43 protein-coding genes and 1 pseudogene (1 of these 44 cut by a window edge) are annotated in these 41,594 nt (G+C 67.5%); 17 read left to right on the top strand and 27 right to left on the bottom strand.

The features are described from left to right. The 4 genes and pseudogenes from D3H34_RS34650 to psrA form a co-directional block, all read right to left on the bottom strand. Positions 1–170: pseudogene (locus tag D3H34_RS34650) on the bottom strand (phosphonoacetaldehyde dehydrogenase); the annotation flags it as partial. 22 nt (positions 171–192) lie between these two features. Continuing rightward, entirely contained in the window at positions 193–1,446 is a 1,254-nt protein-coding gene (gene phnA, locus D3H34_RS09900) for a phosphonoacetate hydrolase (protein WP_119553273.1), read from the bottom strand. 49 nt (positions 1,447–1,495) lie between these two features. Then, positions 1,496–2,809 carry an MFS transporter gene (locus D3H34_RS09895; RefSeq protein WP_119553272.1) on the bottom strand — a complete coding sequence of 438 codons (1,314 nt, stop codon included), beginning with the start codon at positions 2,807–2,809 and terminating at the stop codon, positions 1,496–1,498. Between the two features lie 81 nt (positions 2,810–2,890). Continuing rightward, entirely contained in the window at positions 2,891–3,985 is a 1,095-nt protein-coding gene (gene psrA, locus D3H34_RS09890) for an iron-containing alcohol dehydrogenase PsrA (RefSeq protein ID WP_119553288.1), read from the bottom strand. 287 nt (positions 3,986–4,272) lie between these two features. Between psrA and D3H34_RS09885 the strand changes: the two genes are divergently transcribed. Then, entirely contained in the window at positions 4,273–5,139 is an 867-nt protein-coding gene (locus D3H34_RS09885; RefSeq protein WP_119553271.1) for a LysR substrate-binding domain-containing protein, read from the top strand. Between the two features lie 59 nt (positions 5,140–5,198). Then, positions 5,199–5,648, top strand: coding sequence for a hypothetical protein (locus tag D3H34_RS09880; RefSeq protein ID WP_119553270.1), 450 nt, complete (start codon positions 5,199–5,201; stop codon positions 5,646–5,648). A gap of 44 nt (positions 5,649–5,692) precedes the next feature. Here D3H34_RS09880 and D3H34_RS09875 read toward each other — a convergent pair whose 3' ends face one another. The 6 genes from D3H34_RS09875 to D3H34_RS09850 form a co-directional block, all read right to left on the bottom strand. Next, positions 5,693–7,003 carry a porin gene (locus D3H34_RS09875; RefSeq protein WP_119553269.1) on the bottom strand — a complete coding sequence of 437 codons (1,311 nt, stop codon included), beginning with the start codon at positions 7,001–7,003 and terminating at the stop codon, positions 5,693–5,695. Between the two features lie 73 nt (positions 7,004–7,076). After that, positions 7,077–8,690 carry an AMP-binding protein gene (locus D3H34_RS09870; RefSeq protein WP_119553268.1) on the bottom strand — a complete coding sequence of 538 codons (1,614 nt, stop codon included), beginning with the start codon at positions 8,688–8,690 and terminating at the stop codon, positions 7,077–7,079. A gap of 1 nt (position 8,691) precedes the next feature. Next, complete coding sequence (locus tag D3H34_RS09865) at positions 8,692–9,687, bottom strand: Bug family tripartite tricarboxylate transporter substrate binding protein (protein WP_119553267.1); 996 nt, start codon at positions 9,685–9,687, stop codon at positions 8,692–8,694. Further along, positions 9,684–10,931, bottom strand: a complete 1,248-nt coding sequence (locus D3H34_RS09860) for a thiolase family protein (protein WP_119553266.1) — start codon at positions 10,929–10,931, stop codon at positions 9,684–9,686. The genes D3H34_RS09865 and D3H34_RS09860 overlap by 4 nt, the downstream gene beginning before the upstream one ends. 1 nt (position 10,932) lies before the next feature. After that, positions 10,933–11,925: a fumarylacetoacetate hydrolase family protein gene (locus D3H34_RS09855; protein ID WP_119553265.1), complete on the bottom strand. Its 993-nt coding sequence runs from the start codon at positions 11,923–11,925 to the stop codon at positions 10,933–10,935. A gap of 12 nt (positions 11,926–11,937) precedes the next feature. After that, positions 11,938–12,738 carry a cyclase family protein gene (locus D3H34_RS09850; RefSeq protein WP_167481164.1) on the bottom strand — a complete coding sequence of 267 codons (801 nt, stop codon included), beginning with the start codon at positions 12,736–12,738 and terminating at the stop codon, positions 11,938–11,940. Between the two features lie 94 nt (positions 12,739–12,832). Between D3H34_RS09850 and D3H34_RS09845 the strand changes: the two genes are divergently transcribed. From D3H34_RS09845 to D3H34_RS09825, 5 genes are all read left to right on the top strand, one after another. Further along, positions 12,833–13,519 carry a TetR/AcrR family transcriptional regulator gene (locus D3H34_RS09845; protein ID WP_119553263.1) on the top strand — a complete coding sequence of 229 codons (687 nt, stop codon included), beginning with the start codon at positions 12,833–12,835 and terminating at the stop codon, positions 13,517–13,519. A 39-nt stretch (positions 13,520–13,558) separates the two neighbouring features. Beyond that, the gene (locus tag D3H34_RS09840; RefSeq protein WP_119553287.1) at positions 13,559–13,975 is read left to right on the top strand and encodes a VOC family protein; all 417 of its coding nucleotides are present in this window, start codon (positions 13,559–13,561) and stop codon (positions 13,973–13,975) included. A 118-nt stretch (positions 13,976–14,093) separates the two neighbouring features. After that, entirely contained in the window at positions 14,094–14,618 is a 525-nt protein-coding gene (locus tag D3H34_RS09835; protein WP_119553262.1) for a sigma-70 family RNA polymerase sigma factor, read from the top strand. Next, entirely contained in the window at positions 14,615–15,604 is a 990-nt protein-coding gene (locus D3H34_RS09830; protein WP_286185585.1) for a FecR domain-containing protein, read from the top strand. Before D3H34_RS09835 ends, D3H34_RS09830 begins: the two co-directional genes overlap by 4 nt. Positions 15,605–15,732: 128 nt before the next feature. After that, complete coding sequence (locus D3H34_RS09825) at positions 15,733–18,237, top strand: TonB-dependent siderophore receptor (RefSeq protein ID WP_205736703.1); 2,505 nt, start codon at positions 15,733–15,735, stop codon at positions 18,235–18,237. On the opposite strand, the gene D3H34_RS09820 is transcribed toward D3H34_RS09825, so the two are convergent. The 3 genes from D3H34_RS09820 to D3H34_RS09810 are packed head-to-tail and all read right to left on the bottom strand — an operon-like array spanning position 18,238 to position 19,861. Next, positions 18,238–18,669: a VOC family protein gene (locus D3H34_RS09820; RefSeq protein WP_119553261.1), complete on the bottom strand. Its 432-nt coding sequence runs from the start codon at positions 18,667–18,669 to the stop codon at positions 18,238–18,240. It abuts the gene before it with no gap. Then, a complete protein-coding gene (locus tag D3H34_RS09815) occupies positions 18,666–19,322 on the bottom strand; it encodes an ankyrin repeat domain-containing protein (RefSeq protein WP_119553260.1) in 657 nt (218 codons plus the stop codon). Before D3H34_RS09815 ends, D3H34_RS09820 begins: the two co-directional genes overlap by 4 nt. Positions 19,323–19,351: 29 nt before the next feature. Next, on the bottom strand, positions 19,352–19,861 hold the full coding sequence (locus D3H34_RS09810; protein ID WP_119553259.1) for a hypothetical protein: 510 nt from the start codon (positions 19,859–19,861) through the stop codon (positions 19,352–19,354). 138 nt (positions 19,862–19,999) lie between these two features. Here D3H34_RS09810 and D3H34_RS09805 point away from each other — a divergent pair, with 138 nt between their 5' ends. Together D3H34_RS09805 and D3H34_RS09800 are read left to right on the top strand one after the other, a co-directional pair. Next, on the top strand, positions 20,000–20,701 hold the full coding sequence (locus D3H34_RS09805) for a phytanoyl-CoA dioxygenase family protein (RefSeq protein WP_119553258.1): 702 nt from the start codon (positions 20,000–20,002) through the stop codon (positions 20,699–20,701). Positions 20,702–20,865: 164 nt separating this feature from the next. After that, positions 20,866–21,252 (top strand): VOC family protein, encoded by a 387-nt coding sequence (locus D3H34_RS09800; protein ID WP_119553257.1) that lies wholly within the window; start codon positions 20,866–20,868, stop codon positions 21,250–21,252. A gap of 91 nt (positions 21,253–21,343) precedes the next feature. Here D3H34_RS09800 and D3H34_RS09795 read toward each other — a convergent pair whose 3' ends face one another. Further along, complete coding sequence (locus D3H34_RS09795) at positions 21,344–21,655, bottom strand: hypothetical protein (protein ID WP_119553256.1); 312 nt, start codon at positions 21,653–21,655, stop codon at positions 21,344–21,346. A 239-nt stretch (positions 21,656–21,894) separates the two neighbouring features. Next, positions 21,895–22,788: a LysR family transcriptional regulator gene (locus D3H34_RS09790; RefSeq protein WP_119553255.1), complete on the bottom strand. Its 894-nt coding sequence runs from the start codon at positions 22,786–22,788 to the stop codon at positions 21,895–21,897. An 88-nt stretch (positions 22,789–22,876) separates the two neighbouring features. Here D3H34_RS09790 and D3H34_RS09785 point away from each other — a divergent pair, with 88 nt between their 5' ends. Together D3H34_RS09785 and D3H34_RS09780 are read left to right on the top strand one after the other, a co-directional pair. Next, complete coding sequence (locus tag D3H34_RS09785; protein WP_119553254.1) at positions 22,877–23,668, top strand: NAD(P)H-dependent oxidoreductase; 792 nt, start codon at positions 22,877–22,879, stop codon at positions 23,666–23,668. A 132-nt stretch (positions 23,669–23,800) separates the two neighbouring features. After that, entirely contained in the window at positions 23,801–24,190 is a 390-nt protein-coding gene (locus tag D3H34_RS09780) for a DUF427 domain-containing protein (protein WP_119553253.1), read from the top strand. A gap of 126 nt (positions 24,191–24,316) precedes the next feature. Here the strand turns inward: D3H34_RS09780 and D3H34_RS09770 are convergent, their stop codons facing one another. The 5 genes from D3H34_RS09770 to D3H34_RS09750 form a co-directional block, all read right to left on the bottom strand. Further along, positions 24,317–24,697: a helicase SNF2 gene (locus D3H34_RS09770; protein ID WP_119553284.1), complete on the bottom strand. Its 381-nt coding sequence runs from the start codon at positions 24,695–24,697 to the stop codon at positions 24,317–24,319. 239 nt (positions 24,698–24,936) lie between these two features. Continuing rightward, a complete protein-coding gene (locus D3H34_RS09765; RefSeq protein WP_119553251.1) occupies positions 24,937–25,746 on the bottom strand; it encodes an APH(3'') family aminoglycoside O-phosphotransferase in 810 nt (269 codons plus the stop codon). 3 nt (positions 25,747–25,749) lie between these two features. Continuing rightward, positions 25,750–26,085 carry an SMR family transporter gene (locus tag D3H34_RS09760; protein ID WP_119553250.1) on the bottom strand — a complete coding sequence of 112 codons (336 nt, stop codon included), beginning with the start codon at positions 26,083–26,085 and terminating at the stop codon, positions 25,750–25,752. 62 nt (positions 26,086–26,147) lie between these two features. Further along, a complete protein-coding gene (locus tag D3H34_RS09755; protein ID WP_119553249.1) occupies positions 26,148–26,681 on the bottom strand; it encodes a cupin domain-containing protein in 534 nt (177 codons plus the stop codon). Further along, complete coding sequence (locus D3H34_RS09750; protein WP_119553248.1) at positions 26,678–27,442, bottom strand: NAD-dependent epimerase/dehydratase family protein; 765 nt, start codon at positions 27,440–27,442, stop codon at positions 26,678–26,680. The genes D3H34_RS09755 and D3H34_RS09750 overlap by 4 nt, the downstream gene beginning before the upstream one ends. A gap of 96 nt (positions 27,443–27,538) precedes the next feature. Here D3H34_RS09750 and pdxR point away from each other — a divergent pair, with 96 nt between their 5' ends. After that, positions 27,539–28,972 carry a MocR-like pyridoxine biosynthesis transcription factor PdxR gene (gene pdxR, locus D3H34_RS09745; RefSeq protein ID WP_119553247.1) on the top strand — a complete coding sequence of 478 codons (1,434 nt, stop codon included), beginning with the start codon at positions 27,539–27,541 and terminating at the stop codon, positions 28,970–28,972. On the opposite strand, the gene D3H34_RS09740 is transcribed toward pdxR, so the two are convergent. After that, positions 28,969–29,787, bottom strand: coding sequence for an ankyrin repeat domain-containing protein (locus D3H34_RS09740; protein WP_119553246.1), 819 nt, complete (start codon positions 29,785–29,787; stop codon positions 28,969–28,971). The two genes, pdxR and D3H34_RS09740, sit on opposite strands and share 4 nt — an antisense overlap. A 353-nt stretch (positions 29,788–30,140) precedes the next feature. Here D3H34_RS09740 and D3H34_RS09735 point away from each other — a divergent pair, with 353 nt between their 5' ends. From D3H34_RS09735 to D3H34_RS09715, 5 genes are read left to right on the top strand one after another with little or no spacing between them, the layout of a single operon-like run. Further along, positions 30,141–31,241, top strand: a complete 1,101-nt coding sequence (locus D3H34_RS09735; protein WP_119553245.1) for a GNAT family N-acetyltransferase — start codon at positions 30,141–30,143, stop codon at positions 31,239–31,241. Further along, positions 31,238–32,089, top strand: coding sequence for a PA4780 family RIO1-like protein kinase (locus tag D3H34_RS09730; RefSeq protein WP_119553244.1), 852 nt, complete (start codon positions 31,238–31,240; stop codon positions 32,087–32,089). The genes D3H34_RS09735 and D3H34_RS09730 overlap by 4 nt, the downstream gene beginning before the upstream one ends. Positions 32,090–32,119: 30 nt before the next feature. Further along, a complete protein-coding gene (locus D3H34_RS09725; RefSeq protein WP_119553243.1) occupies positions 32,120–33,046 on the top strand; it encodes an ABC transporter substrate-binding protein in 927 nt (308 codons plus the stop codon). A gap of 16 nt (positions 33,047–33,062) precedes the next feature. Further along, positions 33,063–33,920, top strand: a complete 858-nt coding sequence (locus D3H34_RS09720; protein WP_167481163.1) for a GNAT family N-acetyltransferase — start codon at positions 33,063–33,065, stop codon at positions 33,918–33,920. Further along, a complete protein-coding gene (locus D3H34_RS09715) occupies positions 33,917–34,474 on the top strand; it encodes an SET domain-containing protein (protein WP_119553241.1) in 558 nt (185 codons plus the stop codon). The genes D3H34_RS09720 and D3H34_RS09715 overlap by 4 nt, the downstream gene beginning before the upstream one ends. Positions 34,475–34,492: 18 nt before the next feature. Here D3H34_RS09715 and D3H34_RS09710 read toward each other — a convergent pair whose 3' ends face one another. The 6 genes from D3H34_RS09710 to cobW all read right to left on the bottom strand — a co-directional run. Next, the gene (locus D3H34_RS09710) at positions 34,493–34,801 is read right to left on the bottom strand and encodes a DUF1090 family protein (RefSeq protein WP_286185583.1); all 309 of its coding nucleotides are present in this window, start codon (positions 34,799–34,801) and stop codon (positions 34,493–34,495) included. 78 nt (positions 34,802–34,879) lie between these two features. Continuing rightward, a complete protein-coding gene (locus D3H34_RS09705; RefSeq protein ID WP_119553240.1) occupies positions 34,880–35,287 on the bottom strand; it encodes a RidA family protein in 408 nt (135 codons plus the stop codon). Between the two features lie 129 nt (positions 35,288–35,416). Further along, on the bottom strand, positions 35,417–35,971 hold the full coding sequence (locus tag D3H34_RS09700; RefSeq protein WP_119553239.1) for a vWA domain-containing protein: 555 nt from the start codon (positions 35,969–35,971) through the stop codon (positions 35,417–35,419). Between the two features lie 80 nt (positions 35,972–36,051). Further along, positions 36,052–37,110, bottom strand: a complete 1,059-nt coding sequence (locus tag D3H34_RS09695; protein WP_119553238.1) for a magnesium chelatase ATPase subunit I — start codon at positions 37,108–37,110, stop codon at positions 36,052–36,054. Then, positions 37,107–40,928, bottom strand: a complete 3,822-nt coding sequence (gene cobN, locus D3H34_RS09690) for a cobaltochelatase subunit CobN (RefSeq protein ID WP_119553237.1) — start codon at positions 40,926–40,928, stop codon at positions 37,107–37,109. Before cobN ends, D3H34_RS09695 begins: the two co-directional genes overlap by 4 nt. A 19-nt stretch (positions 40,929–40,947) precedes the next feature. Then, positions 40,948–41,594, bottom strand: the 3' portion of a protein-coding gene (gene cobW, locus D3H34_RS09685) for a cobalamin biosynthesis protein CobW (RefSeq protein ID WP_119553236.1). It continues 418 nt past the right edge of the window; only the last 647 of its 1,065 coding nucleotides appear in the window; the start codon falls outside the window, past its right edge; its stop codon occupies positions 40,948–40,950.

Raw genomic sequence — 41,594 nt, 5'->3', positions numbered from 1 at the left:
GCATTGCGCACATCGTCCAGCGTAGCCTTGGGCACGGTGGCGATCACCTCACCCGTGTACGGGTAGGCGACCTCGATGGTGCGGTCGCGGTGGACTTTCTCGCCTGCGATGCGCAGCGCTTCGCGGTACACGGTGCCGGGCTTCAGGGCGGATTGGTCGGAATTGCTCATGAAATGCTCCGTCAAAAGGGGGTCAGACCGCAGCCGCGTTCGTCAGCGGGCCTTGGGCATGGTTCAGGGCAAGGTCGAGTGCGTCGAAATTGCGCAGCCTGCGCGCGCTCGTGATGCCCGCGACCGGACGGTTGCAGATCAGAGGCACCAGCTGCTCCGACACGCCACCGTGCGAGCGCAGCGGCACTTCGAGCGCAGACAGGTCGTGGCGCGTGGCCGAGGTGCCGATGACTGTGCGCTGTTCGCTGACGACGACGATGTCGCCGATGCGGTCGGGTGGCAGCTCGAAACGCTGCGCAGCCTCCTTGCGCGAGAGCACGAGTTGCATCCCGGGGATGCGCTGGATGCGATCGATCCAGCCCGGCACCTCGTTTTCGTCGGGCACATACACGGTCGCGAAAGAGCCGAGCGCGCCGTGGTGAACGACGTAGGGATCAGTGATCGGCAGGATCACCCGTGCACGGTCCGGGCCGTACCAGCCGTCGAGCACATCCTGCAGATAGATGACGTTCGGCGAACCATTTGCACCGTGCTTGTCGTTCATGCCGTGATCGGCGGTGAGCACGATGGTGGCGCCCTGCGCATCGAGCTGCGCGAGGTAACCGTCCATCATTTGATAGAAGGCATTGGCCGCGGGGCTGCCCGGCGCGGCCTTGTGCTGCACGTAGTCGGTGGTCGACAGGTACATCAGGTCAGGACGCTGCGACTCCATCAGCTTCACGCCGGCGGCGAACACGAACTCCGAGAGTTCGGCGCTGTACACCGAAGGCACCGGCATGCCGACCATGTCGAGCACGTTGTCGATGCCGTTCTCTTCCATCGTCACCTGGTCCGACTTCTCCGACGAGAAGCAGATGCCCTTCATCTTGTGGCCCAGCAGCTTGCGCAGCTTGTCCTTGGCCGTGACCACGGCGAGCTTGGCGCCCGCATCGGCGAACGCGGCCAGCACGGTGCCGGCGCGCAGGTACTTGGGGTCGTTCATCATCACTTCCTGGCCCAGCTCGCGGTCGAAGAAGTAGTTGCCGCAGATGCCGTGCACGGCCGGCGGCGCGCCGGTCACGATCGACAGGTTGTTGGGGTTGGTGAACGAGGGCACGACGCAATCGGCCAGCAGGTCGGCGCCGTCCTTGCGCATGCGGGCGATGTACGGCGCCACGCCGGCGGCAATGGCGGCGTCCAGGTAGGCGGGCTCGCAGCCGTCCACGCACACGACGACGACGGGGCGGACCATCCAGCGGTAGCTGCGGCCATTCACTTCGAGTGGATTGGATTTCATGAGGATTGCTCCTTGGCAAGTGGAATGTGAGGGTGTCGATGCAGCGCTCTCAGCGGCGGATGAACACCGCGATGAAGGCACTGATGAGGCAACTCGCCGCGACGATGGGGAACACCACCGAGGTATTGCCCGAGTGATCCAGCATCCGACCGATCAGCGGTTCGCCCAGGCCGGCCAGCAGGTACGAGAAGAAGTTCATGACACCGGTGGCGGTGCCGGCGCGCTTGGCCCCCACCAGGTCGGGGCACAGAGCCCAGAACGACGAGGCCGGGCCATAGACGAAGAAGCCGGCCAGGAAAAGCAGACCGAGGCCAAGGATGCTGGTGGGCAGCAGATACATGCCCATCGAGGCAATGGCGCCCAACAGCATGTACAGCACGATGGCCTTGTAGCGCTTGGAGCCGAACACCTTGTCGGAGATCCAGCCGTTGGTGAGCGCACCGAAGGCCATGCCGACCGGCAGCGCCACCGAGATCCAGGCCGGGTCGATCATGCCGTCGGCGGCTTTGGCCCAGTCCTTGCCCAGAAAGTGCACGGGTACCCAGACGATGAGGCCGTAGCGCGCGGCATTCTGGAAGCCGATGGCCAGCGCGGCGATCATCAGCCTGGGGTTGCTGAGCACGGCCTTGTAGCGCGACCACGAGCTTTCCATCGGCTCGCCGTCGGCCACACCGGCCTTGGCCTCTTGCGGGTTGTTGTTGGCCACGCCGGTGTCCGGTGACTTGAATCCCAGGTCTTCTGGCCGTTCACGGGCAATCAGGTAGAAGGCGATGCCGCCCACCAGCATGAGCAACACCGGAAGCCGGAAGATCCAGCGCCAATCGAGGTGCAGCACGTTGACGACGATGATCGAGGTCACGAACGACAACACCGACGCGCAGCCCGCGGCGAACACGTAGAAGCCGTAGACCTTGCCGCGCTCGCCCGCGCCCCACCAGTTCGACAGCAGCCGACTCCCTGGGGCCCAGCCCAGGGCCTGGAAGTAGCCGTTGATGCCCCATGGGATCGCGAGACTCTTGAAGCCGACCGCGAAGCTCACGACCCAGTTGGCGGCGCACGAGAGGATGGCGCCGGCCGTCATCACGCGGCGTCCGCCGAACTTGTCGCCCAGGTTGCCGTTGATGGCCTGCCCGATGGCATAGCACCACAGCAGCGAGGTCGAGGCCCAGCCGAGCACTTCTTTCGAAAGGCCGAATTCCTTCTGGATGCCGGGAATGGCAAAGCCAAAGGTCTGCCGTCCCGTGTAGAAGAAGAAGTAGCAGAACATGGCCGCGAGCAGCATCCGCCACTGCGCTTTGCGGAACGAATTGTCGAGCGGCGATACGTAGGTGCCTGCCGTCAAGGTCTGATTGGCGATTTGCATTTTTGTCTCCGTGGATCTGGCGGGCGTGGGGCCCGTGGTCCGGTTCTTTGCCGGTGTGGTTTGCTTCGAGAATTCGCGTGGCTAGGCAGCCACCGTCGCGCCGATGAAGTTCTTTCCGCGTGCGCCTTCCATGGCGCGCGCGATCATGGCTGCCGCCTCTGCGTCGGCAACGCCGTAGTCGGCGAATTCGGTCTTGACGCCGAGCCCGTTGAGGAAATCGCGCAGGTGCTGCATTGCGGCCGAGAGGTCCGGTCCGAACACACGCTGCAGCGTGAGGTCGCGGTCCGCCGATTGGGCCCAAGCCTTCTCGAGCACGATCGGCAGCGTGAACGAGCAAGCGATGCCGTGTGGCAAGCCGTGGCGCAGCGTCATTTCGTACGAGATCGAATGAGCGAGCGCTGTCTTGGTATTGGAGAACGCCATGCCGGCCTTGAGCGCGGCCAGTGCCATGCGCTCTCGCAGATCGAGGTTGCCCAGGTCTTGCCGCAGCGCCGGGAGGCAGGCAAAGATGTCTTGCACGGCCGAGACCGCGAAAGTGTCGGAGATCGGGTTGGCGTTCACGTTCCAGATCGATTCCAACGCATGGGACAGTGCGTCGAGGCCCGTCGACACCGTGGTGCCTGCCGGGACCGAGAGCATGAGCTCGGGGTCGACGATCGCGGCCTCGGGCCAGGTGGCGTCCAGATGCAGCGAATACTTCTTCTGGTTGCGTGCGTCCCAGATCGTCGCCCAAGGCGTGACCTCGCTGCCGGTGCCGGCGGTGGTCGGTACCGCGATCAGCGGCTTGACGCTTGCGGGGGTGAAGGGCTTGCCCGTGGCGAGCAGGCTCACGAGTTCATCGAATTGGCCGCTTGCGGTACCCACCATCAACGCCTTCGCCGTGTCGATGGCGCTGCCGCCACCCACTGCGACGATCGCGTCGCACGAGGTGCCATCCTTCCAGAAACGGTTGTACAGGCCCGCGAGTTGCTCGACATCGGGGTTGGGGCGCACGTCTTCGACCACGCCGACCAGCGTGTCCTTCAGCAATCCCTCGAGCCGGGCAATCAGACCCAGGCCGCGGGCCTCGGGAAAAGTGACGACCACGACGCGGCGGCCACCGAGCATCGCAGGCAGTTGCTCAAGGCTGCCTCGGCCGCTGTGGATCGAAACAGGGTTGTGGTAGGTGTGGGGCATCGAAGCGGTCTCCATGTTGTGCGGTGTGTTCGTCGGCATCGCGCGGTGTCCGCGTTCTGCATGGGCCGCAGTGTCTGAGCGGGCCATTGCATCGTCCAATCGCATTTGCGATGTCCGCATGGTCCGAAACCGATGGATGGCCGCGTCCTCAACGGAGCCAGGCGCCAGCGCCGGGGACGCGATGTGCGTCGCATAGGGAAAGCACGGGTAAGCGCGCATGCACCGTGGGACCTCATGTGAGAGCCTTCCGGCCATTCCTTGCACTTGCTCCGCAAACGCCGCCACCCATGTTTCACCAGTACTACAAATGGATCCGCTGTTTTCACGCTGTCGCGAAGACAGGCGGCTTCACCGCGGCGGCGCAATATCTCCATATAGGACAGCCGACCGTCACGGACCAGGTCAAGGCGCTCGAGACTCGCTTCAATGTCGAACTGTTCCTGCGCGGTGGCCGAAGCGTCAGGCTCACCGCCGCCGGTGAGCGGCTTTACGCCATCACCCAGGGACTTTTCGGACAGGAGGAAGAGGCGATCCAGTTCCTTCAGAGCGTGAACAAGCTCAAGGCAGGGCTGGTTCGCGTGGGCTCGGTGTCGCCTCCCATTGCGCTCGAACTGGCGCGCAACTTCCGGCAGACACACCCATCGATCGAATTGACGGTTTCCATCGGCTCAGAGAAGTCGACGCTGCAAGGACTGCAAGACTTCGACATCGACGTGGGCATTCTTGTGGAGCCTCCGGCTGTCGATGGGTTGCACATCGCTCACTACCGCAGCGAACGCGTCGTAGCGGTGGTGCCCGAGGGGCATGCGTGGACGAAGCGTTCCAGCATTGCCACCGCTGACATCGAGGGTGAAGCGCTGATCCTGCGTGAGGCCGGCTCGAAGACAAGGCACCGCGTGGAACGCGCCTGCCAAAGGGCGAACGTGCCGATGAACTGCATCATGGAAATCAACAGCCGTGAAGCCATCCTGCACGCCGTCGCCAACAGAATGGGTATCGGCTTCGTCACGCAGGTGGAGTTCATTCCCCTGCCTGGACTGGCGGCGGTGGAGATAGACGACGAGCAGTTGACGATCAGCTACTCGCTGTGTTGCCTGTCGGTGCGCAGGGACCGGCCGTTGATCAAGGCCCTGTTCGACGTGGCTCTTGGCTGATGCGGCGCTGCCGCGTCGCATGAGAGGTACGACCGCTTCAAAGAAAATAGGCAGTCAATATGAGAAAAAACATCTTCCCTCTCTGCATCCCGGTGCTGCTGTTCGCCCTCTCGGGTCCGGCCATCGCAGGTGCAAATACGGCGCAACTCAACTGCACAGGAAGCCATGCGGGGCAGACGCTCACCTTGGTGGGCGATATTCCTGCCTCCATTGTGGAAGTCGATTTGAAGCTCTCCTACCGCGGGCAAACCATAGGCCTGGTTTCACCGCAGGCAGAAACCTCCGAGTCCACTGATTTCCGTCATGGCATCTTCAAGTTGGAGGCGGCGCTCTCTGGCTCAAACAAGCTCCAGCTTCAAGCCAAGCCCAAGAGCATCAAGTACAAGGGCAGCATGGGAAGCGGCAGGCTCAAAGCCAGCTTTGGTGCCGTCCTCAAGAGTGCGCCTGAACCCTTCAAGTCCGCCTTGAAAGGGGCTGAACTCAGTTGCGTCTATGCATATGAAGTTTGAGCAAGGGCTGACAAAGCGTTCAATCCGTCACTCGCGGACGCTCCTCAGAATGCGTGCCGGATTCCCAGGTCGTAGCCGGTGCTGCTTGAAGGCGCATAGGCGGCGCTGGTCCCTGGAATGCCAGTCGCGAACCTCACCCCGCCGCCAGGGCTGATGGCCATGGGCGCATTCAAGGCGCCATTCCACTTGAACCTAGTTCGCGCGATGGTGGCGTAGAGCGCCGTGCGCTTCGACAGGTTGTGCACGTAGCCGACGGCAAACTTCTCGATCCTGGCATCGTTGTCCTGCAGCCATGTCGCGGGATTCAAGGCATTCACCGCACGGGGCGCGGCGTAGTTCACGCGCGAATAGGACGCGCGGATCAATCCAGGTCCGACCGGGGCTGTGATGCCGATCAAGCCGCCGGTGTACTTGCCATTGCTCTCGTTCCTGAAGGGATATGGAATGCCGCCGAGATGGGCCACGTCCATCTTGCTGCGCTCATCCCTGATCTGCGACAACTGGCCAAACAATTTGACGACATTGAAATCGTAGGAGACCCCGGCGTTCAGGATCTTCAGGCGGTCCTTGTCGAATCCGCCGAGATCGTCCTTGGTGTCTTCCTGGTAGGCGATGGCCAGGTTGAGCGGGCCATGCTGATAGCCGAAGCGTCCCCCGACGTTTCGCCCTCCTTTGCTCGGACTGTGGCTCACGCCGCTCTGCTTCGGGCTCTCATGCAGGGAGTACATGACCTGGCCGTAGAACCCGCCCAGATTGCCCGGCAGGAAATAGCCGACGCTGTTGGAGGCGCGAACGTAGTTGTCAAAGGGCATCAGGTTCGCGGGCGACTTTCCGTGGCTGGTGGTGAGCCCGGTGCCGATCGGGTTCCAAAGGTTCGCGCCGACGCCTACAGTGCCGAAGGGATCGAAGACCGTCAGGTTCCAGTAGGTCGGTACGTAGTCACGGCCGAGGCGCAATTCGCCGACAGACCCGGACAGGCTCACCGTCGAGCGGCGGTCGAACGCGCCAAGCGCCTGAGCCCCGTCGTCCGGTGTGAGCGTGGATTCCAGCCAGAAGCCCGCGGCCCAGCCACCGCCCAGGTCCTCCTGCCCGCGAAAGCCCAGGAGAGAAGGCGTGTGTGCGCCCGAGGCCAGCTTGGTGGCGCTTTGCGAGATGGTGCCTGGCGCTGCAAACGGTGCGACAGGCAATGCGGAGGGCTGGCCGGCACGCAGCCGGCTCCTGGTCTGGTAGTGGCTCACCGAGACGTCGACGACGCCATAGAGCGTCACGGATGATTGCGCCCAACTCGAAGGGCCGATGAGAAGCGATGCGAGCGAGATCAGAAGAAGAAAAAGCGAATGCCAGTGGTTGTGCATGAATGTCTCTTTGGTTGTTTTGAATCGAGTCAGGGCGAAGCGGCCTGTCCCCGCTTTCGCCCCGGTCTGTCGCCTACGCCGAGGGCGCCAGGAACACCTTCGCGGCTGCCCCGTCGCGCAGCCACTCCTCCAGCACCCGGGCAAGCGGTTTTTCCGAGGCGGTCTTGGGGATCGCGTCGACGACCATGAGCGTCCCGGGCACAGCGTTCTTCGACAGGGTCTCGCGCAAGCGTGCGTGGAGCGCGGAAGGGTCCAGGTCGACGCGATGGGGAACGATGGCTGCGACAACATCGCGCTCGCCAGGCGCTCCCGATGCCGCGGCGGTGCCGAACACGAATGCATCGCGCACGAGGCCGGTGTCGGCGATCGCCTTCTCGATGAGCGCCGGATCGATGAATTCGCCGTTGCGACGAATGCCATGGCCACGGCGGTGCTCGAAGTAGAGCCATCCGTCAGCATCCGAGCGCACGATGTCGCCGGTCCACAGCCAGCCGCCCTGCCCTTTTCTTTGCGAGGCCTCCGGGTCCTGGAAATAGGCGATGTCGTAGGGCGCACCGCTGACTGGGCGAAATGCCAGTTCGCCTGGCGTGCCCGCAGGCGCATCGCTGCCGTCTTCGGCGACGACGCGGATGGAGAACGCCGGGTGCGGGCGACCGATGCTGCCGACCGGGCCTTTCCCGAAAGGATTGACCGTCAACCCACCTTCGGCGGTGCCGTAGAACTCCAGGACACGGACGCCGAAGCGCTGCTCGAAATCGCGCCAGATGGCCTGCGGCATGCCCGCGGCGACGACGAAGCGCACGGCATGGTCCCGGTCGCCGGGCGACAGCGGCTCGCAATAGACAGCAGTGGTCATGCCGCCCAGCAAGGTGAAGGCCGTGCATTGGTGCCGGCGCACGATCTCCCACAAGCGCGACTTGGTGAAGCGACGCGAGATGACACACGGAATGCCGAGCATCAACGCAGCGCCGAGCGTAACGAGCTGGGCATTGGCATGCGTCAGCGACAGGCCTGAATAAAGGCGATCGTCGCCGGCGTAGCCGAAGGCCGACGCCGCCAATGCCGCCGTATCGAGGAAGCGGCGATGCGTGATCACGATCCCCTTGGGCTCTCCGGTCGTGCCGGAAGTGAAGAGGATCTGCATCGGGCCATCGGGGTCGACCGGCGCGAAGTGGCCCGCGGGCACGTCCGTCTGCATGTGGCGGGCCACGAGCTGCGCGTAGTCCGGCGCTTCGCAAGCGCCAGGCGCACCTTCGGCCAGCTCGCCGGAGGCCACACACAGGGTCCAGCGAAGGCTGGTGCAGCGTGGTCGAATCTGCGCGACCGCTGCGGCTGCATAGTCCGCGGCGATCACGCCCACGCAGTGCGTGCGATCGATCAGCGCGGCGAGCCGATCGCCTTGCGCCCGTGCATCGATCGGCACCAGCACCGCCCCGATGCGCGCAGCGGCCACCATGGCCTCGACGAACTCGGGGTGGTTCGCCATCACCAGTGCCACGGCGTCGCCGCGCCGGACACCGAGGCCCTGCAGGGCCAGGGCCAGCGCCAGGCCGCGCTCATGCAACTGCAGGAAGCTGCGCTGCTGCTCGGGCAAGGCCGGGCCCGCCTCGAACGTGAGCGCGATCGCATGGGGACGCGCGCGCGCATGGTGGCCGACGAGGTCGGCCAGCGTCTTGGAATCTGTCATCTCAGTCCGCCTTGATGCCCGTCTTGTCGATCAGCGCCTTCCATTGCGCCGTCTCTCTTGCCGTCAGCGCAGCCAGTTCGCCCGGCGTGGAGCCTTCAGGTGCCAGGCCGAGATCCAGCAGACGGCGCCGGAATTCGTCGCTCTTCAGCACCTCCCGAACCTCGGCGTGAAGCCGTTCGACGACCGGCGTGGGGGTTCCCGCAGGGGCCCACAGGGCGTTCCAGCCGCTCAGCTCGAACCCGGGCAAGGTCTCCTGGACCGTCGGCACTTGGGGCAGAACCGACAGGCGCTGGGGCGTGGTCACCGCCAGGGCCTTGACGCGGCCACCGCGAACCAGAGCCAGCGCAGAAGACTGGGGCTCCAGCCGGACCTGCACCCGCCCGGCCATCAGTTCGGTGTTGGCATTGGCACCGCTGCGGTAAGGCACATGCAGCAGGTCGATGCCGCATCGCGCCTTGATCAACTCCATGCCCAGGTGGAATGCGCTGCCATTGCCCGTGGAGGCATAGGCCAGCTTGCCGGGCTCGCGTTTCGCCAGGGCAATCAGCGAAGGGAGATCGGAGGCCGGCAGGCCGCTGTGGGCGAGCAGCACATAACCGCCGCGCGCAACCAGGCTGATCGGTGCCATGTCCTTGGCCGGGTTGTACGGCAGCCGGGGATACAGGTGCGGGTTCATCGTCGCGACCTGGTTCATGGCGTACAGCAGCGTGTGCCCGTCAGCGGGTGCCTTGAGCGCCTTGTCGGTGCCGATGATTCCCGAGGCCCCCGGCATGCCTTCCACATAGACCGGGTTCGACAGGCGTGCAGACAATGCTTCGGCAAGCAGGCGGGCAACGATCTCGGGTGCGCTGCCGGTGGTCGCGGGCACGATGATCTGGATCGGCCTGGACGGCCAGGCCGCCGCAGCCCGGGCTGCACCGCCGGCAAGGCCGAAGAGCCCCAGCACGAGGGATCGCCCGATGAGAGCGCGTCTGGAATACATGGTGAAGTTCCTCATGCGCGTCGCGCAGCCTGTTCAAGAATCGTGAGGGTCGCGGCCGCTTCTTCGTGGCCGAGAAAGCCGCCGCCGTTCTCGGCGAGCGCCAGGCGCGCATCGGCCACCTGCCGTCCACCGGCCTCGCCGCGCAATTGCAGGACGAGTTCATGGATCTGCATCAGCCCGGTGGCGCCGATGGGGTGGCCCTTCGACTCCAGCCCCCCCGAGGGGTTGACGGGCTGACGACCGCCCAACGTGGTGTGACCGTGTTCCGCCAACCATCCGCCCTGGCCGGGTTCGCAGAAGCCCAGGTGTTCGCACTGGGCGATCTCGCCGAACGCCGTGGCGTCATGGACTTCGCTCACGTCGATGTCTTCGGGCCCGACACCGGCATCCGCGTAGGCACGCAGTGCGGCGCGGCGGCTGATGGGCGTCTCGCGTCCATCGGCGCGGTCCGATCCGCTGACGAGAACACTGGCCCGCACGCGCACTGCACGCTTCGCATCGAAGCCGAAGCGCGCCAGGGCGTCCTCGCGCACGATCAACGCCGCCGCGGCGCCGTCGCCGATCGGTGCGCACATCGGGAGCGTCAGGGGCCAGGTGATGGCGCGGGCCGCAAGCACTTCGTCGACCGACATCGCGACGCGGTGCTGCGCCAACGGATTGAGTACGGAGTGGCTGTGGTTCTTGGCGGCCACATGGGCCAGCTGCCGCTGCGTGGTGCCGTGGCGCGCCATGTGCGCGCGAGCCAGGGCGGCGTAGATGTCCATGAAGACGCTGCGTTGCTGTGCGTCGGCGGCTTGCGCGGGCGCCTCGCCGGCCTGCTGCGCAAGAAAGCGCAGCAGTGCCTCGGGCCGTTCGGCGTCATGGGCACCGTCGAAGATGGAGAAGGTGCGGGCCTTGTCCGGGTGCGACAGCTTCTCCGCCCCCACGGCCAATGCGACGTCGCACAGCCCGGCGCGCAGATGGGCGCAGGCGAGGTAGAAGGCGGTCGAGGCACTGGCACAGGCGTTCTCGACGTTGACGATCGGAATGCCATCCAATCCCGCCTCGCGCAGCGCCACCTGGCCACCGATCATGTGCTGCCCTTGCAGGAGCGACTGGCCGACGTTGGCGAAGAACGCCGCGCCGACCTGGTCGGCCGTCGCGCCGGCGTCGACCAGGGCGAGATCGATGGCCTGGCGAGCCATCGCGCGCAGCGGAACATCCGCGAAGCGTCCCGTGGGCGTGCTGCCCACGCCCACGATGTAGAGCGCATCCGTCATCTCAGCCCCTTGCGGCCGCAGCCGCGATCGGCGGTGCCGCGCGACGGATCGTGTTGCGCAGCGTGCCGATGCCCTGCGCTTCGAACTCGATGACATCGCCGTCCTGCAGCAGGCGCCCCGTTTCCACGCCACAGCCGCCTTCGAAGGTGCCGGAAGCGAAGAGTTCGCCCGGGTGCAGCGTGCACGAGCGGCTGGCATAGCTCACGAGGTCCTCGAAGCCCAACTGCATGTCGACGGTGCTGCGGGTGGTCTGCACGACACCGTTGAGCCTGGACTGCACCTGCAGCTGGTAGAGGTCGGGGATCTCGTCCAGCGTGGCGATGCAGGGGCCGATGGCGTAGGCGCCGTCGAAGTCCTTGCTCTTGCCGGCCGGACTGCCCTCGGCCACTTGCGTGTCGCGTGCAGTGAAGTCGTTGAACAGCGTGACGCCGAAGATGTGGTCTCGTGCGCGCGATGCGGCAATGTCCTTGCCACCCACACCGAGGACGACTGCGAGTTCGAGTTCGTAGTCCAGGGATTCAGCGAAGCCGGGCCAGGCGATCTCGGCATCCGGCCCCGTCACGTTGAGCGGATTGCCGGTGTAGAAGCGGGGCACGGTGAACCAGTTGGGCGGAAGCTCGAGCGAACCATCGAGCTCCGCAGCGGCCATCGCAGCCTTCGGGTCGTCCGACCTGGCGGCCAATTGCTCGGCGCGTCGCCGCAGGAAGAACTTGAGGTGCCCGATCATGGTTCCCCAGTCCCGGATCAACGGAGGGTTGAGCAGCGGGGCCAGCAGCGTTGCGCCGGCCAGCGCCTCGGCAGCGGTTCCCTGATTGGCCACCTGCGTGCGCGCACGGTCCCAGGACGCGGGTCCTGCGCGCAGGAAGGCCAACGCCGAACTGAAGGCCTCTTCGCCGGGATGGCGAGCAGAGAGGTCCAGCACGCCGTCGACACCGACGAGGGCGCCAAGATGAGGAGCACCGAAGCCCTCGCGCATGAAAGTCACGATACGCATCGAAGTCGCTCCTCAGTGGGACAGAAAGGCCACGGCACGGGCGGGAGCGGCACTGGCGCGTGCCAGCTTCAACGGGAAGAAGCCCACGTGGAAGCCGCGCAGCGGCAAGGCGCCGAGGTTGCACAGCTGCTGGACGATGAAGGCCTCCTTCTCGCGGATCGCCTTGTGGCCGTCCCAGAGTTGCTGCTTGTCGCCCGTGTCCTTGAAGGCCTGGGCCATCACCGCGAAAGGACGGTCCCAGCCGACCGCATCGGTGCCGAGCACGGTGGCGCCTTGCTCCGACAGGAACAGCGTGCCTTCGCGGCTCATCCCCGGGTACTGGAAGAAGGCCGGCTCGCCGAGGCGATATCGCTCTTGCCCGGTACGGATCAGCACGGCGTCGCCGGGACGGATGGGCTCGCCCACCGCGGCGAGCGCCTGGCGAAGCGCATCGAGCGGGATGGCCTGCCCGGGCTGGGCCCAGGGGCGCACATCGAGCACCTTGCCGGGGCAGAAGAGCTCGTTCAGCTCGACCTGGTCGATGGTGCGCGAGGTTCGCCCCTCGCAGGTCGATCCGCTGTGCAGCGGCGCGTCCACGTGCGTGCCGCAATGCGACGACATGTCGTTGAGCACCTCCGAACCCCAACCCTCGCCATCGGGCAAGTCATCGTGGGAGCAGCCGAAGAAGTGGCAGAAGCGGTCCCGGCCGTCCGGTGTCGCCGGGTGGGAGTAGTCCACCCGGGGAGCCACCACGCCCGCCGCGGCGGCCATGGCGGGAGGAAGCAGATCGCGGTCGTGCGGGTCCAGCGTCGAGGACAGGTCGATCAATCTCATGAAGTCTCCTTTTGAGTCATACGTACGTATAAATATACAACTGTATGATTCCGCGGATTGGCTGTCAACGAACTTCGATACCTCGCCACTTCCCATGCCCAAGCCCGCCGCAGCGAAAACCGCCGTCTCTTCGAAGCGGCAGGCACTTTCCGACACCACCGCCAACCAGATCCTCGACGCCGCCGAAGCGCTGTTCGCCGCGCATGGCTACGGGGGCACCAGCATGCGCGCGATCGCGGAGCGGGCCGGCGCCAACCTGGGAGCCTTCCACTACTACTGGGGATCGAAGCAGGCGCTGTGCAAGGCAGTGCTCGAGCGTCGCCTCGGGCCGGTGATGCAGGAGCGCAAGGAGCGCCTGGATGCCTTCGAGGGTCGGAAGGTCCCGTTGCGGGACATCCTGCGGGCGTCCATGGCGCCCTCGCTGCTTGTCGCGGGAGCCAGTGCCGAGGAGCGCGAGTCGTTCCGTGCGTTCTACGGCCGCATGCTGATGGACCCCGCCGATGAAGTGCATGCACTGACAGCATCCATCGTGGACGACTTCGCGCGACGCTTCGTGGACGTCGTAGGCCACGAGCTTCCCCACCTGAGCAGCGAAGAGTTCTACTGGCGCGTCATCTTCGTCTACGGTGCCTTCTTCTATGCGCACAGCACACACACGCGGGTGCAGGCCCTGTGGCCCGAGAAGTTGCAGCAGACCAGCATCGAGGCCGGCGTCGACTATCTGGTGAACTTCATTGAAGCCGGCCTGAAGGCAAAGCCGGCGCCCCGGCTGGCGAGCTGATCGCGGGCTCATATGCCCCTGTTTTTCCGAGCACAGCCCATGCACCAATCACTCGGTCTCGTCTCCCTCGTGGTCGACGACTACGACAAGGCCCTCGAATTCTTCATCGGCACCCTGGGCTTCGAACTCGTTGAAGACACCCCCGTGCCTGCGCAAGGCAAGCGATGGGTCGTGGTCAGGCCTCAGGGTGGAACGGGGGCATGCCTTCTCCTCGCGCAAGCGTCCACGCCAGAACAGCAAAACGCCATCGGCGATCAGGCCGCGGGCCGCGTGTTCCTCTTCCTGTACACGGACGACTTCTGGCGAGACTACGAAAAGTACAAGGCCGCAGGCGTGGTGTTCGTTCGCCCGCCGGATGAACAGCCGCATGGGGTCGTGGCGGTGTTCAAGGACTTGTACGGGAACCTGTGGGACCTGATCCAGCCCAATGCCAGCAACAGGAGCTGGCAGCCGTAGATCGATGCTCCCCGCGCTTCAACTGGTGCAACAGCCCCGGACGTAGCCATAGGTGCACAGTCGCATACAATGAGAATAATTCTTATTTGTATGGCCTGACCACCGCACAACGTCCGCCATGGCCGCCGATCCCGCTCTTCATCCGCACATTCACACGCTCTACAGCGACCACCACGGGTGGCTCCAGGGCTGGTTGCGCAGGAAGCTCGGCAATGCCTTCGATGCCGCGGACCTGGCGCAGGACACCTTCCTGCGCATCCTCACCGCGCCCGACCACACACCCGAAAAACAGTGCGACTGGCAATTGCGCGAGCCGCGCGCCTACCTGACGGTCGTCGCCAAGCGGCTGCTGGCCAACCTGTACCGCCGGCGCTCGCTGGAGCAGGCCTACCTGGACGCGTTGAGCGCCTTGCCCGACCCGCTGGCGCCCTCGCCCGAGCAGCAGGCGATCATTCTCGAAACCCTGCAGGAAATCGACGCCATGCTCGACGGCCTGGCGCCGCCGGTGCGGCAAGCCTTCCTGATGGCGCAGCTCGAAGGGCTGGGCTATGCCGAGATCGCGGCGAAGCTGGGCGTGAGTGAGCGCACTATCAAGCGCTACATGGCCGAAGCCATGGCCCGCTGCATCCTGCTGGTCGCGTGACCGTGCAGCGCGCGGTGATCGTGGACAAGGCCGTCGCCATGCAGGCGGCGCAATGGTTCTTCCTGCTGCAATCGGGCGAGGCCACGGCGGCCGACCACACGCGCTGGTCGCACTGGCGGGCGGCCGACCCCGCGCACGAGGCGGCCTGGCAGCGCGCCGAACAGGTGAGCGGCAAGTTCGGCATGCTCCCGGGCGCGCTGTCGATGCCGGTGCTGGGCCGCACGGTGCGCAGCGACCGCCGCGCGGCCGTCAAGGCGCTGGCCGTGCTGCTGACCGCGGCGCCCGCCGGCTGGCTGGCGTGGCGTGCGTCGCCGGCGCGCGAATGGCTGGCCGACCACCGCACCGCCACCGGCGAGCGCCGCGAGCTGCACCTGGCCGACGGCACGCGCATCCAGCTCAACACGGCAACGGCCATCGACGTGGCTTACGGAACGACGCGGCGGCTGGTACGGTTGCACGCGGGCGAAATCCTCATCGAGACGGCACCCGATGCCGTGCCCTCCTCCGACCCCGGCTATCGCCCTTTCGTGGTCGAGACCGCGCAAGGGCACTTGCGTGCGCTGGGCACGCGCTTCGTGGTACGGCAGCACGCAGACGATCGCAGCCACGTGACGGTGCTCGACGGCGCGGTCGAGATTCGGCCCGACGACGCGCGCAACCTGACGGCGGTGGTGCGTGCCGGCGAGCAGGCCATGTTTTCCGCGACGGCCATCGGCGAGATCACGGCCGCAAGCCCCGATGCCGACGATTGGTCGCGGGGTGTCCTGCGCGCAAGGAACATGCGGCTGCACGACTTTCTCGCCGAGCTGGGCCGCTACCGGCCTGGCGTGCTGCGCTGCGATCCGGCCGTGGCCGACCTGCGCGTGTCGGGCGTCTTCCAGCTGCGCGACACGGGCCCGGTGCTCGACAGCCTTCCCCAGGCCCTGCCGGTGGACGTGCTCTTTCGCACGCGCTACTGGGTCACAGTGGTCGCACCCGGCCATTGAGGCGTCGATTGCAGCGGCACGGTTTCGTGCCGCTGCACTTTTTTCTTCGCGGTCTGTCCCCTTTTCCTTCCTCGCGTGTGAAGCCTTGAGGAACAGCAACTTCACACCCTTGCAGGAGAGAGAAATTCATGGCCCGTCGCCGACCGTCCCCCCTTGATTCCGACGCGATCACCTTGCGTGCGCTGTCGCTGGCAGTGCATGGCGCGCTGCTCGCCATGGCATGCGCTGCCGGGACTGTCGCCGCGCAGACACCGGGCGCGACCAATGCCCAGGCCGCACAGGCTGAAACGCGTAGGGCCTACAACATCGCGCCCGGCCCGCTGGACGAAGCCCTGTCGAGCTTCGCCGCATCCGCCGGCGTCAGCATCACGATCCCGCCCGCGCTCGCGCAGGGCAAGCGATCGCCCGGCCTGCAAGGCCAGCACGCCGTGGGCGAAGGCTTCGCGCGGCTGCTGGCCGGCTCGGGCCTGGAGGCGGCAGGCGGCGCGGGCGGCTCCTATGCGCTGCGCCGCTCGAGCATCGGCGGCCCGCCGGACGCCGGCGCCGACGGCAGCACCACGCTCGCACCGGTCACCGTCACGGCCGAGGCCGAACGCAGCGCGACCACCGAAGGCACGCGCTCGTACACCACGCGCGCGCTGACCATCGGCAAGGGCGAGCAGGCGTTCAAGGACATTCCGCAGTCGGTCAGCGTGATCACGCGCCAGCGCATGGACGACCAGGGCCTCGTGGACCTGCGCGACGCGGTCAACAACGTCACCGGCATCGTGGGCGTCAAGGGCGTGGGGCCGGGCATGGTCCTGACCGCGCGCGGGTTCCAGATCGACAACTGGCAATACGACGGCGTGGCCGTGCCGCGCAACATGTACTCGCTGGGCAACTGGGCCACCGAAGACACCGTGTTCTACGACCGCGTGGAGGTGCTGCGCGGCGCTTCGGGCCTGCTGCAGGGCACCGGCAGCCCGGGCGGCGCGATCAACCTGGTGCGCAAGCGCGGGCAGCCCGAGAAGACGCTCACGCTCACCGGCAAGGCTGGCTCGTGGGACCACTACGGTGCGCAGCTCGATGCCGGCGGACCGCTCAATGCCGAGGGCACGCTGCGCGGCCGCGTGGTGATCGACGAGGACCGCACCCACTCGTTCACCGACTACGTGTGGCGCAACACGCGCTCGCTCTACGGCGCCATCGACTACGACATCTCGCCCGACACCACTGTCGGCTTCGGCGTGAGCAACTCGCACGGCAAGGGGCGCCCGATGCTGCGCGGTTTTCCGCGCTATCCAGATGGCGTCGACATCCGCCTGCCGCGTTCCGTGTTCACCGGCGCCCTGTGGAACCACGCCGACGTCGAACAGACCGCCGTCTACGTCGACGCTGAGCACCGCTTCAACGACAAGTGGAAGCTGAAGTTCTCCGCGCTCGGCATGAACGAGAAGAACAGCTCGCAGCACCAGCACATGCACGGCGACGTGGCGGCCGACGGCAGCGGCCTGGACTTCGCCGACTGGGACACCCTCTTCGATTCGCGCAAGCTCGGCTTCGACGTCTTCCTGCGCGGGCGCTTCGATGCGCTGTCGATGGAACACGACGTGACCATCGGCGCCAATTATTCGAAGTTCCTGTCGACCGACAGGTATGCGCGCCGGTTCAGCGGCGGCGGCAACATCTTCGCCATCGACCACAACCGGCCGGCACAGAACTACGACACCATCATGGCCGCCGGCGGCGGCAAGAGCCACACGCACTACGACGTGCGGCAAAAAGGCATCTACGGCAGCTGGCGGGCCAAGCTGGCCGAGCCGCTCACGGCCATCGTCGGTGCGCGCGTGAGCTGGTACGACTACCTCTATTCGAGCCAGTCCGCAGGCTTCACGAGCACGGTCAGTACATCGGGCGAAGTGACGCCGTATGTCGGCCTCGTGTTCGCGCTCAACAAGCAATGGTCGGCCTACGCGAGCTACACCGACGTGTTCGAACCGCAGACCGAGCGCACCGTCTCGGGCGACGGGCTCAAGCCCATCATCGGCAGCAACTACGAAGTGGGCCTGAAGGGCGAGCTGATGGACGGCCGCCTGAACACGTCGCTGGCCGTGTTCCGCTACAACCACACCAACCGCGCCGTGACCGACCGCGACGGCGGCTTTGCCTGCGACGGCTGGTACTGCTCCAAGTCGTCGGGCAAGGTGCGCAGCGAGGGCTTCGAAGCCGAGATCAGCGGCGAGGTCACGCCGCGCCTGCAACTCACCGCCGGCTACACCTACAACACCACCAAATTCCTCGAAGACCCGGACAACAAGGGCCAGATATTCAGCCAGTGGACGCCCAAGCACATGCTGCGCGTGTGGACCCACTACCAACTGCCGGGCGAATGGAGCCGGCTCAGCGTGGGCGGCGGCTTCAGCATCCAGAGCCACACGCTGGGCTACGACCGCACTTACAAGGTGCCCGGCTTCGCCGTGTGGAGCGCGCGCCTGGCCTACCAGCTGACACCGGAGGTGGCACTGGCCGTCAACATCAACAACATCTTCGACAAGCGCTACTACATCCCGGCCTACAACGAGACCAACGGGAACAACAACTACGGCGACCCGCGCAATGTGCTGTTCACGGTGAAGTACACGCCGAAGCTGTGATCAGAACCTGATCCGCACCGAAGCCGCGCTGCGATCAGCCTCGCCGTGAAACACGGCTTCGATGTTGTTGCCGTCCGGGTCCAGCACGAACGCCGCGTAGTAGCCCGGGTGGTAGGGACGTTCTCCTGGCGGGCCGTTGTCCCTTCCGCCGTGCGCCAATGCGGCCTTGTAGAAGGCATCCACCATGGCCCGGTCTCGTGCCTGGAACGCGATGTGATGACGCCCGGTCAGCTCGCCCTGCACTTCCGCGCTGCCAGGCGCCGAGACGAAGAGTTCATCGGCCCAGAAATTACGCTCGTCGGAGCCGCCCATCGGAATGTTCAGTACATCGAAGACGGCACTGTAGAAAGCCTTGCTGGCCGCCAGATCGCGAACGACCAGTCCGATGTGGTCGATCAGGCGGCCGCGATGCAGTTCTTTCGATGTACTCATGAAGCGCTCCTGGCAGTCGAATGCGAAGTGGCGGAATCTACCAAAGCCTCCAGCCGGCTGACGAGTGGTGCCGGCAAGCGCCGCGCCCGTGCGATGTCGAGGGCATTGCGCCCCTTGGGGTCCGCAATGGCTGCATCCGCGCCAGCGTCGATCAGCAATTGCAATGTCTTGAGCCGCTGGAGCCTCGCCGCATAGAAGATCGGCGTTTCGCCATGCGCGCGAGGGTTGAGTTCGGGCTTGGCCCCTAGCAGGACACGGCACATCGCCTCGTCGTCGCGCCACACCGCCGCCCAGAGCGAGTAGCTTGCGTTCGCACCGCGCGCCACAAGGAAGGTGACCAGCGGCAGGTTCTCTCCGCGTGCGACGGCGTACCACAGCGGCGTCGCGCGAAAATCGTCCTCGTCTTCGTCCATGGGCACTTCGCGCTCAAGCTCGCATCCGGCGGCCAGAAGCGCGGCCACCGTTTCGAGTCCATGCGATTCCGCGAGCTGCGCGCCGCCGGGCGCTATGCCACAGGCCAGGTGCAGCGCCGTGCGGCCCTTGGGGTCGCTCGCATTGGCCAGCTCGGGCGCCTGGGCCAGGATCGACGCGACCGTGGCGGCATCCCAGCGTTTTGCCGCGGCAAAGAGTGAAGTCTTGGAGGGCTGGCGCATTCAGGTCTTTCCTGCAGGGTGTTGCATGCTCAGGCTTCGCGGGCTTGCCGATCGATGTCCGCCACCAGGCCTTGCAACCACGCATGGTGATCGCTGAAGGTTTGCAGTCGCGCTTCGGCCTCTTCCCGCGAGGCCAGGTGTTGATCCAGATACCGGAACCCGACCAGGCGTGCGGCGTCGTGCAGAACGCTCTCGGGCACATCGTTTTCATACAGCGCATCGAACCGGGTCGCCCAGAACCCTTGCTCGGTTCCCGCGATCCGGTCGAACGCGCGAGGGTCTTCCACGCTGAATTCAATGAACTCCAGGCCATCCGGATGCGCGCGCAGGCCAGTCACTCGGCTGTCGCGATCCCACAGGGGAGCCCATGTCGGCCCCTCGGGCGCGCGGGCACCGCGATACGCATAGAGCGGCGGCCCCAGGCAAAACGTGCGGAACACCTCGTGGATGCACTCCCCCGTCGCCAAACGCACCAAGGGCTCGGACACCCCCAGCCGCTGCAGCATCGACACCCGCAAAGCCTCTGCCACCACCGTCATCCTGCGTCCCCCTTGGTTTGCCTGGGGCCGATGTTAGCCACGCCGGCCTCGGCTTGAGGCGCTGCGCCCGGTCGCCCTAGTATTCGTTCTTTCACGCGGTGCACAGCACCTGCAGGGACTGCGCCACAGCTTCAAGCAATGAAACCATCTCAAGCCGACTTCTTCATCGACACCGGCCATGTGCGTTTGGAAGGCTTTCATCCGCCAAAGCAGATCGCGGGCATCCGGCAGAAATTGCTCGATGAAATCAAGCGCCTGAAAGCCCTGCCCGGCGGGAAGAGCTTGTCGAGCGCACTGCAAAAACCCCCGTACTTCCAGCAGATCGGCAAGCTGTCTGCGCTCGTCAAGGTGTCCGGTGTGCACGAGGCGTTGGTGACGCGGGAGTTGATCGACTGCATCACTCAACTGGGCGGGCGCGCGCCGACCGCCATCCAGGAGACGCAGCTCCTGCTGTCACCGCCCCGGCAAGGCGCCTCGACGCTCACGGGATTGAACTGGCATGTCGACGTTGCAGCCAAACCGCAAGATCCGCTGCCGGGAATCCAGGCTTTCTTTCTGATCGACGATGTCGCACCCGGCGGCGGCGCGACCCTGGCATTGGCCGGATCGCATCGCGCCGGCATGCCGGGGCAAGTTTCGGCCTCCGAGCTGCGGCAGGCACTGAAGACGCCAGACGACCTGGAACGAAAGCTGCGGTCACTGGGCCTCGGCCTCGTCGAGATGTCCGGGCGCGCAGGCGACGTCTTCCTGATGGACTTGCGCCTCTTGCACACGCCATCCGTCAACTCGACAAGGAACGTGCGGATGATGGCGACGACTCGCTGCTTCCTGAACACCTGACGCCATCCCATGAAAAGGCCGCGCGCCACCACACAGGGTACCCACCACCCTCGCCCTGCACTGGCATCCCACGCGCCGCAGGCGTAAGCTGACCACCGGTCGGCCAGCCAAGGCGATGTCGCCAAACGGCACCCGCTGCGCCGAGCTTTGCGAAAGGACTGTCCATGTTGTCCGACTCGTCTGTCACGACCATGCTTCCGGTGAAGGACATGGACCGCGCGCGTGCCTTCTACGAGGGCTGTCTGGGCCTGAAGGCTGGTGGTTTGCGGCCCGACGGCAAGTTCGTCTACACGGTGGGCGGCAGCACGCTGGCGCTGTTCCCGAAACCGGAGGGGACCAAGGCCGACCACACGGCGATCAGCTTCCACGTGCCGGACATCGCCGCCAGCGTCGAGAAGCTGAAGCGCGCCGGCGTGGTGTTCGAGGACTACGACTTTCCCGACTTGAAAACCGTCGACCATGTCTGCGTGCTCGGCTCGGAAAAAGCGGCCTGGTTCAAGGACACGGAAGGCAACTTCCTGTGCATCCACGAAGATCTTGCGCCCGCGTAGCCAGGTCGCGGTGAACAGCGCGAGTGTCTCCGGTTAACCGCCCAACGACGACCTGTTTCGGTCCTGCAAAGGGGCAGCAGGGGTCGCGAAGCTAGTCCCACGCAGGAAGGTGCTGCAAGGCATCGTTGGGACGATCAACAATGTCGACGCCAGAGAACCCGGTCCCGCCCGGCAAGAGTCTGACGTCGCAAATGACTTCCCAGCCATGACTTTCAGTGCGTCGGGCAAGGCACACCTCCTCGCCGGCAGCAACGAGCTTGACGCAGTCGCCGACGCTGATTCGCTGTGCCGTGCCTAGGGCGAATTCCGTCGAACCGAACTCTTTCTCCACGACCGGGTGAATGGCGACGAGATCCACCTTTCCGTCCTTGAAGTGAACAGCGGTAATTGCATGCTGGGCCATCTTCGACCTCCATTCGTGCAGCGCCCCGACAGGGCTGCGGCGGCTGCCAGCGTCAGTCAGGCTGCCTTGTGCGGCCATTGCGTGGGCCCGCCGTTCGAACTGTACGCCCGCACCCGCAGATTCTCCTTCGTCATTCCCAAAAAGCCGACGCAGGCGAAGGGCGGCATCTGGTCAACTGCGGCTGCCCGAGCCTGCCGCTCGAAGCGCCTTCCCGCCGGTCGGCATGCCGGCGCAGGCATCTACAAGCGCTGGACGATCTGCTCCCGCAGCCACCGGTGTCCCGCATCGCGGTGCCTGCGTTCGTGCCACAGCATCGCCATCTCGTAGCCCGGCACCTCCAGCGGCGCCTCCACCACGCGCAGCCCCGGCGCGCCGCGCGCCAGGCGCTCGGGCAGCATCGCGACCATGTCGGTGCTGGCGAGCACGGACATCATGAAGAGGAAGTGCGGCACCGACAGCGCCACGTGCCGCGCCAGGCCCTGCGCCGCCAGCGCCTCGTCGGTGGGGCCGACGAAACCACCGCCGCCCGGCGACACCACCACATGCGCCAGCGCGCAGAACTGCGCGAGCGTGGGCCGGCGCTTCAGGCGCGGGTGCCCTGCCCGGCCGGCCAGCACATAACGCTCGTGGAACAGCACGCGACGGTGCAGGCCGGGCGGCGCACCGACGCTGGTGTGAAAGAACAGGTCGATCTCCGCCTGCTCGAGCTGGCGCGCCATCCGTGAAGGCACAGCCTCGACGACGGCGAGCCGGGTATTCGGCGCGGCCTCGCGCAGGCCGGCCAGCGCGGGAAGCAGGATGGCCGACTCGGCGTAGTCGGTCGCGGCCACGCGCCAGGTGGTGGTGGCCTGGACGGGATCGAAGGGCTGGCTGTGCGCCACGGCGCGACCCAGCGACGCCAGCGCTTCGCGCAGCGGCTCACGCAACTCGTCGGCGCGCGCGGTAGGCCGCATGCCGCGCTGCGCGGGCACGAGCAACGGGTCGTTGAAGAGCTCGCGCAGCTTGGCGAGTTGCACGCTCACCGAAGGCTGCGAAAGGTTCAAGCGCTCGGCCGCGCGGGTCACGTTGCGCTCGGCCAGCAAGGTGTCGAGCGTCACCAGCAGGTTGAGGTCGAGGCGACTGAAATTGTTCATGGCGATACCTGGAATTCAAACTATTCATTTCCAATATAACGCTGCGACACCTAACCTGAGGGCATCTTCACTCCAACCCCATGACACCATGAACATCCTGCTGGTCCTTGCCCACCCCGAAGCCGCCTCACTGAACGGCTCGCTGCATCGTTTCATGGTCGAACACCTCACCCGTGCAGGCCACTCCGTGCGCGTGTCCGACCTGTACGCGATGCGCTGGAAGCCCGCGCTCGACACCGACGACTTTCCGGCACGCGACACCGCAGCGCCCTTCGACCCCGTGCTCGATTCGCTGCGTGCCTTCGAGGGCGGCACGCAGACCGCCGACATCGCCGCCGAACAGGAGAAGCTGCTGTGGGCCGACGCGGTGATCCTGCAGTTCCCACTGTGGTGGTACTCGATGCCCGCCATCCTCAAGGGCTGGATCGAGCGCAACTACGCCTATGGCTTTGCCTACGGCGTGGGCGAACACTCCGACACACACTGGGGCGACCGCTTCGGCGAAGGCACCCTGGCCGGCAAGCGCGCGATGCTGGTGGTGACGACCGGCGGCTGGGCCTCGCACTACGCGCCGCGCGGCATCAACGGGCCGATGGACGAACTGCTGTTCCCCATTCACCACGGCATCCTCTACTACCCCGGCTTCGATGTGCTGCCGCCCTTCGTGGTGCATCGCACGGGCAAGGTCGATGACGCGGCCTACACGCGCATCACTGGCGAACTGGGCCAGCGGCTCGACACCCTGTGGACCACCGATCCGATTCCGTTCCGCCGGCAGAACGGGGGCGACTACGAAATTCCCGCGCTCACACTGCGCGAGCACATCGCGCCGGGCCGATCGGGCTTCGGCGTGCACCAGGAAGCACTGCCAGAGCGGTAAAGATGGAACTTTGGTTCTCGAACCCGAGAGCCTTTAACCACGCCGGGAACAGGTGGATTGACGGGCGACTTCAAATCGTCGCGACAACGCAGCAAGATGCGCATCCGCCGTTTCGTCCGAAGGAGCTTGTCCATGTTCGCCACGCCAGAACGCACCGTCAAGATTCCCGGCCCCGACCATGCGATCGCCATCACGCCGAACCCGTTGCGCGTGGTGGTGTCGGTGGGTGGTCATGTCATTGCCGACTCGCGCGATGCGCTGACATTGCGCGAATCGCATTTCGGCACGGTGCACTACCTGCCACGCAAGGACGTGCGCATGTCGCTGCTGGAGCGCACTGAGCACGCGACCTATTGCCCCTACAAGGGCGAGTGCGCCTACTACAGCATTCCGGCCGGCGGCGAACGCTCGGTGAATGCCGTGTGGACCTACGAGTCGCCCTATGAATCGGTCGCGCCGATCAAGGACTACGTGGCCTTCTATCCGGACCGCGTGGGCACGATCGAAGAACGTTGCTTCTGACGCCCCACTTCCCAAACCCTTTCACAAAAAACCGGCCCTTGCTTTCGCAAGGCCGGTTTTTCTTTCCCTGATCCGCTGGCGCCTGCCCCTTCACAGGGCAAGGTGCGCGCGCCTGTCGCCTGGGAATTACAGCGGCAGTGCGTCACCGCGTACAGCAGCGCGGGCTTCGGCACGCACGGAAGCGCGGTCCAGACCGCTGGCCAGCACCGGGGCCACACGCGAGGTCACGGCTTCGCTGTAGGGGTTCTCGCTGCGTGCAGCCACCACGGCCTGGGCACGGACTTCATCGCGGCTCACGCTCGAGACGAACACCTGTGCGGGGCCTGCGTTGGCGCCGGTGGCGTAGGGGTCGGCGCTGTGTGCAGCCACCACGGCTTGGGCAGCGACGTCGGCGCGGCTGGCGGCCGAGGTCAGGCGATGCACGCCTTCGTAGGTTTCAGCGTGGGCGGCGCCGGCAACGGCCATCAGGGCAACAGCAACGGCGGAGAGGAGCTTGGAGGCGGTCATGTCGGTTTCCTTCTTCAATTCAGTTCAGTACAAGTTCTTGCTTGGATGGTTTGAACCGGTCTTGGGTGGGTCACCGTCCCTCTTGTCTTCGGGGCGGCCAACTCGCTCGGGGCCTGTTCATCCGGGCCTGCTGGGTGCCGGTCCGTGAAATGAATTGTGCGCGTCGATCTAGGTAAAAACCCGCAGCAAAGGGAACCGCGGCGTTCCTGAAACGGAAACAATGCGGCCCGGCAGAGGCCTCAGCCCCAGGTCAATGGGTCGAGCCGGAGGTAGAAATCGAGCCGGCCATCGTCGGGCGCATCGATGCCCAGCTGCGTGAACAACAAGGCATGCGCGGTGCGCGCGTCCTGCGCGTCGCGCCAGCTGTCGCGTGCATTGCCGAGCAGCAGCGAGAGGTCTACATAGCGGTCCGCGGTGCCCAGCCGCCCCACGTCGATCAGGCCCGTGCAGCGCAGCGTCTGCGGATCGACCAGGAAGTTCGGCAGGCAGGCATCGCCGTGGCACACAACGAGATCCTGCTTCTCCTGCGCCAGCCGCCGCGGCAGGTCGGTGTGCAGCCGCTCCAGCAGCAATGGCGGCGGTACGTCCTGCTGGTCGGGGTCGAGGAATTCGGGGTTCACCGCACCACGCGCGACAACGTCAGCCGCGCGGTCGAACATCACCGACAGCGGCCGCGCAAACGGGCACTCGCCCGACGGGATCTCATGCAGCGCGCGCAGGCGCTGCGCCATCGACGGCCAGGCGCGCAGCAGTTCGGTTGCCTGCAGGTCGCTGGCCGGCACACCCGGCAACGCTGTCGTGACAAGGCAGGCACCCTCGGTCGTCACGCGCCAGTCGAGCACGCGCGCGGAGCCGATGCCGTACGGCGCAAGCCATTCGGTGCGGTGGCGCTCCTCGTCGAGGGACACCGCGCCCGCACCGAGCGACACCTTCGCAAAAGCGGCGCCGTCGCTGCGGCGAAACACCGCATCGCCCGACTCGCCCTCGCTGGCCGGTTCCCAGGTTGCGCCGGTGGGCAACCGGGGCAGCAGTTGTTCGATGGTGTTCATGTCTCAGTGCCCCACCGACTTCGAGAACACGTTGACCACCACCACGCCCGCGATGATCAACCCCAGCCCGACGATGGCCGGCGCGTCGAGCGTCTGGCCGAACCACAGCCAGCTCACGACCGAGATCAGCACGATGCCCACGCCCGACCAGATCGCATAGGCGATGCCGGTGGGCAGCACGCGCAGCGCGAGCGAGAGAAAGTAGAACGACACCGCGTAGCCCGCCACCGTGGCCACGCTGGGCCACAGCTTGGTGAAGCTGTCCGAGGCCTTCAGAAAGCTCGTCGCAAGCACTTCGACGACGATCGCGACAGCGAGGTATGCATAGGTCAGGGTCATCGCCGGACTCTAAACGCGCACGACCCCGCGGGCGCCGGAGCCCTTGCGTACGCCGGGGCCGATCAGGGCGGCAGCAGCAGCGGTCCGCAGTTCGTGTCCGTGACGAACACCGCCATCAGCTTCGCCGGCTTCACCGGGTCGGGGTTCTCCGCGAACATGTGCAGCGTGTTCGGCGGCTCGAAGAAGGTCTCGCCGCTCTTGAAGGTGCCCACGGGGCCACCGCCCAGCTGCGAGCGGATGGTGCCTTCGAGAATGATTGCGGTCACCGAGCCCGGATGCCGGTGCGCCGGCGAATAGGCCATCGGCGGAAAGTCGACGAGCACCGTCGTCACCGACTTGCCGGGCACGTGCGGGAGCGCCTCGCACGACAGCACCTTCACCTGTGTCGCAGGCCGCGCCGTGGCTTCCGAGCCCGTGGGCACCGGCGCTGATGCGAACATCGGCCGGCTCACCGAGCTGCATACATCGGCGAACCACTGCACGGCCTCCTGCTGCCCGGCGTGCGGCATCAGCGCCCAGCCGGCGGCAAGCACCAGCGACAGCCCCGCAAGGCCCGCACCGATCGACGGTGTGCGATGCCAGCGTGCGGCCCTCATGACGCCACCGCCTGCATCGCTGCCTGCGACAACCGCAGCGCCGGATGCCAGCCCAGCTCACGCCGGGCCTTCTCGCTGCTGATCTCGGGGTTGTCTTCCGCGATGTTGAAGACGCCGCCGCGCGCGTGCCGCATGGCCAGCAGCGCCGCCCAGGCCGCCGCCTCGACATGCACCGGGCTCGCGCCCTTGGGCTGCGCGTTCGAAGTGCGGGGCCCGTAGAGCTGCCCGTAGCGCAGCACCGTGCCCGTGAGGCCCGTGTCGCTGAGCACGCCGCGCACGCTGCGCTCCAGCGCCACCACACCGTCGATGCTGATGCGGCGACCGCCTTCGGCCCCGAGGTCGAGCGGGTCGTCCTCCGTGTGCGGCGTCGGACCCGGCGCATAAGCCCAGGCGATGCTCTGCGCAATCATCTGTTTCGCACCGGCCGCCTGCGCCGCCGCCACGAGATGCCGCGTGCCCTCGATGCGCACGCGCGCATTGCGGACCACAGCTTCGGCCATCAATGCCGGATCGAGCGTGGCCGGCAGATCGGTGAGCTGGTGAATGACGACCGTGGGCGCGATGCGAACCATCGCATCGCGCAAGGCCTGCGCGTCGAACACGTCGACGACGACGGGCGTCGCGCCGCTGGCCTCCAGCGCCGCCGCGCGATCGGCCCGGCGGGTGCCGCCGTACACCGTGTGACCGGCCTCGACCAACAGCGGGATCAGCGCGGTGCCCACGGCCCCTGTCGCGCCCGCCACGAATACCTTGTCGCCCATTGCGTATCCTTCTTTCCTGCTGGCTGTTGGAAGCCACGAGCTTAGGATTTCGATGCACCAGACGAAAGAACCAAGAATTGTCAAAATGACTGGGCCATGATCGCCCCACCCAGCAACGCCCTCCCCGACATCGACCGTTCGACGGCGACTCCGCTATACCGCCAGGTCTACGAACGCTTTCGCACGGCGATCGAACAGGGCGTGCTCCGGCCAGGCGACCGCGTGGCGTCCGCCCGCAGCCTGGCCGCGGAGCTGGGCGTGGCGCGCGGCACCGTCGAAGCGGCCTATGGCCAGCTGGCGGGCGAGGGTTACTTTTCCGCGCAGGGACAGGCGGGCACGGTGGTATCGCCGTCGCTCCCCGTGCAACGGCCTGTGCGCGCCGGTTCACGCGCCATCGCCGATGCACCCTCACGCGGTGCAGCCCTGGCCACGCCCGCCGGACCGCCGCCCCTGCAGCTGGGCATTCCGGCGCTCGATGCCTTTCCGCGCAAGCTTTGGGCGCGCCTGGTCGCCCGCCGCGCCCGGGCCATGGGCGCGGCCGACCTTTTCTACGGCGACCCCGCAGGCCATGCGCCGCTGCGCGAGGCCATCGCGGCCTACCTGCTGGTGTCGCGCGGTGTGGCCTGCCAGCCGGCACAGGTCTTCGTCACCGGCGGCTATCGCACGTCGCTCGCACTCGTGGCGCGCACGCTGCTCGCGAAGGACGAGCGCGTGTGGATCGAAGACCCGGGCTACGCGCCCACGCGCGACGTGCTGCGAAACGCCGGCCATCGCGTCGTGCCCGTGCCGGTGGACGACGAGGGCTTGGTCGTCGCGCGGGGCGTGCGCCAGTCGCCGAAGGCGCGCATGGCGATCGTCACGCCCTCGCACCAGGCGCCGCTGGGCGTGTCGATGTCGCTGGCGCGCCGGCTGCAGCTGCTCGCGTGGGCCTCGCGTGCCAAGGCCTGGATCGTCGAGGACGACTACGACGGCGAGTACCGCTACGCCGGCGCACCGTTGCCCGCGCTCAAGAGCCTCGACGCACACGACCGCGTGCTGTACGCCGGCAGCTTCTCGAAGGTGTTATATCCGGGACTGGCGCTGGGCTACCTGGTGGTGCCCGAATCGCTGCGCGAGCGCTTCGAAGAAGCTGCGCGCATCGGCTCCAACGGCTGCCCGCAGATCACGCAGGCCACGGTGGCCGACTTCATGCGCGATGGCCATTTCTCGCGCCACCTGAAGAAGATGCGCCTGCTCTATGCGCGCCGCCGGGCGATGCTGGTCGAAGCGCTGAAGAAAGCCTTCGGCGATAGCGTGCGCATCGACCTCCAGGCCGGCGGCATGCACCTGATCGCACGCTTCGAGACCCACCCCGACAGCGACGCGGTGCTGGCCCGACGCGCACAGGAGGCCGGGCTGAACTGCCAACCGTTGTCCGGCCGCGGCACGGCCAGCTTCGGCGAACAGGGCTTGCTGATGGGCTTCACCAACGTCGCCTCACCGACCCAGGCGCGGCAGCTGGCCACGCGGTTGCGCGCGGCGTTGGACTAGGCCTGGGCGCGCAGATCGACTTCAGGCCGCATCGACGACGCGCCGTTCCATCGCACCTCGAAGCCCGCGCTGCGGAACTGGCCGACGACGAGTTCGCCGACGCGCTGCATGTCGGCATCGCCGCCTTCCGGTGCGCCCCAGAACGCAAGCGAGAGCTGGCTGGTGCGCTTGGCGCGGTTCAGGTCCTGCCGCGTGTAGAAGCAGAAGCCGTGCACGCCGACCTTCGCGCCGCCGCGCTCGTGGAACGCTTCGGAGCAATCGGAGAAGCCATCGGACTGCGTGTCGCCCGCATCCTGCAGCGCGACCAGGCCCGCCTGCGTCAACGCGGCGAACACTTCGGCGATACGCGCCTCGGCCGCGCGCCACTGCGCGGTGCTCATCTTCACCGGGTCAGGTTCGGGCGGTGGCGGCTCCGGCAGCGCGTGGCCGGTGATGCGCGACAGCAGCTGCGCCACCTCTTCCTCCATCGCGTTCTCCGTGATGTGGTTGCCGTGGCTGTCACTCACGTCGGGGTTGGCGCCGGCATCGATGAGCAATTGCACCGGCTGTGTGGTCGGCGAGAACTCGGCCGTGAGGTACAGCGCGGTGCGGCCGTCGGGGCCGGTGTATTCGAGCGGGCTGCCGGCGTCGAGCAGCAGTTGCATCACCGCGAGGATCGGTTCGGCGCCGGCTTCGTTCGTGCCCATCGCAGCGCACTGCAGTGCGGTGAAGCCCTGTTTGTTCACGGCGGCCACGTCGGCGCCGGCCTCGATGCATGCGCGCACCGTGTCGACATCGGCCTCGCGCGCCGCGTCGAAGATCTTCTTCGGATTCATGGCATCCCCTGTTGGTTTTTGGATTCTGCCGCAGCGGCATTGCCCGCCCAGCCCCTTCCGGGCACTTCACAGACCTCGCGAACCTCGCTACATTCGACACCTCGATCAACAAACCGGACTGGAGGTGCGCGATGGAAGACACAGCTATGCATTCCCCCATCCCCGTACGGTTTGACGGGTCGCATCCGAACTGCTGCTGACGCACCTCTTGCGCATCCGGTGCCGCTGAAGGCACCCACAGCCGGTTCGACCCTCGCGGTGTTCTGCCGCGACAAGCCGTCCGATTCAAACAACGCCATGCCGGCACCCGAGTGCCGCGTGCGGTTCGTTCCCTTTTCGAATCAAGGCCCACCATGCTTGAAACCCGTGCCGCCGATGCGCGGCAGTTCGTGACTTCTCCTTTCGATCCGCAGCAGGCATCCGCTGAAGAGTGGGCGCAGGCCCTCGCCTATTGGCGCCAGCGCCACGACGAAGACTTTCCGGGCGAGCCGCAGCCCGAGGACGCCCACACCGAGCAGAACGTGCGCCAGCACACGCCGCTGCATGTGGTGCACCGCACCTTCGTGCGCAATGCGCAGGGCCGCATCGTCGGCAGCGTCAACATGGGCGTGCGCCGCGAAGGCTCGCCCGACCACGCGGCCCACGCGCCCTTCGTCGACGTGTGGGGCGGCGTGTTGCAATCCCACCGGCGCCAGGGCGCGGCCAGCATCTTGATGCAACAGCTGCTCGTGCTGATGGAGGCGCAGGGAAAGACCACCGCGACCTTCAAGGCCCACCTGCCGGAAGGGCTGGCGTTTCTCGCGGCCATTGGCGCGGCCGAGAAGCACCGCAGCATCGAGAACCGCATGGTCTTCGCCGGCCTCGACGAGGCCGCGCTCGCCCGCTGGCGCGCCGATGCCCTCGCGCCCGCACGCGGGCTGCGCCTGGAAATCCACGCAGGCCGCGTGCCCTTCGAACGGCTGGCCACGCTGATGGCCCCGCTGTCCGCGCTGCTCGAAGACGCGCCCACCACTGCGCTCGAACGCGCGCCCATGCGCTTCGAACTGGAAGACTTCCACGCCTGGTACGCCGAGATCGACCGCCGCGGCGGCGAGCACTTCCTGGTGCTGCTGCTCGACGGCGACACCGTGGCCGCCGTGTGCGACGCCAGCTGGAACGCGCTGTACCCCGACCGCATGTTCCAGCGCCTCACGGCGGTGGCGCCGCGCTGGCGCGGCAAGGGCCTGGCCAAGGGCGTGAAGGCGGTCATGCTCGACCTGGTGCGCGAGCGCCACCCCGAAGCCGTGATGGCCGTCACGCACAACGCGCAGGTCAACGCGCCCATGCTCGCCATCAACCGCCAGCTCGGCTACGCCCCGCACAAGCACGATGCGATCTACCAGATCGGCACACAGGCGCTGCGGGCGTTTCTCGCGGCGCGCGCCGGCGCAGCTTCGACGGAGGTGCGCGCATGAAGACACCGCAGAGACTGCAAGGGCTGGTCGACGAAGGCCTGGTCGACAGCGTCGTGCGCCAGCTCATGAGCGGCAAGGAAGCCATGGTCTACGTCGTGCGCTGCGGCGACGAGACGCGCTGCGCCAAGGTCTACAAGGAAGCCGACAAACGCAGCTTCCGCCAAGCGGTCGACTACACCGAGAACCGCCGCGTCAAGAACTCGCGCGAGGCGCGCGCCATGGCCAAGGGCACGCGCTTCGGCCGCCAGGTGAGCGAGGCCATCTGGCAAAGCGCCGAGGTCGATGCGCTCTACCGCTTGGCCGCGGCCGGCGTGCGGGTGCCCACGCCGCACAACTTTCTCGACGGCGTGCTGCTGATGGATCTGGTGACCGACGCCCACGGCGACGCCGCCCCGCGCCTGAACGACGTGGCCTTCTCGCCCGACGACGCGCTGCGCCACCACGCGAGCCTGCTCCAGGAAGTGAAGCGCATGCTCTGCGCGGGCGTGGTGCACGGCGACCTGTCGGAGTTCAACGTGCTGCTGGCCGAAGACGGCCCGGTCATCATCGACCTGCCGCAAGCCGTGGACGCAGCGGGCAACAACCACGCGCAGCGCATGCTGCTGCGCGACGTGGAGAACCTGCGCAACTTCTTCGGCCAGTTCGCGCCCGGGCTGCTGCGCACGCACTACGGCGACGAGATCTGGCACCTCTACGAGCGCGGCCTGCTGCGTCCCGAGACGGAACTGACCGGCCGCTTCGTGCGCGACACCGGCCCGGTCGATGTGCGCGCCGTGCTGCGCGAAGTGGACGATGCGAGGTCCGAAGAAGCGGCGCGCCGGCTGCGGATGCAGACGCCACGACAATAGCGGGCTGCCCCCGTTCCGTTCCGCGCCCCGATGACTTCCAACGCCCTGCCCCAGCGCCCGCCCTTCGCCACCGCCGCCCGCCACATTGCCCGGGCCGCGGCCTTCGTGGCGCTGGGCCTCGGTCCAGCAGCCCATGCGGGCACCATCCGCCTGGAAGACGACCGCGGCCGCGTGCTGGAACTGCCGGCACCCGCCAAACGCATCGTCTCGCTGATGCCCTCGCTCACCGAGACCGTCTGCGCGCTCGATGCCTGCGACCGGCTGGTGGGCATCGACCGCCATGCCAACTGGCCAGCGGCGGTGAAAGGCCTGCCGCAGGTGGGCGGCATGGACGACGCGAACATCGAGCGCATCGTCGCGCTCAAGCCCGACCTCGTGCTGCTGCGCCCGCGCAGCCGCGCCGCCGAGGCGCTGGAGCGACTGGGCATCAAGGTGCTCGCGCTGGACGCCAAGACCCATGCCGACATGCGCCGCGTGATGGAAACCGTGGCCCGTGCCACCGGCCGACCGGGCGCGGGCGAGGCCTTCTGGCGCACGCTCGATGCCCGGCTGAACGCGGCCCGCGCCCGCGTGCCGCTGAACTGGCAGGGGCGGCGCGTGTACTTCGAGGTGCATGGCGGTGTCGCGGCCGCGAGCGAAAGCTCCTTCATCGGCGAGACCCTGGCGCGCCTGGGCCTGGCCAACGCGGTGTCGGGCTCGCTCGGCCCCTTTCCCCGGATGAACCCCGAGTTCGTGGTGCGCGCCAACCCCGACGTGCTGATGGTGTCGGCCCTCGGCGAAATCTCGGCCATGGCGACGCGGCCCGGCTGGTCGGCGATGTCGGCCATCCAGCGCGGGCGCGTCTGCAGCTTTGCCTCGGCGCGCTTCGACCTGATGATGCGCCCCGGCCCCCGGCTCGACGAGGCGGCCGATGCCATCGTGAATTGCCTCGCGTCGCTGGATGCGCCGCGCAACTGAAAGACACGGCCTCCTCATGAACTTCGACATCGTTCCCGCCGCCAGCTTCGGCACCGACGAACTCACCGCCCTCTGGAACCGCGCCTACGAAGACTATTTCGTGCCGGTCGCATTCGACCGCGCAATGTTCGAGCGGCATGTGCGACGCGCCGAGGCCGATCTTGCGCTCTCGCGCGCGATCGTCGTCAGCGGCGACGCCTGCGGGCTTTCGCTCGTCGGTCGGCGTGGGCCGCGTGCGTACCTCGCGGGCTTCGGTATTGCCAGTGCGCAACGCCGCCGGGGGCTGGCCAAACAGCTCATCGATGCACAGCTGCTCACCCTCTCCGCGGCGGGTCTCTCGCAAGTGCAGCTCGAAGTTATCGAACAGAACCCGGCGCGACAGCTCTACGCGCAGGCAGGCTTCGTCGAAGGCCGCATGCTCGAGGTGCTCGAAGGCAGCTTCGAGCCTCGCGCCGATGCAACGGCTTCAATGCCTGACACCGACACGCTCGCGGCCGTCCATGCAGCCTGCTCGGCCATCTCGCGCCCCACCTGGCGCCGCGAGTGGCCAACCGTGCAAGGCGCACTGGCACACGACGGCGCCGTCGCACTCGGCGCCGCAACGAACGGCTACGCCATCCTCTTGCCCACAGCTTTGCCCCTGAACACGCTCCTCGACGCCGCCGCGCTCGATGAGCCCTCGGCCCACGCACTGCTCGACGCGCTCGCACAGGCGCGCCCCGGCGCGCGCTGGCGGCTGGTCGACGAGCCCGTGGGCAGCCCGATGCACCGCGCCCTGACCGCGCGCGGCGCCGCCGTTGTCATACGCCAGATCGAGATGACAGCGACACTCCCGTTCATCCCTCCAGCAGCATCGCCCTCCTCCCGTCCATGAAGTCCCACAAGCAGCGAACCTCGTCCACGCCTTTCATCCGCGTGGGCCCCAGCGGCGTGCACGGCCTGGGCGCCTTCGCCACGCGCGACCTGCCGTCCGAAGCCTTCCTCGGCCTGTACGAAGGCCGTCGCTACACGAAACAAGAGATCGCCACCAAGCTCTGGGACGACCAGCTCACCTACCTGTTCACGCTGACCAACGGCGAGACCATCGACGGCGCCAAGGGTGGCAACGCCACGCGCCACCTGAACCATTCCTGCGAGCCGAACTGCGAAGCGGTCGAGGAATACGACGAGGCCGGCGAGATGGTGCTGCGGTTCCAGACGATGGAAGCGGTGGAAGCCGGCGACGAACTGTTCATCGACTATTCGCTGACGGCGGACGACGGCTCGCCGCCATCGAAGTACCCCTGCCATTGCGGCTCGCCGAACTGCCGGGGGACGATGCTGGCGCCGGTGGAGCCAGTGACCGAGAAAGACGAGCCCGCCACAGCGGCCGATGCGGCGCCGGCGGCTTCAGACCCGCGCAGGCAACTCAGCGAACTGCCCTGGTGACGTAGCCGTCGCCAAGATTCAGGGCGACTCGCTCTTCACGCTGCGCAGTTGCGCTTCCGCACGTTCGAGTTCGGTGCGCAGCGTACGGATCTCCTGCTCCAGCTTTTCGATGCGCGCTTCGCGGCTCAACGGCGCCAGCGCCTGACAACGCAGCTGCAGTGCACTCAAGGTGTCGGCCAGTTCACGGCGGCGCAGCATCTGGCCGCGGGAACGGGCCAGGGCCATGTCGCGTTCCAGCACCGCTTCCTGCGCCTTGCAGCTTTCGGCGTTCAACGGCTGCGCCGACGGCTCGGTTTGGGCAAAGGCGGCAGGCATGGCCAGGGTCAACGCAAGGGCCAGGAGACGGGGTATCGGACGCATGCCGTACGGTACCCGAACTCCCCCCAGGAAAAGGCCTTCAGCCCTTCAGGCCGCAGACGTTCTAGCGATGCACTTGATCTCGATCAGCCAGTCCGGGCTGCCGAGCCGGGCCACCTGCACCAGTGTCTGCGAAACCTGCGGGTCGCCGCCGAACATTTCGGCGCGCAGGGCGAACAGCGCATCGGCCTGGCCGAGGAAGCCGTCGATGTCGGTCACGAACAGGGTTTCGTCCACGATATCGGCCATCGAGGCGCCGAAGGATGCGAGCACGCTGCGCACGTTGGCGTAGGCCTGCCGTACCTGCACCGCGATGTCGCTGGCGCCGAGGGTGCGGCCCTCGCCGTCCACGCTCACCTGGCCCGAGAGGTAGATGGTGTCGCCGACCTGCACACCGTCGGCAATGATGTTCTTGAACGCGCCTTCGCGCACCACGCGGCGGGGAGTGAGGGACATGCGGCTTCCTTTCGATGAGAGCGCGGCAGTATCGAAGGAGGCGCCTGCACGGACATGCGGCGCAGCGGATGTCCCTGCGCGCCCCGCGTCAATCGATGAACGCCGAGGCGCGCCCGACGATCCTGTGATTCAGGCTGTCAGGTAGCGCGCATCCCATCGCGCGGCCAGCTGCCGGGCCCGGTGCAGCGGTGTGCGGGCGCGCTCGAAGTCCATCACGCACACGACGTCCGCCGCGCCGGGGCGTTCGGGGCTTTCGTTGCTGCGGCCGTCCGTGAGCAGCCACAGCCAGCGCTGGCGGGTCTCGTGCTTTGCCAGCAATTGCTGCGCGCGCAGCACGCCCAGCGCCAGCGGCGTGCCGCCACCTGCGGCGATGGGTGCGACCCAGTCGTCGTTCCAGGCACTCGCGCGGCGCGGCGGCAGGCGCAGTTCGACCACGTCGCCGGCAAAGCACAGCAGCGCCACGTGGTCGCGCCGCTGGTAAGCCTCCTGCATCAGTGCGAGCAGCAGGCCCTTGGCGCGCGCGAGCTGGCCGCCTTGGCGCATCGAGGCGGAGCAGTCGAGCAGGAAGCAGTGCAGCGCCCCACTGCGCGCCTCCTGCGGGCGATGGCGCAGGTGCGCGGCGCGCAGCCGATCCGCACCTCGGGCTACGAGCGTGCGCGGCCAGTCGAAGGCTGTGCCGGCCATGCCGCCATGCCATGCGTCCCTTTGCGTGCCCTGCCTCCGGTCACCCTGGCGTGCGCCAGCGGGTGCGGCGTCCCGGAGGCTCAGGCTTTTTTTGGGGCGACCTGCTGTGCGGGAATCAGCGGGCGCAGCGGCTTCACGCGCTCGATGCCGACGGGTTCGGGCGGCATGGCGCCCCAGTCGCCGTCACCGGCCGCCCGCGCGGGCACGTCGCCGGGGTTACGGCGAGGAGCGGGCGATTCCATTGGCGGTGCGACGGCCGCTTCGGTCGCCGGATGGCGTCGATGCAGCAGCACCGCCTCGGCGACGCGCTGCACGTGGTCGTCGGTGATCGATGCCGCACCTTCCCATGCCGCGAGCGCGCGCGCCGAGCGCAGCATCACGAGGTCGGCGCGCAGCCCATCCACGCCAGCCGCGATGCACAGCGCGCCGACGGCTTCGTGCACCTCATCGCCATAGGGCAGCGCCGCGCGATCCGCCACCCGCTCTCGCGCCCACACCAGTGCGGCCGCGAGTTCGGCTTCTTCCTGCGCATGTGCCGCGCGAAAGCCCTGCGGATCGGCATCGAAGGCCAATCGCGCGCGCACGATGGCCTGGCGCTCGGCCGCGTCCTGCAGGTTGCGCAGCCGCACGCACAGGCCGAAGCGATCGAGCAGCTGCGGGCGCAGCGTGCCCTCTTCCGGGTTCATCGTGCCCACCAGCACGAAGCGCGCGGCATGCCGATGCGAGATGCCGTCGCGCTCCACCACGTTGACACCGCTGGCCGCCGCGTCAAGCAGCGAGTCGATCAGCGCGTCGGGCAAAAGGTTGATTTCGTCGACGTACAGCACACCGCCGTGCGCGCGCGCCAGCAGGCCCGGCGCAAATTGGAGTTCGTGACCGGCCAGCGCCTGTCCGAGGTCGAGCGTGCCCACGAGGCTTTCGAGGCTCGCGCCCAGCGGCAGCGTGACGAAGGGCGCGCCCGGCAGCAGCTCGGCGAGCGCGCGTGCGGCCGTGGTCTTGGCGGTGCCGCGCGGGCCTTCGATGAGCACGCCGCCCAGCGCGGGATCGACCGCCGACAGCAGCAGCGCCTGGCGCAGCTGCGGCTGGCCGGCAATCGCGGCAAAGGGGAACGGCACCGGCATCGGGGCGGCAGTGGTCATCGGGAACTTCCTTCTGTCTGCTGCTCGTGGTCGAGCAGCAGGTTTTCCAATTGGTTCTTGTAGTCGCCGGGCGACTGCCAGAGGCCGCGCTGCATGGCTTCGAGCAGGCGGTTGAGCATGTCCTGCAGCGCGCGCGGATTGTGCGCGTTCACGAACTCGCGGGTGGCGTCGTCGAGCACGTAGGCGTCGGCCACCATCGCGTACTGGTGGTCGCCCACCACGCGCGCGGTGGCGTCGAAGCCGAAGAGGTAGTCGACGGTCGCGGCCATCTCGAAGGCGCCCTTGTAGCCGTGGCGCTTCACGCCGTCGATCCACTTCGGGTTGACCACGCGCGCGCGGATCACGCGGCTGATTTCTTCCTTCAGCGTGCGCACGCGCGGTGCCTGCGGGTTGCCGTGGTCGCCGTGGTACATCGCGGGCTGCTGCCCGCTGAGGTGGCGCACGGCGGCGGCCATGCCGCCCTGGAACTGGTAGTAGTCGTTCGAGTCGAGCAGGTCGTGCTCGCGGCTGTCCTGGTTCTGCAGCACGACGTTCATCGCGCGCAACCGGCGCACCAGCGCATCGCCCGCGGGCACGCCGTCGCTGCCCTGCCCATAGGCGTGGGCGCTGCCGCCGACGTAGGCCTTCGACAGGTCGTCGTCGGTCTGCCAGTCGCCGTGGTCGAACAGCGGCTGCAGCCCCGAGCCGTAGCTGCCCGGCGCGGAACCGAACACGCGCCAGCCGGCCTGCGTGCGCGCATCGTCGGGCGACGCGCCCTGCGCTTCGAGCGCGGCGGCTTCGCGCAGGATGCGTGCGCGGATGGGGTTGCGCTCGGCGTCTTCGTCTTCCTGCGCGGCCACGGCCTGTACGGCCGCGTCGAACATCTGCACGGCATTGGGGAAGGCATCGCGGAAGAAGCCCGAGATGCGCAGCGTGACATCGATCCGCGGACGCCCGAGGCCCACCGTGGGCAGCACCTCGAAATCGACCACCCGCTGGCTGCCCGGCGCCCACCTGGGCCGCACGCCGATGAGCGCGAAAGCCTGTGCCAGGTCGTCGCCGCCCGTGCGCATGGTGGCCGTGCCCCAGACCGACAGGCCCAGCGCGACCGGGTAGTCGCCGTGCTCCTGCAGGTGGCGTTCGACCAGCTGCGCGGCAGACTTGAGGCCGAGCATCCAGGCCGTGGGCGTCGGGATGGCGCGCGTGTCGACTGCGTAGAAGTTGCGCCCGGTCGGCAGCACGTCGGGCCTGCCGCGCGAGGGTGATCCGCTCGGGCCCGGTGGCACGAAGCGGCCTTGCAGCGCGCGCGACAGCTGCCGCAGTTCCTCCCCGCCGCACGCATCGAGCGCGGGCGCGAGGCGCTGCGCGATGCGCCCCATCACGGCGGCAGTGTGCAGCAGTCCGGGCGGGCAGGCGTCCGCTTCGAGCAGCTGCTGGGCGAGCAGTTCCAGCCGCTCGCGCGTGTCGCCCTGGTGCCGCCACGCCTCGTCGCTCACAGCCGCCAGCAACGCGGGCCGCGCGCCCTGCCAGGGGCGTGCCGCGTCGATGTCGAGCGGGTCGAAGGCCTCGCCGGGCAGCAGGTCGGCCGTGAGCGCGCCGAGCAACCCGGCGTTCTCGCCCACGCCATCGCCCGCCGGGTAGCGCGCGAGCGCGAGCAGCGTGTCGCGCCGAAGCCGTTCGCGCGGCGAGTCGCCGAACACATGCAGGCCGTCGCGGATCTGGGTCTCTTTCAGCTCGCACAGGTACGCATCGACACGCGCCAGCAACGCATCGTCTTCAGCGCCCGGCAGCCCAAGTTCCTCGACCAGGTGCTGCGCGCGCACGGTCGCGAGGATCTGCGCGCGCAGCACCTTGGCGCGGCGCGCATCGACGAGCAAGGCGTCGTAATACTCGTCGACCTGCCGTTCCAGGTCCTGCAGCGGGCCATGGTTCTCCGCGCGCGTGAGCGGCGGCATCAGGTGGTCGACGATCACGGCCTGCGTGCGGCGCTTGGCCTGCGCACCCTCGCCGGGGTCGTTGACGATGAAGGGATAGACGTTGGGCAACGGCCCGAGGATGGCATCGGGCCAGCAGGTGGCCGCGAGCGCAAGGCTCTTGCCGGGCAGCCATTCGAGGTTGCCGTGCTTACCCACGTGGACGACCGCATCGATGGCGAACACATCGCGCAGCCAGAAATAGAAGGCGAGGTAGCTGTGCGGCGGCACCAGTTCGGCATCGTGGTAGCTCGCGTAGTCGGCCAGGCCCAGCGGACCTAGCGCCCGTGCAGGCTGGATGCCGACGAACACGCGGCCCAGCCGCAGGCCGGCGATCATGAAGCGACCTTGACGCAGCATCGGATCGTGCTCGGGCGGGCCCCACTGCGCATCGATGGCGGCGGCCATGCCCTCAGGCAGCGCCGCGAGACGGGTGCGGTAGTCGGCGAGCGCGTAGCTCTGCCACGCAGGGCGCGCGGCCCATTGCGCGGGATCGTTGGCGATGCCTTCCTGCAGCGTGTACATGAGCGCATCGCCGTCAGCGGGCAGCGCGTCGAGCGTGTAGCCCTCGCTCTGCATCGTGCGCAGGATGGCCAGCACCGAGGCCGGCGTGTCCAACCCCACGCCGCTGCCGATGCGGCCTTCGCTGCCGGGATAGTTCGCGAGGATCAGCGCGATGCGCTTGTCTTCGGCGCGCAGGCGGCGCAGCCGGCACCAGCGGCGCGCGAGTTCGGCCACGAAGGCGATGCGGTCGGGCTCGGGCCGGTAGCCGACCACCTCGGTCTGCGTGAGTTCGCAGCGGTGCGACAGTCCCTTGAAGCTCACGGCGCGCGTGACGATGCGCCCGTCCATCTCGGGCAGCGCGATCTGCATGGCGATGTCGCGCGGGCGCAGGCCCTGGCTGTCGGCCAGCCAGTCCTCGCGGTTGCCGCCGCTCACGATCACCTGCAGCACCGGTGCGTCGCCGGCCAGCGCCTTGGGCTCGCCATCCTCATGGGATGCGCCTTGCCCCAATGCGGCGAAAGCGGTGGTGTTGAGCACGAGCTGAACGTCGTGCTCGCTGCACAGCGCGCACAATGCGGACAGGCACAGCGGGTCTTTCAGCGAATCGAGCGCCACGGGCAACGGGTTCAGGCCTTGCGCATGCAGCGCGGCGGCCAACGCGTCGAAGGCCTCTGTGTTGCCCGACAGCAGGTGCGAGCGGTAGAACACCAGCGCCACCACGGGCGCGTCCGCGTGCCAGCCGGCGCGCAGGTCGTCGATGCCGGCGACCGTGTGCGTGGCGTGCATGCCCCCCAGGGTCGAGGGCACATGCAGCGCCACCTGGGGCAGGCTGCGCGGCGGCAACGGCGCCTCGCCATGGCCCAGCCCGTGGAAGGCCACCGCGCGCAGGAACTGCGCCGCGTTGCCCGCACCACCCGAGCGAAGGTACTGCCACAGCTGCCGGCTCACGCCGCGCGGCACGGTGCCGCGTGCGAGCAAGTCTTCGTCCTCCTGCAGGTCGCCCGAGAACATCGCGAGCTGCTGGCCCTGGCGCTTCGCGAGCTTCTCGAGCTGCTGCAGCCCGTAGGCCCAGGCCGATTCGGCCCCCAGGTGATCGACCACCACCACGCGCGCATGCCGCAGCACCTCGTCGACGTACAGGTCGAGCGAGGCCGGCTGGCGCAGGTGCATGAGGTTGGCCAGCCGCAGCGAGGGGTAGCCGGGATCGGTGGCCGCCAGCGCCGTGCGCGCGGCGGCGAGCAGCGCGAGCGTGGTGTCGGCCGAGCTGAGCACCACGATGTCGCCCGGCGTCTGGTCGAGCCGGGTGACGACGCTCGGATCGTCTTCGACGAAGCGTCCGGGCTGGGTGCTCAGCAGGTGCATGCGGTCAGACGCTCAACGGTCAGGCGGCGACCGTGTTCACCTCGTCGAGCGCCTTGCGCAGCGCGGCCTCGTCGAGGTCCTCGCCGATGAACACCAGGCGCGTACGCTGCGCCTCGCCGTCGCGCCAGCGGCGATCGAAGTGATGGTCGAAGCGGCGGCCCACGCCCTGCACCAGCAGACGCATCGGCTTGTGCGGCACGGCGACGAAGCCCTTCACGCGGTAGATGGTGTGCTGCTCGACCAGCCCGCTCAGCACGGCGATGAGACTGTCCCGGTCCACAGGCGGCAGCTCGATCACGAGCGAATCGAACTCGTCGTGGTCGTGGTCTTCCTCGTGGTCGTGGTGGCTCTCGCGCAAGTGGATGGTGCTTTCGGCAGCGCGGCCCTGGCCCAGCAGCAGCGCGAGCGGCAGCTTGCCTTCGGTGGCGCCGACGATCTTCACCTCGGGTGGCAGCTCTTCGCGCACCAGCGCCTCGACCTGTGCGCGCGCAGCGGCGTCCATGAGGTCGGTCTTGTTGAGCACCACGAGGTCGGCGGCCGAGAGCTGGTCTTCGAACAACTCATGCAGCGGCGATTCATGGTCGAGGTTGGGATCGGCGCGGCGCTGCACGTCGACCTGCGCGGGGTTCGCCGCGAACTGGCCCGACGCGGCGGCGGGGCCGTCGA

Source organism: Acidovorax cavernicola, from assembly GCF_003581445.1.
Note: the sequence above shows the minus strand (reverse complement) of the source record. Positions and strands in the feature narration are given on the sequence as shown.

Bases quoted from the DNA above. Each gene is read 5' to 3' on its own strand.
- D3H34_RS09760 (WP_119553250.1), bottom strand. From the start codon at position 26,085: ATGACCCTGACCTATGCATACCTCGCTGTCGCGATCGTCGTCGAAGTG.
- psrA (WP_119553288.1), bottom strand. From the start codon at position 3,985: ATGCCCCACACCTACCACAACCCTGTTTCGATCCACAGCGGCCGAGGC.
- D3H34_RS09770 (WP_119553284.1), bottom strand. From the start codon at position 24,697: ATGACCGCCTCCAAGCTCCTCTCCGCCGTTGCTGTTGCCCTGATGGCC.
- D3H34_RS09815 (WP_119553260.1), bottom strand. From the start codon at position 19,322: ATGCGCCAGCCCTCCAAGACTTCACTCTTTGCCGCGGCAAAACGCTGG.
- D3H34_RS09720 (WP_167481163.1), top strand. From the start codon at position 33,063: ATGAACTTCGACATCGTTCCCGCCGCCAGCTTCGGCACCGACGAACTC.
- D3H34_RS09740 (WP_119553246.1), bottom strand. From the start codon at position 29,787: ATGAATCCGAAGAAGATCTTCGACGCGGCGCGCGAGGCCGATGTCGAC.
- D3H34_RS09820 (WP_119553261.1), bottom strand. From the start codon at position 18,669: ATGAGTACATCGAAAGAACTGCATCGCGGCCGCCTGATCGACCACATC.
- pdxR (WP_119553247.1), top strand. From the start codon at position 27,539: ATGATCGCCCCACCCAGCAACGCCCTCCCCGACATCGACCGTTCGACG.
- D3H34_RS09755 (WP_119553249.1), bottom strand. From the start codon at position 26,681: ATGAGGGCCGCACGCTGGCATCGCACACCGTCGATCGGTGCGGGCCTT.
- D3H34_RS09860 (WP_119553266.1), bottom strand. From the start codon at position 10,931: ATGACGGATGCGCTCTACATCGTGGGCGTGGGCAGCACGCCCACGGGA.
- D3H34_RS09865 (WP_119553267.1), bottom strand. From the start codon at position 9,687: ATGAGGAACTTCACCATGTATTCCAGACGCGCTCTCATCGGGCGATCC.
- D3H34_RS09845 (WP_119553263.1), top strand. From the start codon at position 12,833: ATGCCCAAGCCCGCCGCAGCGAAAACCGCCGTCTCTTCGAAGCGGCAG.
- D3H34_RS09725 (WP_119553243.1), top strand. From the start codon at position 32,120: ATGACTTCCAACGCCCTGCCCCAGCGCCCGCCCTTCGCCACCGCCGCC.
- D3H34_RS09750 (WP_119553248.1), bottom strand. From the start codon at position 27,442: ATGGGCGACAAGGTATTCGTGGCGGGCGCGACAGGGGCCGTGGGCACC.
- D3H34_RS09855 (WP_119553265.1), bottom strand. From the start codon at position 11,925: ATGCGTATCGTGACTTTCATGCGCGAGGGCTTCGGTGCTCCTCATCTT.
- D3H34_RS09800 (WP_119553257.1), top strand. From the start codon at position 20,866: ATGTTGTCCGACTCGTCTGTCACGACCATGCTTCCGGTGAAGGACATG.
- D3H34_RS09765 (WP_119553251.1), bottom strand. From the start codon at position 25,746: ATGAACACCATCGAACAACTGCTGCCCCGGTTGCCCACCGGCGCAACC.
- D3H34_RS09835 (WP_119553262.1), top strand. From the start codon at position 14,094: ATGGCCGCCGATCCCGCTCTTCATCCGCACATTCACACGCTCTACAGC.
- D3H34_RS09790 (WP_119553255.1), bottom strand. From the start codon at position 22,788: ATGAACAATTTCAGTCGCCTCGACCTCAACCTGCTGGTGACGCTCGAC.
- D3H34_RS09795 (WP_119553256.1), bottom strand. From the start codon at position 21,655: ATGGCCCAGCATGCAATTACCGCTGTTCACTTCAAGGACGGAAAGGTG.
- D3H34_RS09805 (WP_119553258.1), top strand. From the start codon at position 20,000: ATGAAACCATCTCAAGCCGACTTCTTCATCGACACCGGCCATGTGCGT.
- D3H34_RS09810 (WP_119553259.1), bottom strand. From the start codon at position 19,861: ATGACGGTGGTGGCAGAGGCTTTGCGGGTGTCGATGCTGCAGCGGCTG.
- D3H34_RS09850 (WP_167481164.1), bottom strand. From the start codon at position 12,738: ATGAGATTGATCGACCTGTCCTCGACGCTGGACCCGCACGACCGCGAT.
- D3H34_RS09735 (WP_119553245.1), top strand. From the start codon at position 30,141: ATGCTTGAAACCCGTGCCGCCGATGCGCGGCAGTTCGTGACTTCTCCT.
- D3H34_RS09875 (WP_119553269.1), bottom strand. From the start codon at position 7,003: ATGCACAACCACTGGCATTCGCTTTTTCTTCTTCTGATCTCGCTCGCA.
- D3H34_RS09840 (WP_119553287.1), top strand. From the start codon at position 13,559: ATGCACCAATCACTCGGTCTCGTCTCCCTCGTGGTCGACGACTACGAC.
- D3H34_RS09695 (WP_119553238.1), bottom strand. From the start codon at position 37,110: ATGACCACTGCCGCCCCGATGCCGGTGCCGTTCCCCTTTGCCGCGATT.
- cobN (WP_119553237.1), bottom strand. From the start codon at position 40,928: ATGCACCTGCTGAGCACCCAGCCCGGACGCTTCGTCGAAGACGATCCG.
- D3H34_RS09705 (WP_119553240.1), bottom strand. From the start codon at position 35,287: ATGTCCCTCACTCCCCGCCGCGTGGTGCGCGAAGGCGCGTTCAAGAAC.
- D3H34_RS09780 (WP_119553253.1), top strand. From the start codon at position 23,801: ATGTTCGCCACGCCAGAACGCACCGTCAAGATTCCCGGCCCCGACCAT.
- D3H34_RS09825 (WP_205736703.1), top strand. From the start codon at position 15,733: ATGGCCCGTCGCCGACCGTCCCCCCTTGATTCCGACGCGATCACCTTG.
- D3H34_RS09700 (WP_119553239.1), bottom strand. From the start codon at position 35,971: ATGGCCGGCACAGCCTTCGACTGGCCGCGCACGCTCGTAGCCCGAGGT.
- D3H34_RS09785 (WP_119553254.1), top strand. From the start codon at position 22,877: ATGAACATCCTGCTGGTCCTTGCCCACCCCGAAGCCGCCTCACTGAAC.
- D3H34_RS09880 (WP_119553270.1), top strand. From the start codon at position 5,199: ATGAGAAAAAACATCTTCCCTCTCTGCATCCCGGTGCTGCTGTTCGCC.
- D3H34_RS09715 (WP_119553241.1), top strand. From the start codon at position 33,917: ATGAAGTCCCACAAGCAGCGAACCTCGTCCACGCCTTTCATCCGCGTG.
- phnA (WP_119553273.1), bottom strand. From the start codon at position 1,446: ATGAAATCCAATCCACTCGAAGTGAATGGCCGCAGCTACCGCTGGATG.
- D3H34_RS09870 (WP_119553268.1), bottom strand. From the start codon at position 8,690: ATGACAGATTCCAAGACGCTGGCCGACCTCGTCGGCCACCATGCGCGC.
- D3H34_RS09885 (WP_119553271.1), top strand. From the start codon at position 4,273: ATGTTTCACCAGTACTACAAATGGATCCGCTGTTTTCACGCTGTCGCG.
- D3H34_RS09730 (WP_119553244.1), top strand. From the start codon at position 31,238: ATGAAGACACCGCAGAGACTGCAAGGGCTGGTCGACGAAGGCCTGGTC.
- D3H34_RS09895 (WP_119553272.1), bottom strand. From the start codon at position 2,809: ATGCAAATCGCCAATCAGACCTTGACGGCAGGCACCTACGTATCGCCG.